Consider the following 57,526-nt stretch of genomic DNA (forward strand, 5'->3'; position numbering starts at 1 on the left):
GGTAACATTGTTTTCTAAATGTTTTCTAGCTTCAATATACTCCTCAGAATTATAGCAATTTTTTGCTGTTTCTATATCTTGAAATTCCGCGAGAGCTACTCTTACCATTTCCCTACCATCTAAAGTTATATTATTTGCACTTCTTGCTAATATTCTTCCATTATATTTTTCAACCGCTTCTTTAGCTTTAACAGCATATTTTTTAAGTCTTTCGTTATCTTTAATTTCAGTATAATTTGCAATCCAATAAGCTTTCATAATTCTCCTTTTTAAATTTTTTTAATTATGATACCAAATTTAAGTGAAAAAATTATTTTTAAATTTATGTAATAGCTTGTTTGTTTTGATATTTCTTTCAATTATACAAGCTAATGCTGATGAACTGTTTAACAAGGGAAAAGAAGTTTTTCTGGGGGCTGGGAATTGTGCAGCATGCCATATGCTCTCAGATGCTGGATCGAACGCAATGGTTGGTCCAAATTTAAATGAAATTAGACCTGATATTCAAAGAATTATAATGGCAGTTAGAAACGGTATAGGAGTAATGCCCGCAATGGAGGGTATACTATCTGATGATGAAATAGAAGCGGTTGCTCACTATACTTTTATAGCTGCGGAACAATAATAAAAATTTTAACTATAATTTTTTATCCAATGTTTAGCTATGTCTACTCTTTTGCAGATCCAAATATCCTTAAATTTTGTAATGTAATTTAAAAATTTTTTAAGAGACTGTATTCTACCAGGTCTTCCAATTAATCTACAATGCAAGCCAACCGACATCATCTTTGGTAAAGTTTTTCCTTCCTCATAAAGGGCATCGAAACTATCTTTTAAATAATTATAAAATTGTTCACCCGAATTAAATCCTTGATTGGTTGCAAATCTCATATCATTGTTATCAAGTGTATAAGGAATCATCAGTTGTTTTTTATTACCTTTTTTTATCCAATATGGAAGATCATCACTGTATGTATCGCTACAGTATAAAAAATCACCATTTTCGATTACTAAATCTAAAGTATTTGTGCTACACCTACCAGTGTACCAACCAGCAGGTTTATTACCAAAAATCTTTTTTATAGATTTGACTGCAAGTTTCATATCATTCTTTTCTTTTTTCTTTGATACATTTTGATAATCAATCCATCTCCACCCATGACTAGCAACTTCATAATTTGCTTTTTTTATAGCCGAACAAACTTCTTTATTTCTCTCCAATGCCATACCAACTCCAAAAATAGTAAGTGGAATTTTTTTTTTGTTAAAGAGGTCGTGAATTCTCCAAAATCCTCTTCTTGACCCATATTCATAAATTGACTCCATATTTAAATGTCGACCTTTAATTGGTTTTGCTCCTATAATTTCTGATAAAAATACTTCTGAAGTTTTATCACCATGAAGGGTACAATTCTCTGCTCCTTCTTCATAATTTAGTACAAATTGTAAAGCTAACTTAGCATTACCAGGCCACCTTACCTTAACTTTTTTGGAACCATATCCCACCAAATCTCTTGGATATTTTTTTTTCATTTCTTTAAAATAATTTTATCTTTTTTAAATTTATAAATAACAAGATTGTTTCCTTTTCCTTTTCTATCAACAATTAGAAAATTCATATCTTTAATAGAAATCAACGGAAAGTGCCAAATACCAGCATTGTAATTAACTCCAGTTTGTTTTGGTACTAAAAAGGATTGGATTTTATTTACGTCTGGCTTATCTCCTTTTGGTGCTACAAATACTAAAAATTTTGTATCTTCCATTGGTATAAAGGCTTGGCTTCCTAAAGGATGTTTTTCCATCATATCAATTTTCATAGGAAACCTTCTTTTTTTTGCTTTAAAAATACTAACAATTGCTTTCCCTTTGTTTTTAGATGCATCTAGGTTTATCAAATTATCAAATCTTTTTGCATACCCATCATTAATATTTATAGGATTTTTTTTTGACGTATCTATTAATTGACCAAATTTAGAAAAATTTTTTTTAGTAATTTTTTTTGCTTTTATTATTTTCATTTCACAAAATTTCCGAATGCCCTTATTCTTGAAATTCCACCATCTGGATAGATATTAATTCTTAGATAATTTTCTTTACTTCTCTTAATTAAAAATTTTATAAAAATATGTTTCTTGTGAGCTGACAGTTTTGACTTATTTAAAATAAACTTCCAATTTTTTGAATTGTTGACAATTGATTTATTGGAAAGATCTTTTGAAATGCTTGCAGTTTGAATTGAACAACTATCGGGATAGTTTCCTTTAAAATGATGGGTATCTATCTCTAGCTTTTTTATTAATCCTGGTTTTCCAAATTTTATTATAAGCCAATCAAAGTTTTTTCCTCTACTTCTTCTTGTTTCCCAACCATCTCCCATATTTTTTCCTTTACCAGGTGCTATGATATTTTCAGCTCTGCCGAAATGTTCATTATTACAACCAATAATTGAAGCACCATTTAAAACAGATGTAAGGTTAATAGTTTTGTTATTTAAAAAGTTTTTCTCCATTTCAATTTTTCCATAAAGCCTTAGTCTTGCAACTCCACCATCGGGAAAAATGTTTAGTCTTATATAATTAAAAACAGATTTGTTATTTGATTTGAAGCTATGGTTTCGGCTTGGGCCAAGTTTTTTTTTGCTCAGTAAAGGTATCCATTTTGTTTTCTTATTAGGCTTTGTTTTACTTAAGCAACCTTCTAATGAAGCATGTGTGGGCTGGTTTCCATTGAAGTGTGATGTGTCAATTTCTATATCAAATATCTTCCCAGGTTTACCAAGTTTTAAAATTAAATAATCAAAACCTTTTGATCTTCTTCTCCTTGTTTCCCATCCATCCATCCATTTACCATGTTTGTCAAATAGTCCATCTTTAAAAACTGGAGTTTCGATGTTTAATATTCTATGAGCAGCTGCAAAAAAATCGTCAGTCTTAAATATAACTTTAGATCCAATTCTTGGGTCTGCTAAGTTAATCATTTTTGCACTTATAAATTTTTTCATTTTTTATTTATTTCATCCAAACGAAAGGTTGCGATTTTTTTTACTTGTTTTTTTGCTTCAAGGAATTCACTTTCTACATCACTTTGTATTCTCTGTCTAAAAGAATTCAAAATTTCATTTTTATCTTTACCTTTTACGGCAATTATAAAAGGAAAATTAAACTTTTTTTTATATTCTGAATTTAATTTTTTAAATTCTTCATATTCATCATTAGAACATTGGTTTAATTTTGCAGAGGCTTGTTCTGATATAGATTCAGAGGTCATTTTTTTTGCTACAGCAAGCTCAGGATGAGCATTTAAAATCTCTAAAATTTTATTCTTTTCGTAATTTTCATAAATATCAAGCATTTTAAACATAATATCTCCAAAGTTTTTAAATGGTTTTGACTCAAATGCTTCCACTGCAACTGACTCAGTTTTTTCAAAAACATTACCAAATAAAGACAAAAAATCAGACTTGTTAAGATCGTTAATGTTATCTATTGTTCTCATATAACTTTAAAATATTTTAAGTTTAAAATTAAATGATACTATAATTTTATGACAAAGCTCACAACTCATGTTTTAGATGTGTATTTTGGTAAACCTGGCAAAGGTATCCTAGTTGAGTTGTTTTATATTAATAATTCAGAACGAAAAAAATTAACGTCAACAAAACTCAATGACGATGGTAGAGCTAATTCACCATTAGCTGAGGGAGATATTTTTGTTAAGGGTAAATATGAATTAGTTTTTCATATTGGTGATTATTTTAAAAATACATCTGCAGCTAGCGATGTTCCATTCCTGGATGATGTTATTATCAGATTTGGTATTTCAGATCCCTCACAGCATTATCATGTTCCTTTACTTGTTTCACCTTGGAGTTATTCTACTTATAGAGGTAGTTAAGTGATATCGAGTTCTGTTAAATTTTTATTAAATGATAATCTTATAGTAATCAATAATCCTGATCCAAATCAAACATTGCTTAATTATATTAGAACTGAATTAAAAATGACCGGAACTAAAGAAGGATGTTCAGAAGGTGGTTGTGGTTCTTGCACAGTTGTTTTAGGTGAATTAGTTGAAAATAAGATTGTATATAAAGCAATTAATTCCTGTATTTCATTTGTTCCATCATTAAATGGTAAACAACTTTTGATTGTAGAAGATTTGGTTTCCAAAGATGGCAAACTTCACCCTGTACAAGATGCGATGGTAAAATTCCATGGTTCACAGTGTGGTTTTTGTACACCAGGATTTGTTATGTCTTTATTTTCAATGTTTAAAAATAACAAAAATCTTAATAATGAATTAATAACAGATTCTTTATCAGGTAATTTATGTCGTTGCACTGGATATAGACCTATAATAGATGCTGCAAAAAGTTTAGACAAGAAAAACAGGAATGATCAATTTAGTAAAAATAACAATAAAGTTATTCAATTATTAAAAAAAATTAAACCAAAAAATATTTATATTAAAAAAGATGATAAAATTTATTTTTCACCAAAGAATATTAAGGATTTAAAAAATATAATTAAAAAATACTCTAATTTTAGTTTTCTAGCAGGTGGAACAGATTTATCTTTAAAAGTTACAAAAGAAAGAAAAGAAATTCCTTTTATAATTGATTTAAAAGAAATAAAAGAATTAGACTTTATAAAAGTAAATAAAAATTACCTTGAGGTTGGTGCCTCTACACCTTTAATAAAATTTGAAAAAGAAATTAAAAAACATTATCCAGATTTTTATTTAGTTCTTAAAAGATATGGTTCTGTTCAAATTCGAAATGTAGGAACTTTAGGTGGCAACATTGCAACAGCATCTCCAATAGGGGATACATTACCAATTTTGTTATCTTTAAATGCAGAAATTTTAATTGAAAGCTTCAATCAAAGAAAAGTTATTCCTATAAATAATTTTTTCCTTGATTATAGAAAAACTAAGTTAAAAAAGAATGAATTTATTCACTCAATAAAAATACCATTATTTAAGAAAAATATTTTTAAAGCATTTAAAATCTCAAAAAGATTTGATGATGATATTTCATCTGTTTGTGGATCTTTTAATTTTGAAATTGATAAAAATAAGATTAAAGAGGTTTTTATTGCCTTTGGAGGTATGGCAGCTGTACCAAAAAGAGCTAAAGCCTGTGAGAAAATTCTTAAAAATAAACCTCTAAATTTAAGTACTTTTAATCAAGCCAAAAATTCTCTTGATAGAGACCTAAGTCCTATAGGGGATATGAGAGCAAGTAAAGAATATCGGTTAGAGATAGCAAAAAATTTATTGATGAAATGTTTCGTAGAAATAGATTCTAATAAGCTAACAAGAGTTAATTAAATGAGCAAAGAGAACTATGTTAATTATGTAAGACCACATGATAGTGCTTATAAGCACGTAAGTGGATACGCTGAATTCACTGACGACATTAATGAACCAAAAAATACAATTTATGGTGCTATTGGTTTAAGTAAAAAAGCTCATGCAATAATCAAAAAAATAGACTTAAGCGATGTAAAAAAAAGTGCAGGGGTGATATCAGTAGTTACTCAAAGTGATATCCCAGGAAGGAACGATGTAGGCCCTGTTTTTGATGGTGATCCAATATTTCCAGCTAAAAAAGTTGAGTTTTTTGGTCAACCATTGTTTGCTGTAGCTGCTACAACTACTGAACTTGCAAGAAAAGCAGTATTAAAGGCCAAAATCACTTATAAAGATTTAAAACCAGTTATCACAATAAAAGAAGCTTTAAATAAAAAACAGTTTTTGTTTAAGCCTAGAAAAATTAAAAAAGGGAACCCTTCTAAGAAAATTAAAAATTCAAAATATAATTTGAAAGGAAATTTTACTACAGGAAGTCAAGAACACTTTTATTTAGAGGGTCAGGCAGCGTTTGTTATACCTAAAGAAGATGATAATTTTTTAGTTTACAGCTCAACACAACATCCTTCTGAGACACAACAATTAATTGCAAAAATGTTTAATCAAAAAAGTAATTCAATAAATGTTGAAGTAAGAAGAATTGGTGGTGGATTTGGAGGGAAAGAGACAAACTTTATGACTGCATGTATTTGTGCGTTGTTGGCAAAAAAAACAGGTCAGCCTGTAAAATTAAGACTAGATAGAGATGATGATATAATTTTGACTGGTAAAAGGCACGAATTTTTATCTGAATACGAAGTTGGTTTTAATGATGAAGGAATTATTGAAGGATTAAAAATTCACTTATCATCAAATTGTGGAATGTCGCCTGATTTATCAGCAGCAATAAATGAAAGAGCTCTTCTTCATATAGACAATGCGTATTACATCTCAGATATCGAGGTAACAAATAATTTATGTAAGACAAATATTCCAACTTCAACTGCATTTAGAGGCTTTGGTGGAAATCAGGGAATGATGGCTATAGAAAATGTTATTGATAATATTTCAAGGTATTTAAAAATAGATCCTATTCAAGTTCGAAAGAAAAATTTTTATCAAAAAGATAAAAGAAACATAACTCACTATGGAATGACTATTGAAGACAATGTGATTAATGAAATATTTAAGAATTTAGAAAATAAATCTAATTATAAGAAAAGATATTCAGAGATAAAAAAATTCAATGAAAAAAATAAATTTAAAAAGAAGGGCATAGCTATTACACCAGTAAAATTTGGGATTTCATTTACAACAATTCATTTAAATCAAGCTGGTGCTTTAGTGCATATTTATACAGATGGAAGTGTGTACTTGAACCATGGTGGTATAGAAATGGGTCAAGGGACTCATACAAAAATAGCTCAACTAGTGGCCAATTCCTTGGGATTACCATATAATTTAGTATATATTTCATCAACAAATACAGCTAAGGTTCCAAATACTTCAGCTAGCGCTGCATCTTCAACCACAGATCTTAATGGTGCTGCAGCATTAAATGCAGTAGCAAAAATTAAATTAAATTTAGAAAAATTTATTAAAAAAAAATATAAGATCTACAACCAAGAAGCAATTTATAAGGATCAATATATAATATTTGGAAACAGACAATTTGAATTTAAAAGCATTATTCAAGAAGCATATTTAAATAGAATTTCTCTTTCATCTTCAGGTTTTTATTCAACGCCAAAAATAAACTTTGATAAAAAAAAATTTAGAGGAAGACCATTTTATTATTTTTGTTATGGTGCAGCTGTTTCAGAAGTAACTATAGATACACTGACAGGTGAAAATATCCTAGAAAGAGTTGATATTTTGCATGATGCAGGGAAACCAATAAATCCAGCTCTTGAATTAGGTCAGATTGAAGGGGGTTTTGTTCAAGGACAAGGTTGGTTAACTATTGAAGAGCTAAATTGGAAATCAAATGGTCAGATTACAACTTTCTCTCCATCAACGTATAAAATTCCTGCTGTAAGTGATATTCCAAAAAAATTTAATGTAGAAATTTTTAAAGATGGAATAAATAAAGAAAAAGTTGTTAATAAAGCAAAGACAACAGGCGAACCTCCTCTAATGTTAGCTATGAGCGTTTTTTATGCAATTAAAGATGCAGTTGCTTCAGTTGGAAATTATCAGTTTGCACCAGAACTTAATGCGCCAGCAACACCTGAAAGAATTTTAATGAGTATTAACAAAATTAAAAATGGAAGATAAAAAAAAATATATGGCAAAAGCCATTGAACTTTCAATAAAAAGTGCGAACACTACAGGTGGTCCCTTCGGAAGTGTTATAGTTAAGGATCAAAAGATTATTGCAGAGGGCTCTAACAAAGTTACTTCCACAAATGATCCAACTGCTCACGGAGAAATAGTAGCAATTCGAGAAGCCTGTAAAAATTTAAATACTTTTGATCTTTCTGGATGTGAGATTTATACATCTTGTGAACCTTGCCCTATGTGTCTTTCAGCAATTTATTGGTCAAGATTAGATAAAATATATTATGCAAATACAAGAGATGATGCAAAAAATATAGATTTTGACGACTCTTTTATTTATACAGAAATCCCAAAAAAAATTGATGATAGAAAAATTAAAATGGTGCAAATGCTTAGAGAAGAAGCTTTAAAAGCGTTTGAAATCTGGGATAAAAAAGTAGATAAAATAAAATACTGATGGAATTCTTACCGTATACAATTAAATGGTTAGAGGTTATTTTAAGATGGGGCCATGTAGTGTTTGCAATATTATGGGTGGGTAACAGTTTTTTATTTAATTACTTAGACAATAATTTAAATAAAAATATAACTAGTGATGATGTAGATGGAGAAGGATATCTGATGCATTCTGGTTTTTTTTATAAACTTTCAAGGTTAAAAACCTCACCACCACAGGAATATTTAAATAGATTAGTAATTTTCAAATGGCAAAGTTACCTAACTTTTGTAACAGGAATGTTGCTATTAGTCGTAATTTATTATTATAACGCTGGTGTATTAATGGTTGATAAACGTGTCCTAATAATGCCATCTAGTTATGCTATTATAATTTCGCTTTTATCATTAATTATTTTTTGGTTTATATATGATCTATTGTGTAAATCGAAATTGATTGAAAATAATGTATTATTTATATCTACAGCCATTGTTTTATTAGCAGTCGTTTCCTTTGGTTTAACAAAATTATTTGGACCAAAATTTGCAATTTTAAGTGTTGGATTAATTATAGGAACCAACATGTTTGGTAATGTTTTTACAGTAATTATACCAAATCAAATGAACATTATCAGCAGTAGTGAAAGAGGTGAAAAATTTGATATGAGTTTATCTCTAGCAGCTAAACAGAGATCAATTCATAATAATTATTCCACTTTTTTAGTATTGTTTATAATGCTTTCTGGACACTCAAGTTTCTTAGTTTATCACCAATATAATTGGTTAATATTATGTGCATTAGCAGTCATTACCGGAGTAGCACGACATTATTTTAACTTAAGAGGAAGAAACATTCACAGGTTGTATATTTTAATATCTTCAATAATTGCACTTATCGTTCTTGCAGTTTTAGTTTTATTATTTAAATAAATAGATATTAAAATATTATGACTGAAAAAATGATAGTCAGCTGGGATGAGTACAACAAGACTGTTGAGAAGTTAGCAATCCAAATTGATGAAAGTGGATATAAACCAACAATACTTATTGGCATCATGCGTGGAGCAGCGCCTATGATAGATGTCTTAAGCAGAATATTTAAATTAAAATGTGCATATCTTGCAGTTGAGTCTTATAGTGGTAAAGGAGTGGAAGATGAGCAGGGTGATATTGTGTTTTCAAGGGAAATGAGTTCAATAGCACCTAGTATGGGTGGTAAAATACTTTTATGTGATGACTTATCTGATACAGGAATAACTTTTAATAAAAGTATAGACTGGCTAAAAAAATATGAACCGATAAAAGATAAAATAGAAGATATTAAAACTGCAACGTTGTTTAAAAAAAAGAAATCAACATTTGAGCCAGATTTTTGTGCAAAAAAACTTACTGGTAATCCTTGGATTGTGCAGCCTTTCGAAATTTATGAAGAATTAAGAATTGAACAAATAAAAAAAAAACATCAAGTATAAAAAAGGCCAGTTAAAAAAACTGGCCTTTTAAATTTTTATAAGTTTAAATGATTACTTAGGTATATCTCCTTCAACACCTTTAACATAAGTCATCATACCTGCTAGCATACCATCATCTGCAGTTTTCCCTTCGGCTACCATCAAATTCCCTTGTTGGTCATAAATTGGTCCAGTGAAAGAATGAACTTTACCAGATGCTAAATCTGCTTGAAGTTTTTTAACTTTTGCTTGTAGGTCACTAGGCATTTGAGAATCTAATCCTGAGATTACTACCATACCGTCACCTATACCATGCCATGTATCTTTTTGATTCCATGTTCCATTTGCAACAGCTTTAACTCTATCGACATAATATGGCCCCCAGTTATTTTCAACTGAAGTCAACACAGCCTTTGGTGCAAACTTATCCATATCACTTGCTTGTCCAAAAGCATATACTCCAGCTTTTTCAGCCATTTGAACAATAGCAGTACTATCTGTATGCTGAGCAATTACATCAGCACCTTGGTCAATTAAAGCCTTTGCTGCCTCTGCTTCTTTACCTGGATCGTACCAAGTGAAAGCCCAAACAATCTTAGTTTTAATATTTGGGTTAACTTTTTGTGCCGCTAAAGTAAATGAATTAATACCTCTGATAACCTCAGGTATCGGAAAAGATGCAACATAACCAATTACATTTGATTTTGTCATAGTTCCAGCGATTGTTCCCAAAATAGTTCTACCTTCGTAGAATCTAGCTGCGTAAGTTGCAACATTTGGATGTTCTCTTTTATATCCAGTTGCATGTTCAAATTTTACATTTGGAAACTCTTTTGCAACTTTGTTAGTAGGATTCATATATCCAAAGCTAGTCGTAAAGATGATGTCGTGACCAGAATTAGCTAATTGTCTAAGAACCCTTTCAGCATCAGCACTTTCTGGAACACCCTCTACATACGTTGTTTTAAATCCGGCAGCTTCAACAGCTTTTCTACCTACATCATGCTGATAAGTCCATCCATGATCACCAGTTGGACCAATATAAACAAACGCTGCTTTAACATCTTTTGCAACCGCAGCAACAGTTAATGTAAATAATAAAACTAAAGAAGAGACGAAAGAACGAATTAAAAATTTATGCATAAATTTATTTCCCCTTTTAATTTTTTAATTATTTAAACTTAAATTATATTATCTAAAAAAAAATGATTATTTTTAGATTAATTGTCTTTATGAAAAGATTTCCCCAAGGAACTAGGAGTACTTAGTCTTATTTTTCTACTATCACGAGAAATTACAACTAAAACTATTATTGTAACTAAGTAGGGTAAAGCTGTTAAAAATTGAACAGGAATTCTTACTCCGATTGCTTGCATATGAAATTGAATAATGGTTAATCCACCAAAAATCATCGCACCTATTAAAATTTTAATTGGATTCCACGTTGAGAAAACTACTAGCGCTAGTGCAATCCAACCTCTTCCACCGGTCATATTCTCAATCCACTGAGGAGTGTAAATCATTGACAAATACGCACCTGCAAGTCCACACATTGCGCCTCCATAAAGTATGCAAGCGTAACGAACTAATTTTACATTTATGCCTTGATTAGAAGCAGATTCTGGAGAGTCTCCCACAGCTCTAACTATTAATCCTACTTTAGTTTTTTTCAAAAAGTAGCTAGTTATGAAGGGTAAGGTAAAAGCAAAATAAAAAACAATTGAATGTCCAAATAATATTGGACTTAAAAGTGGTATTGTATCTTTTAAACCTTCAAACAGAACTGGAAATTCTTTCCCAGGAATACCCACAAAGTTTTTTCCAATCATTGCAGAGATTCCTATTCCAAAAATAGTGAGAGCTAAACCAGTTGCCACGTGATTTGTAATTAATGTTTGGGTAAGAAATGCAAAAATTGTTGAAATTAAAACTCCAGCTAACATTGCACCAAAAACTGCTATAATTAAACTTCCAGTAACTGTCATCAGTGCAAAGCCTGAAATAGCTCCAATAATCATCATTCCTTCGACACCAAGGTTTAGTACCCCAGATCTCTCTGTAATTAGTTCACCACAAGAAGCTAAAATTAAAGGAACTGCAGATGCCATTATTGATGCAATTATTAATCCAACAAAATTCACATCAATGATCATTTTTTTGAGTCTATAAATTTAAATTTGAAAAAGAGTAAGTAGTCAGAAGCAAGAAGAAAAAATAAAATCATCCCTTGAAAAACTTGACCTGTATATTTGGGTATTTGCATAAAGATTTGCGCTGTTTCAGCACCCAGATAAGTTATCGCAACAACCAGAGATGCAAAAATTATTCCGACAGGATGTAAGCGACCCAAAAACGCTACAATTATTGCAGTAAAACCATAATCTGGAGATACTTCTCTATGAAGTTGCCCAATAGGTCCAGTAATTTCTCCTACCCCTGCAAGACCTGCACAAGCTCCACTTATTAAAAAAACGAGGATAATCATTTTTTTCCCTTTGTAGCCAGCATATTTTGCAGTTTTTAAACTAAAACCTGAAACTTTCATTTGGAAACCCAAATAAGTTTTGTAAAAAACAAACCAACTGATAACTACTGCAGCTAATGCTAAAAATATTCCAGCATGAATTCTTAGTCCTTCAATTAATAATGGAAGTCTTGCAGAGTCACTGAACTGTCTAGTTTCAGGAAAATTAAATCCTTCTGGGTTACTCCAAGGCCCAACTACTAAATAGTCTAAAATTAATTTTGAAACGTATACCAACATTAGACTTACTAATATTTCATTTGTATTGAAGTAAGTTTTTAATATTGCAGGTATTGATGCATATATCATACCACCGATTGCGCCTGCTGATATTACTATTGGTAGAATATAGAAACCTTCTTGATCATAAAATAATAATGCAACTCCACCAGAAACTATAGCTCCAAAAGTTAATTGACCTTCAGCTCCAATATTCCAATTATTACTTTTAAAGCAAAAAGATAAACCAATTGCTATTAAACAAAGTGGTGTAGCTTTTAATAGTAATTCACTAAAACCGTATTTATCTGCAATTGGAACTATGAAAAAAAATTTTAGAGCTTCAAATGGTTTAAAACCTAAAATATAAAATATTATACCTCCTGCCACTAATGTGAGAAAAATAGCTAGTATAGGTGTAAAGAAAAAAATAGCTTTTGAAGGCTGATCTCTTTTTACAATTTTAATCAATTTCCTCCTCCCATAAGTATCCCAAGTTTCTCAGAGGTAACTTCTTCAGCCTTCATTATTTTTGATAATTTTCCTTTGTGAATTACTGAAATTTTATCACTTAATTTTAACAACTCATCAGTGTCCGTTGATATTAATATTATTGATTTATTTTGTTCATTGATTTTAATTAATGTTTCATGGATATAATTTATAGCTCCAACGTCTAAACCCCATGTAGGATTAAAACAAATTAATAAATCTGGAGATGTTATTAATTCTCTTCCAATAATTAATTTTTGTAAATTTCCTCCAGATAAAAATTGGCTTTTTAAATCTATATTGTCAGTGTTTACATTAAAGTCTGAGATTATTTTTTTTGAGTGTTCTTTAATTTTGCTTTCATTAATTAATCCATTATTAAAAAAATTTGAGGATTTAAAATTGTTTAGAGCTACATTTTCAAAAATTGCCATTTGTGGAATAGCAGCTTGTTCAAGTCTATCTTCTGGAGAAAAAGCCATCAAATATTCTCGTCTCTCTTGAGGATTTAAATCCCCAATATAATTTTTATTAAATTCTATAGAATTCTTGTTAGATATGATTTCACCACTTAATACTTGAAATAATTCACTTTGGCCATTTCCTGATATGCCAGCGATTCCCAAACACTCTCCTCGATTTAAAGAAAAATTAATATCAACTAAATTTGTTTCAAAAGGATCTTCACTTGTAAAATTAAGATTAGTTATGTTAATTAATTGTTCTGAGGAATTATTTTCCTTTTTTTTCTTAATTGTTTTTAAATCTTGACCTACCATTTTATTAGCAAGAGACTCTAAGTTTTCATTCTTGATTTGGCTTATAGAGACTAATTTTCCTTTTCTCATTACAGCAACTTCATCACAAAGCTGCATAACTTCCTTTAATTTATGGGTTATATAAATAATTAAAATTCCCTCTTCTGAAAATTTTTTCAGTGATAAGAATAATTCACTTGTTTCTTGCTCCGTTAATACAGATGTGGGTTCATCCATAATTAAAACTTTTGGGCTTCTTATAAGGCATCTTATAATTTCGACTTTCTGTTTTTGACCTGCTGATAAATTGAGAACAGGAATATCAAGATCAATTGAAAAATTGTATTTTTTCATAATTGTATCTATTTTTTCTCTTAAACTTTCTCTTTTTTCATCTGAGTCTATTATTAAGTTTTCAAATACAGACAAAGTTTCAAAAAGGTTAAAATGCTGGAATACCATTCCAATATCATTTTTTTTTGCATCTGATGGTGAATTAAGTTTTAGAATATTTTCATTTAAATAAATTTTTCCTTCATCTGGAATGACAACACCTGAGAGAATTTTAACAAGAGTAGATTTTCCAGCACCATTTTCACCAAGGAGAGCATAAATTTTACCACTATTAAATTCGAGTGAAACATTATCGTTAGCAATACACCCAGGATATATTTTAGTTACATTTGAAATTTTAAGGTTTGTATTCATCAATTAGTTTAATGGTATAGAATTTCCACCCTTATTTTTCTGATATTGATTTGATAAAGTTAAATATTTTGTTTTTATTTCGTCTAATTGATTTAAAACTTTTTCTTTTTCTAAAGGAGGTAAATTTTCAATAAGTAAATTTAAGTTTTGACTTTTCCAATATGAATTTTTTTTATTATATTTTCCATCACGAATATTAAAAACTTCTTTTAGTATATTTAGATCATGAGGAATATTAAATTCATTATTTGTATCTGCATATGGAAACAGATAATAAAAATTATCGAAACCAGAGAAAGTAATTGCACTCAAGCACATACTGCAGGGTTCATGAGAGCTTAAAAACATACAGTCTTTCTCATTTGGTCTTTTGTTTGTATCTAATTCATAAAACTTCTTAAGTGTGTGCATCTCTCCATGCCACAATGGATTTTCTATTTCATTGTTTGTTTCTGCAACTACAAGAGATAAATCGTTTTTTTTAATTATTGCTGCCCCAAATATTTTACTACCTTTAGCAACACCTTTTTCAGTAAGTGGCAGAACTTCCTTTAAAAATATATTTAGTATCTTTTCTAAAGCTTTTTCATTCATATGCCTGAACCATCAAATAAAGAACACAATTGTTACTATAATTAAATGTAAATGTAATAAGAAATAAATTATTTATACAACTTAAAAGTTAATAATTTATTTAACAAAAAAGTGGACTTTAAGTAATGACAAAATTTAAATCGGTAATAAGTCTTTTTATTATCATAATTTTTTTCTCAGGGTGTCAAACTGTTAAGGAAAAAACAGATGCAATTGTTGAAAAAGAAAATGAAAAATTAAGTAAATTTCTTGGAAAATCTGCCAGCGAGCTTCAAATGGAGCTTGGAAAACCAGATGAAGATTTCAAAAACGCAAAAGGTAATTTTGAGCTAGTCTATAATAGCAAAAAATACTTAGTTCCTTGTGAACGAAGGTTTGAGATTAATTCAGAAAACATAGTCGTTGGTTTTGTATCAAACGGGTGTTTTTAAAATTTGCTGTTTTAAACAAATTTGCTCATTATAGGTTTTTTAGCAATATAAGAGAACTTGTTTAAATCAATCAGTTTTTAAGATTTACTCATACCTGTGGGGACTTCTCCCCACAAGTAAGGTTTAAGACTTATTTAATTTCAATAAGCTTCTTTTTTTTATGTTCTGGAATTATTCTTTCACAAGATATTGTTAAAAGACCATCTTTAAGTTCAGCACCATGAACTTTTACATCATCAGCAATAGTGAATGATCTTGCAAATTGTCTTTGAGAAATACCTTTATGAATAATTTCTCCATTAACATCACTGTCCTCAGACTTATTAACTTGTTTTGTTCTGACTGTTAATAAATTGTCCTCAAACTCAACCTCAACGTCTTTTTTGCTAAAGCCAGCTAATGCTACTTCAATTGCATAGTTGTCTTTACCTGTCCTTCGGATGTTGTATGGTGGATAATTTGACTGCATCGTCAAATTCCCATTTCCCAACATATTTTCAAATTGGTCGAACATGTCATCAAAACCAATTGAAAAAGGTCTTAGTGAGTTAAATATAGATAGATCCTTACTTGTCATAATATCCTCCTTTGTTAAGCAAGTTTATTTATGTAAGCCCCATTAGGCGACTTACTTGACTTATATGGGAATTAATTTGTTTTTTTCAAGATTTAAATTTTACTAAATTTTTTTTGAAATTTTTAATGCAAATGCATAGTCAATAGCAATTTCTTCTATTGCACCATCTCTTCCTGATTTTCCACCATGACCAGCATTCATTTCAGTTTTTAAAAGAAGCAAATTATTATCTGTTTTATGGTCTCTGAGTTTTGCTGTGAATTTTGCAGGTTCATCAAATAAAACTCTATTATCGCTTAAACTTGTTGTGATAAAAATATGTGGATAATCCATTTTTTTAATATTGTTGTAGGGTGCATATGAAAAAATATAATCAAAGTGTTCTTTATTTTCTTTAGCATTTCCAAATTCGTCAAATTCTCCAACAGTCAAAGGTAAAGAATGATCAAGATTTGTTGTTAAAGAATCTACAAAAGGAACAGCCATTATAATTCCTAAAAATAATTCAGGAGATTGATTGACTACAGCTCCCATTAATAATCCTCCAGCTGATCCACCCATTCCAATAATATTTCCTTTTGACGTATAATTGTTTTCGATCAAATATTTTGCTGCATAAATATAATCTTCAAAAGTATTTTTTTTGTTAGTTAATTTTCCTTCTTTCCACCACTTCATGCCTTTTTCCATACCACCTCTGACATGGGCTGTGGCCCAAATTATATCTCTATTTATAAGACTTAATCTTGTAGAAGAAAAACTTGGGGACATAGAATTTCCATAAGATCCATATCCATATAATAAAAGGTTAGCAGAACCATCAATTTTTGTCTTTTTATGCCTGGTAATTGTTAATGGTACCATTCTTCCATCATGAGATTTAAACTCCACTCTTTCAACAATGTAGTCATCTTTATCATGACCAGATGGAATCTCTTGTTCTTTAACAAGTTCTTTAGATTTAGTTGCTAAATCATACTTATATACCCTTGAGGGAGTACTAGGGGATGAGTATCCTAAATAAACTTCATTTGTATTTCTATCTTTTTGAGCCAATGTAACCCCTGGAACGTAAACTCTCTCATCTGAAAAAATTAATTCTTCTTCTATATTTGTAGAAGTATTTTTAACAAATAATTTATCTAATGCGTCTGAAGTTTCGCTACGAATAATCCAATTTTTAAGAAAAGTTAGACCGCCAATTAAAATTTCATCTTTAGCAGGTATAAATGGTTTCCAGTCTTGATTTTCTAAATTATCACAAAAGTCAATCTTGAAGTCCTCAGCATTTTTGTTTGTATGATTGTAGAATTTTCCATTCCATGAGTTAACAGAATAAAGAACACCTCTTTCTCTTTTTATAATAAGTTTAGGAGATGGATTTGTTTCATCTGACTTAAAGTAGTATTGTTCGGAAGTATTATGATCAGAAGTATTTATAAAGTAGTATTTTTCATCTGAGCTTATCCCAATACTTGCTGTAAAAGCCTCACTTTTTTCCTCAAATATTAATTCATCATCATCAGTAAAATTTCCGATTTTATGCCTATAGATTTTTCTTGCTCTATGATTTTTATCAAGTTTTGAATAAAAAATATATTTATCGTCTAGACTAAATGTTATTCCTCCAGATGTTTCTGTAATTTCTTTTGAAATGATTTTGCTAGTTTTTATATCTCTCAAATAAATTGTATAATACTCAGAACCTTTAAGATCTAAAGAGTATCCTAGATATTTATCATTATTACTTACTTCTAAATCCCCAACACCAAAATATTCAGTTTTGAGTTTTTCCTTTTCTTTATCACCATTCCATATTTCTTCTATGTTTTGTGAACCAATTTTTTTTCTTAGTTTTATGGAGTAATTTCCTATTTTTGTAGTTTTTGTCCAATACTCGTACGTATGATCTTTATAGGGTAAAGATTCATCATCTAATTTAATTCTTCCCTTAATTTCATCAAATAGTTTTTTCTGGATATCTTTAGTGTCTTTAAGATGATGTTCTGTATAAGCATTTTCATCCTCTAAATATTCTTTGACTTCAGGATCTAACTTACTTTTATCTTTGAGGACTTCCAAAATATTATTTTGATGAATCCAGCTATAATTGTCTTCCCAGTCAATATTGTGACAAGTTTTTATCTCTAGTTTTTTTTTAAGTTGTGGTACTTTCATTTAAATAGGAAATATATGAATATTATTATTTATCTAGTTGTAATATTAGTCATTTTATATTTTTTATTAAGATGGTGGTCAAATATTTCTCCAAAAAAAATGTCAAAAGGAGTGAGGCTGGTAACAATTTTATTATTGGCTTTATTAGCTGTTTTATTTGCGATTGGGGGAAAATTTTTACTTACATTGCCGTTAACTCTTGCAAGTCTCGCTTTGGTTAAACTTAAAGGTTTGTCGCTGATCCAATTACTCTCTCTTTATAGACTTATTCAAACTTTAAGAAATTCTGGAAGATTTTCTTTTAACCAGCATCAAAATAATAACTCTTCTACATTATCAATATCTGAAGCATATAAGATTTTAAATTTAGATATTAATAAAAAACCAACTAAAGAGATAGTGAATAAAGCTTACCAAAAAATCCAAAAAAAAATTCATCCTGATATTTCCCCAGAGACCTCAAGATTATCAGCCATAGTTAATGAAGCTAAAGAAATAGTTCTTAAAGATATTTCTTAATTAATTATTGATATTAGTTTTTCATAAATTTTATCTGGATTAATTTTATCTTTACCAAGTGTATTGTGTGAAACTGTTTTTTCTCCATCAGGTATTACTGGATACATATTTGAACTGTAAGAACCATAAATTAATGGTGTATCAGCCATCAATGTAATTGTTTTGACTCCTAATGCTGATGATAAATGTGAGAAACTCGTATCATTACAGATTGCAACATTACAATTTTTAATAATAGGTAAAATTTCTTTTATATTAAGATTATCTAAGGTGACACATTTTTCTTTAAATTTTGTATTATATATTTCTGTTAAAATTTTTTGTTCATCGTAACTTCTGCCCGTTGCTAAAAAAAATCTACATTTTTTAAATGTTTCTAATTTTTCCATTACGTTTAGAAAAGTTTTTGATGGTATTCTTTTTGTTGGACCTGAACCACCTACACCTAACAAAACATTAAGTTCGTCATTATTTATATTAAAGTTTACTGCTGATTTTTGAACTAGATCATTATCAATTTGAATTTCTGGATTGTCACCTGTTTCGCAATCTAAATATTTTTTAATTAAAACTTTAGCTGGTTCTGTAATGTGTTGATTTTGTTTCTCAAATAACGGGTATTGAAATATTTCTTTGATACCTGCTAACCTAGAAATTAAATTATATCTCAAAGAAGAATTGAATATAAAAACTTTATTGAAATTATATTTTTTTATATCACTTGCTAATTTGAAAAATCCTTTAAAACCATCATGTTTTTGATTTATTTTATTATCTCTTTCTAAGTGAATTATTTCATCAATATAATTTGTTTGATTTAAAAACTCGTCAGCTTTTGAATTTTCTTTCACTAGCAAGCTAACAGGTGCTCCAAATTTATTTGAAATAGCTTTAATAAATGGTAGGAAAATAACCGTATCACCAATACCCATCTTATTTTGAATAGCTAATATTTTCATGGTTAACTTATAAACTTTACTAATTAATATTTTTATATAAATTTTTACTATGAGTAAAATTAAAGGCATTTATGCGGCTTCAATGTCGATCTTAAATGATGATTTGACGCTTGATATTAAAAAAACCATTTTGCACGCAGAAATGGTTATAGATAATGGTTGTCACGGTGCAGCTATATTTGGAAGCACAGGGCAGGCTCAACTCATACCTGTTTCTGAAAAAATTAATTTGTTAAATCATCTGACTTCAAGCAAACACAAAGAAAAATATATTATAGGCACTGGTTTAAATTCTTTAGGTGAAACAATTAATTTAATGAGAGTTTCTAAATCTTTAGGTTTTAATAGATTTTTAATTATGCCGCCAGCTTACTATAAATATGGAGATAAAGAAGTAATAGAATTTTATAGCAAAATAGTAGAAGTAATTTCTGATTGTGAAATAGTACTATATAATTTTGAAAAACTCTGTGGTTATAAGTTTAGTATTGAATGTATTGGAGAGTTAGTAAAAAAATATCCAAAAAATATTATTGGTGTAAAAGATAGTTCTTACAATCTTTTTGAAAATTTAAAAATTGATAATTTTTCAGTTTTACCTGGATCAGAATCTAAATTATTTAAAGGACTTCAATTAGGCTGTTCAGGAATAATCACAGCTACATGCAATGCCACTTCTTTACTGGCAAGAAAAGTATATGATGATTTTAATGATGGACAAGATCAGACAGTAAACCAAAATCTTTGTGATGTAAGAGCTGAATTTGAAAAATATAATTTGATTTCAGGTTTACATACATACTTTAGTAAAAAAGAAATATATTATAAAAATCTATTACCACCACTTAGCATTTTAAATGCTAAAGATGAATTGGATTTAATCAATAATTTAGAAAAATTAAATTTTTCTTTAAAAAATACTAAGGCGGCTTAATGCAATTAGCTAGATTTTTAAATAATGTTTTTAAAAAAGATGGATTTATATTAGTTGACGCTAATTCAAAAAGTTACATTATTGGAAATCCAAAAAGTGAAAACCCAATTAAAGTTAACCTTTTAAATAAAAATCTTCATTATAAGTTGCTATTTCATCCTGATTTATATTTTGGTGAAGCATATACAGATGGTGAAATCACTATTGAAAATGGAACGCTAACTGATTTTTTGGATCTCTCTTTAATGAATTTTGGAAGAGGAGACTTAAATTTTTTCAGTTCTTTAATTAATAAATTAAGAGGTTCTTATAGATATTTAACTAATTTTAATTTTATAAAAAAATCTAAAATGAACGTTTCGCATCATTATGATATTTCGGATGATCTTTATGACTTATTTTTGGATCCTAAAAGGCAATATTCATGTGCATATTTTAAAAATGAAACAGATACACTAGAAACAGCTCAAAATAATAAAATTAAACACATAATAAAAAAACTTAATATAAAACCAAATCAAAAAGTTTTAGATATTGGATGTGGATGGGGTTCTCTAGCAATAGATATTGCAAAAAGTGCAAACTGTGAAGTAACAGGCATTACACTTTCAGAAAATCAATTTAATTACTGCAAGAAAAGAGCAAAAGAAATTAATTTAGAAAATCAATTAAACTTCAAGTTAATGGATTATAGAGAGCTTAATGAAAAATTTGATAGAATAGTAAGTGTTGGGATGTTTGAACATGTAGGAAGAAAATTTTATAGAAAATTTTTTTCACAAGTCGAAAAACTCTTGAAAGATGATGGAGTTTCATTGATTCATACAATAGGGTCAGTAAATCCACCTCGAGATCCACATCCCTGGATCACAAAATATATTTTTCCTGGTGGATATACTCCAAGTTTGAGTGAGGTAAGTCCACATATAGAAAAGTCGGGATTAATCGTTGCAGATATTGAAGTTTTAAGACTGCATTACATGCACACTTTAAGACATTGGAAAGAAAATTGTCTTAAAAACAAAGAAAAAATAATTCAAATGTTTGATGAAAGGTTTTTTAGAATGTGGGAATTTTATCTTGCAGGTTGTGAGATGGCATTTAAATGGGGTGATCAAGTTGTATATCAATTTCAATTAACAAAAAATTATTCCTCAACACCAGTTACAAGAGACTATATTTATCAATAAATTATTGATAAATATTAATTTCCTCAAATGAAAAAAAAGAAAAAAAAGACAAAAAAAAACTTTTCCAAAAATAAAAAAAAAATTAAAAAACCTCTAAAAAAGATTAAGAAAAGTAACATTAAAAAAGTAAAAGTAAGACAAATAAAAAATTCTAAAAAAAGAAAAGTTAGAAAATTAAAAAAAGTAAAAAAAAAATACAAATCTACATCACCAAAGAAACCAGATTTTCTTTTAAAGTTAGTTAACTTTCAAAATTCTTTAAAGCCTGAGTTTAAATTTAGATTAAATTTTGGTTTTGAAAAATATATTCAAGCATTTTTTGACAAAATTGCAGATACAATTTTACAATATAAAATTCTAAAAAAAGATGAAGCAAGAAGATTAAAATTAGAAAAACAAGAAAAAGAAAGATTAAAAAAGATTGAAATTGCAAAAGAAAAACAAAAAGAAAATGAATTAAAAGTTAAATTAAAAGAACAATCTTTAAAAGACGAAATTAGATTAGAAAAACAAAGAACGAAAGAAATAAAACTATTTTTAAGAAAAGAACAAGCTCTTTTGAGAATTGAACAAGCAGAAAAACAAAAACAATTTTTACAACAATTAAAATTAGATAAGCAAATTGAAAAGTTTAGAGTTAGAGAGGTTAAAGAATTAGAGAAATTAGAAAAAATTTCTTTAAGGGAAAAGAGAGAGGATTATGCTGGCTTACAACAAAGAATAGAAAAATTAAAAGAAAAATATCGAATTATTAGAGATCAAAAAATTAAGGAAAGAGTAGAGGCTCTAGGAGTTAAAATTCAAGGAGATGAAGATAGAGAAACACTTTTACAAAAGGAAAAAGAATATACTTTAGCTAGGCAGAAAATTGAGTTTGCTCTCGAAAGTTTTTATAGAAGTGCTAGCAGTTTAGTGTTTCAACTAAACAAAAGACACATAACAAGGCATATGTCTATCTTTAGATGTATAGACAGAAGATTTGAAACAGGAGAAATATTTGTTAAATGGGATGAAGCTTCAGATGACGAGTGGCTTCTATTAATTTATATAAAAAACAATTCACCAGACGAAGGAATAGTTATTGAAGATAAAACCAATCCAGAAAAAAATATTTCCCACGAATTTAAAAATAATGAAATATTTAAGGCCTCAGATACTATGGTTGATGCTCTTACGCAGTTAATCGCAAGAAAAAGAGCCAAAAATATCAATTAAATTATCTTAAATAATTAAGTATCATTTAGGATGTTATTTTCATCTGCATTAATGATCATTTTGTATTTAATATTTAGATATGTTCTTGCATGGATAAGGTATTTTAACAGTCTCGACTCTAGATTAGGCCAATCTACATGGCGATGGAGTTATGATTATCCCGTAGTTGGTGAAAGGGATATTTCAGATCTAGATGATAAAACTTTTGTTAGACTTAGGAGAAAAAGAAATAGAGTTATAACTCTTATGTATTCAATTTTATTAATTATGTTTTTATTATCAATGTCTTTACTTAGTGAATTTTTAATATTTTTTTTAACTTAGTTTTTTAAGTTGTTTTTTATTTTTTAAATATAAAAAAAAGGCAACTATTTCATACCCATATTTGAAGAATGTAAAAATTATTGGTAGTTTGAAAAATTTATATAAAAATTTATATTTTGGAATTTTTTTCCAAACATAGAGAAATGCCTCTGCTCCTTGAATAATTTTACCATTCTGCTTAACATGTAATCTTCTTAATAATTCTTTATCATTTCTAGATGTTTCTTTTTCAGCATCTGAGTTATTTGTTATATCTACCCAGTCAATATCTTCGATATTTTCTTTTTTATATAAGTTAATTTCTGATCTACAGATTTTACAAGAGTTATTAAAAAATACTTTCATTTAGCAATAATTAACTTTTAGTAAGAAATTGTACATGCGTAAAATGATCAGTTGAAAAATATCAACAAACCACTATTTAAGGTAAATGAGTAATTTCTTTAATAAATCTGATTTAACAAGACAGGACGCAGACAAATTAGTATCTGAAACACTAAACAGTTGTGATGATGGTGAGCTTTATTTAGAGGAGTCTAAATCAGAGTCAATTTTGTTAGATGATAACAAAATAAAAAGCTCAAACTATAGTTCTGATTTAGGATTTGGTTTTAGGGCTATTTCAAACGAGGTTGTTGCGTATTCGTATTCAAATGAAATATCAAAAGATTCACTAAAAAATTCTTCAGAAAATCTTAAATCAACTCTGAAATCAATTAAAGGCACATATAATCATGAAATTTCAAAATCTAATAAAAAATTTTATAAAGATATAAACCCTATTGAACAAAAAACTTTAGATTCAAAATTAGAAGTATTAAATAAAGTAAATGAATTTTTAAGAAAAAAAGATGGATCAGTAAAACAAGTGACTGCTAGTTTTGCTGGTGAGCAAAAATCAATAGAAATTATTCGATCAGGTGGAGAGTCGCTTACTGATGTACGTCCATTAATTAGATTCAACGTCTCAGTTATGTTAGAAAAAAATGGAAGAAAAGAAATAGGTGTATATGGAATTGGTGGTAGGCAATCTTATGATGATTATTTAAAAAATGACAATTGGAAAAATGTTTGTGAAGAGGCTTTTAGAATAGCATCAGTAAATTTAGAGAGTAAACCAGCACCTGCTGGTGAGATGAAAGTAGTCCTAGGACCTGGTTGGCCTGCCATCTTAATTCATGAAGCTATTGGTCATGGTCTAGAAGGGGATTTTAATAGAAAAAAAACATCAGCATTTCATAATCTTATGGGCGAAAAAGTTGCAAGTGATGGAGTAACAATTGTTGATGATGGTACGATAGATAATAGAAGAGGCAGTTTAACAATTGATGATGAAGGCACACCAACCGAGAGAACAGTTTTGATTGAAAATGGTATTCTTAAAAATTTTATGCAAGACAGGCACAATGCAAGATTAATGAATACAAGATCTACTGGATCTGGAAGAAGAGAAAATTATAGACATATTGTTTTGCCAAGAATGAGAAATACTATGATGTTAAGTGGCAATCAAACTCAAGATGAAATGATCAAATCTGTTGATAAAGGAATTTTTGCAGTAAGTTTTGGAGGTGGCCAGGTAGATATTACATCTGGAAAATTTGTATTTAATTGTACTGAGGCTTACGAAATAAATAATGGTAAAATTGGATCTCCAATTAAAGGCGCAACACTAATTGGTGATGGACCATCAATACTTAAGGAAGTATCGATGGTAGGAAATGATATGATGTTAGATCCAGGAATAGGAACTTGTGGAAAAGCAGGACAAGGAGTTCCTGTGGGAGTCGCTCAACCTTCAATTTTAATCGATAAAATGACAGTTGGTGGAACAAAACTTTAAAGTATTATGGTTAAAGATCAGGAATTTTTAAAATCTAAAGCTTCATATTGTTTAGATTTGGCAAAAAAAATGGGAGCAACTGATGCAAGTGTTACAGTTGGTCACTCAATTTCAGAAACAGTTAATTTTAGAAATAAATCCCTAGAAGCGTCAGATAGATCAGATGGATTGGCATTAAGTATAGAAACTTATTTAGGTAAAAGAAGATCATCAATTTCATCATCAAATTTACTAGATGAAAATATTAAAACTTTAATTGAAAAGTGCTTTGAAACTACAAAAATTACACCAGAGGATGAATTTAATTCTTTGCCGGATAAAAATTTATTAGCCAAACAAATTAGTAGCCTTAATTTGTATGATGAAACAAGATTCGAAAACGATAAAAAAATAAAATATTTAAAAGATTTAGAGGAATCTGCATCGTCAGAAAATCAAATCATAAATACAGAATCTAGTTTCACTGAAAATAAATCAAATTTTATATTAGCTAATAGCGATGGTTTTTGTGACGGTTATAAAACTTCTTCTTTTACTGCTTCTTGTGTAACAGTTGCAAAAGATGAAAATAGCATGGAAAGAGACTACGAATTTTCTAGCAAACGTCATTTGTCTGATATTAAACAAGCAACAGATCTTGGAAATAAAGCTGCAAAGCAAACTATTAGAAAATTGAGCCCTAAAAAAATTGGAAGTGAGAAGACCAGCATAATTTTTGATAAAAGAATTTCAAAGGGAATGTTAAGTGCTTTTGCAAGTGCAATATCTGCATCTGCAATTGCAAGAGGTACCTCATTTTTAAAGGATAAAATTGATCAACAAGTATTTGCTAATTCAATAAATGTAATTGATAAACCCGATATAAATAAAGGAATGGGTTCACAAAATTTTGATTCAGAGGGTGTAAATTCCAATACATTACAACTTATAGAGAATGGAATACTTAAAAATTATCTTGTGGACACTTACAATGGAAAAAAATTAAATTTAAAATCAAATGGAAGAAGTGGTGGAACCACTAATTTGTATTTTGAAAAAGGAAATATAAGCTACAAAGATCTTATGAAAAAAAATTCAAGAAGTCTTTATATTAGTGAAACTATTGGTCACGGATCTAACCTTGTAACAGGGGATTATTCTGTTGGTGCCACTGGTTTTTTAGTTGAAGATGGAGAATTTAAATATCCTGTTAATGAAATAACAATTGCTGGTAATTTTAAGGATATGTTCAAAAATATAATTTTAGCTAATGATTTAGAATTTGAATATTCAGTCAATTCACCAACTATGATGATAGAAGGTATGACTGTTGCAGGAAAATGAGCAGTTATTGTGTAATTGGCTCTGGAATTTCAGGAGCAACAATAGCTAATTTGTTAAGTAAAAAAAATTCTGTACATATTTATGACAAAGCTCGAGGTCCAGGGGGTAGATCTTCTTTTAAAAGATTAAATAAGTCAAAAGGATTTGATCACGGGGCACAATACATTTCTCCAAAATCAATTCAATTTAAAAAATTTATTACAAATTTGTGTAAAAAAAAAATTCTAAAAAAATGGAGTGGCAAACATATTTTTTTAAACAAATTAAAAAAAGAAAATAAAAATCATATTAAAATAATTGGTTACAAAGGTAACAATGATATTAGTAAACACTTAATAAAGAATATAAAATGTAATTTTCAAAGTGAGTTGGAGAAGATTCAATATATAAACAATAAATGGAGACTAGTCTTTAAGAACAATAAAACAAAATATTATGATAGATTAGTGTTAACTTGCCCATTCCCACAATTAAAAAAATTATCAAAAAAATTTATTAAGGATCCATTCATCAAGCAAAAAATCAAAATGGATGCAAATATTACAGTTATGATCGAAATTAAAAAAACAAATAAAAATATTTCGAGTTATTTATTTGATGACAAAATTTTAGGGTGGGCTGCTAGAGAAAATAGTAAAAAAAGATTTAAAAGTAATAATGATTTATGGACTTTACAAAGCACAAATCTATGGGCAAATAAAAAAATAGACAAAAATAGAGAAAATAAAGAAAAAAACTCAAAGATTTTAATTAACCAATTTTTTAAACTTACTGGAATTAAAAAAACAAAAATTATAACCTCATTAAATCATGGTTGGAAATATTCTTCAAATTCTAGACCCTTAAAATTTAAAAGCTATTGGAATGATAAATTAAATTTAGGAGTGTGTGCAGATTGGTTTGTAGGTCCTAGAGTAGAGGCTGGATGGATAAGTGCAAACGATCTTTTTAAAAAAATAAATAAATAATTTTATTCAAGAATTTTTAGACGATATTCCCAATTTCCCATTCTCTCATATGTAATTTTAACAATTACTGAAGTTTTTTTATCAAGCCAAATGTCAAAATTTAATTTTTTATCTTCAGGTAGAGACATATCTTTTGACGTAAGTTTAAAATGATCTGTTTCGTATTGTTTACCATTAATTGAAATATTTTCTTTGCCAATAAAAGTAACTATTTGTTCTTTTATACTTCCAGAAATAGGACTTATTTGACTTTCTGCTTGTAAAATTTTATGACTCCACCAATTGCCAATAATATTTTTAACAGAAGCTTCACCTGAATATGAAGATCCTTTAATTTCAAACTTTTTATTATTTTTATCTAGTTTTAAGTTTACAAATTTTTCTTTTTTATTTTGAAGAGTTTTTGATTGAAAAGATATCAAATTATCTTTTAAATAAATTTCTTCCCCATATCCCTTTACTTTAAATATTGTTGCAGATAGTAATTTTACCTCAAATTTATATTGATTTTTTACTATTGTTTTTTCACCATCTCTTTTAAAATAATAATTGTTATATCCAATTACCTCATCATTTCTTAATATCTCCATTTCTATTTTATCAAATTTGTTATAATGACCTATATGAGCTAAAGAAATTGATGAGAAAAATACAACAAGTAAAATAATTATAAACTTTTTCATTTGCTAGTTACAATATTAGAATTTTTCATTAATAGATATAGCTTATTAGATTATGTTTTTAAAAATTAAAAAAATTCCAAAAGTAAAATGGAGCTCAGAAAAACCTTTTAATTTTAAACCAAAGTTTTCTACATTTTTTTTCTTATGTTTTGGATTATCAATATTTGGATTAGGTGAAGGATTATTAATTGTTTCATTTACAGGCGCTTCTCCTTGGAGTGTATTAGCTCAAGGTATTTCTCTAAATATTAATTTAAGTATTGGAACTATCACGTTATTAATAAGTATTGCTGTTTTAATTTTATGGATACCTCTTGGACAAAAACCAGGGATGGGAACAATATTTAATGCTTTAATAATTGCAATTATGATTGATCTTTGTATCAAATATGTTCCAACACCATCAAATTATATTCATCAATTATTATTAGCTGTAATTTCTGTGGTGATGGTTGGAATAGGTGGGGGTATTTACCTAGTATCAAATCTAGGAGCTGGTCCTAGAGATGGACTAATGATAGGATTACAAAAATTAACTAATTTTCCTATAGCTGTTGTAAGAGCAACATTAGAAATTTCAGTTGTTAGTATTGGATGGTATTTAGGGGGAACAGTAGGTATCGGAACATTATTATTCGCATTTGGTATAGGCCCATGTGTTGCTTTAGGACTTTATTTAGTTGATAAAACTTTTGATTAGGCTGCAGCTATAGCTTTTTCGCTTTTCTTTCTTTCGTGTGGATCAAGAATTGCTTTTCTCAATCTACAAGAGTCTGGAGTTATCTCTAAAGCTTCATCAGTATTAAGCATACTTAATTGTTCAGCGATAGACATTGTTCTGACGGGTGTAAGGACAACATTTTCGTCAGTACCTTGAGTTCTCATATTTGTTAATTTTTTACCTTTCATGACATTGATTATCATGTCGCCTGGTTTAGGTGAAAGTCCAACTATCATTCCAGGATAAACAGCATCATTGTGAGTTACAAACATTTCTCCTCTTGCTTGTAGGTTAAATATCGCGAATGCAACTGCTTTTCCTTGTTCCATAGAGATTAATGCTCCATTTCTTCTACTCTCCATTTCTCCTTCAAAAGGACCATAGCTATGGAATATTCTATTTATCACTCCATTGCCTTTTGTAAGAGTAAGAAATCTACTTGTGTAACCCATTAACCCTCTAGTAGGTGCATGAAAAATTAATCTTTTTTTATTTGTTCCAGTATCTTTTAGTTCTATTAGTTTACCTTTTCTTCTGTTCATTGAATCAATTACTTTTGAAGAATGTTCTTCATCAAGGTCCATAGTAATTTCTTCAATTGGCTCAAGTTTATTTCCACTCTCATCAGTTTTATATAAAACTTTTGGTGGACTTACTGTCATTTCAAAACCTTCTCTTCTCATTTGAGTTAAAAGAATTTCTAACATTAGCTCACCTCTACCACTAACAACAAAAGAGTCTTTTCCCTCGTTTTCTGAAAATGTAATTCCAACATTATTTTGTGCTTCTTGAACCAATCTATCTCTTATTTGAGTGCTAGTTAATTTTTTGCCTTCAGTTCCAGCCAAAGGCGAAGTATTTACAGTAATTGTAATTGACATTGTTGGAGGATCTATTGGTGTCGCAGGGATTGGCTCATTTACTTCTAGGTCACATATTGTTTCAGCAACATTTGCTTTTTCTAACCCAGCTACAATTACAATATCTCCTGCTTCACCAACATCTATTGGGACTTTTTTAGTTCCTTCGTATCTAAAAATTTTTGTTAATTTTCCTTCATCAACTTTTTCACCATTTAAATTGATTGCTTTTATAGACTGATTAGCTTTGGCAGTACCTTGTGTAATCCTTCCAACTAAACTTCTTCCTAAAAAACTATCTGCATAAAGTAGCGTTGACAACATTGCAAAAGGTTTAGTTTTATCAAGTTCAGCAGGTTTTACATGATCAACAATCAAGTCTAACAAAGGATTTAAATTTTCTCTAGGACCATCAACTTCATGATCTGCCCAACCTGATCTTCCACTTGCATATAGAACTGGAAAATCTAATTGTTCCTCATTTGCATCTAAGCTAACAAATAAATCAAATGTTTCATCTAAAACTTCATTAGCTCTTTGATCGGCTTTATCTAATTTATTAATAACAACAATTGGTTTTAATCCTTGTTTAAGAGCTTTTGATAATACAAATTTTGTTTGAGGCATAACACCTTCTGCAGAGTCAATTAATAACAAGGCTCCATCTGCCATACTTAAAACTCTTTCAACTTCAGCAGCAAAATCTCTGTGGCCTGGAGTATCGATTATATTTATTCTTGAATTGTTCCAATTAATTGAAGCAGGTTTGGCTAAAATTGTAATTCCTCTTTCTTTTTCAAGTTCACCTGAGTCCATTAATCTTTCATCAACAACTTCATTATCTCTAAATGAACCACTTTGTTTCATTAAATTATCAATTAGAGTAGTTTTGCCATGATCAACATGGGCTATGATAGTGATGTTTCTGATATTATTGTTCATAAATTCTGGCTCTTATACATATTTAAAAGGATATTAAAACTCAAAAAAACTCACATCTGGCTTGAATAATTTTCAAAATTTATGATTAATTCGTCTTTTTTTGCTTATCTTTTTTAAGTTTTCTTTTTTCTTTAAAGCTCAATTTCGGTTTTTTTTTAACACTAGAATCTTTAAATGATTTACCGCTATATCTTTTTGACATAATTCAACTTCACATAAAAAAAAAGGCCATCTTGAGATGGCCTTTTGAATTAATTTTAGAAAATGAGGGATTACATACCCATTCCACCCATTCCTCCCATGCCGCCCATACCACCAGGCATACCACCAGGCATTCCTCCGGCTGAGTCTTTTTCCTCTGGTTTGTCAGCAACCATCGCTTCTGTTGTTACTAATAATCCAGCAATTGAAGCAGCATCTTGCAATGCAGTTCTAACAACCTTAACTGGATCTATGATACCTTTTGCAAACATATCACAATACTCTTCATTTTGAGCATCATAACCATGAGTTTTCTTTTTTTGCTCTAGCAGCTTGCCAACTACAACTGAACCATCTACACCAGCATTCATTGTGATTTGTCTAATCGGAGATTCTAATGCCTTTCTTACTAAATCAACTCCAGCTTTATGATCATCTCCTTTAGATTTAACTTTATCTAATTCTTGAGCAGCGTATAGTAGTGCGCAACCACCACCAGTTACAATACCTTCCTCAACAGCAGCTCTAGTTGCGTTTAAAGCATCCTCGACTCTATCTTTTCTTTCTTTAACTTCAACTTCAGTTGCACCACCAACTTTGATTACCGCAACTCCACCAGCTAACTTAGCTAGTCTCTCTTGAAGTTTTTCTCTGTCATAATCAGAAGTAGTTTCTTCAACTTGTTGTTTGATTGATGCACATCTTGCTTCGATATCAGATTTTTTTCCACTACCATTTACAATAGTACTATTATCTTTATCTACTTTTATTTTTTTACAAGATCCAAGATCATCAAGTTTGACATTTTCAAGTTTAATTCCTAGATCTTCAGATATAACCTGACCTCCTGTTAAAATAGCGATATCTTCAAGCATTGCTTTTCTTCTATCACCAAATCCTGGAGCTTTAACAGCTACAACTTTTAAACCACCTCTTAATTTGTTTACAACTAAAGTAGCTAAAGCTTCACCCTCAACATCTTCAGAAATAATCATTAATGGTCTACCAGCTTGAACAACAGCCTCTAAAAGAGGAACCATTGGCTGTAAATTAGTTAATTTCTTTTCATGCAATAAAATAAAAGGATTATCTAACTCTGTAGTCATTTTATCACTGTTAGTAATAAAATATGGGGATAGGTATCCTCTATCAAATTGCATACCTTCAACCACGTCTAATTCAGTTTCAATACCTTTATTTTCTTCTACAGTAATAACACCCTCATTACCAACTTTTTGCATCGCTTTTGCAATCATAGTTCCAATTTCTTTATCACCATTTGCAGAAATTGTACCTACTTGAGCAATTTCATCACTGTCTTTTACTTTTTTAGCAGACGCGACAAGACTTTCTTTTACTGTATCAACAGCAGCATCAATTCCTCTTTTTACATCCATCGGATTCATACCTGCTGTAACATACTTCACACCCTCTTTAACAATTGCTTGCGCAAGAATTGTTGCAGTAGTTGTTCCATCACCAGCTTCGTCATTCGTTTTGCTAGCAACTTCTTTAACCATCTGTGCACCCATATTTTCAAATTTATCTTCAAGATCTATTTCCTTAGCAACAGACACACCATCTTTAGTAATTCTTGGTGCACCATAAGATTTATCCATAACTACATTTCTTCCTTTAGGTCCTAAAGTTACTTTAACAGTATCAGCTAAGATATTTACACCTCTTATCATCGCTGCTCTTGCTTCAGCATCAAATTTAACAACTTTTGCCATTATTTTTCTCCTTTAAATTAAATTACTTACCTGAAATACCCATAATGTCAGACTCTTTCATTATGCTGTATTCTTTACCATTAATTTTGACCTCAGTTCCTGACCATTTGCCAAATAAAACCTTATCGCCAACTTTAACATCCATAGGAATTTTTTTTCCATCCTCTGTTTTTGCTCCACCACCTACAGCAACAACTTTACCTTCTTGTGGTTTTTCTTGAGCTGTGTCAGGGATGATAATTCCTCCAGCAGTTTTTTCACTGCCGTCTAATACTTCGATTAGAACTCTGTCATGTAACGGTTTAAACTTCATAAATTCTCCTTTATAAATCTTTATAAATATGAGCTTCATATAGATATTTCGCCGTCTATTTCAAGATTAGAAACTCATTAGGGTATTAAAATTGCTAGTAAATTCGAGATTTTATGGTTTATACCTTAAAAATATGACTAAAAAATTAGATTTAACAGGGCTGCGGTCAATAGCTGATCATTATGATCTTTTCTATATAGACCTATGGGGGGTAATTCATAATGGGATTAAATTACATGAAAAAGCAATAAACGTTCTTAAAGAACTTTCTAAAAAAAATAAAAGTTATGTACTTTTAACAAATGCACCAAGACCGAATGAAACTGTTAAAAATTTCTTAGAAAAAATGGGCATGGATAAAGATTTAAGAGATCATGTATTTACTTCAGGCGAAGCAGCACTAAGTTATTTAAAAAAAAATTTTCTATCAAGAAAATTTTATCACATAGGTCCACCTAGAGATTTTGATTTATTTAATTTATTTGAAAAGAACAAATGTGAGAACATTAAAGAAAGTGAGTATTTATTGTGCACTGGTTTATTTGATGATTTTGACAAAGACTTGACCTACTATAAAGACTTGTTCTCTAAACATTTAAATAAAAAAATGATTTGTACAAATCCAGATTTAATTGTTGATCGTGGAAACACCAGAGAGTTGTGTGCAGGCTCAGTTGCAATGGTTTTTGAAAAAATGGGTGGGGAAGTAGTTTATTTTGGAAAACCTCATCCAGAAGTTTATAATCAATCAACTAATAATAATAAAAAAAAAATATTAGCAATTGGTGATAATTTGAACACAGACATAAGAGGCGCAAATCTATTAAATTATGACTGCTTGTTGATTTCTAATGGAATTCATAAAGATGAAATCAATAATAAAGGCATTGAAAAAGTTACAAAAGAATACGAGGTGATAGTTAATTTTATTCAGTCAGATTTAAAATGGTAAAACATTACTATAATTTTAATATTCAAAAAAAACATAAAGGATCCATTGTTTTAATAGGTAATTTTGATGGACTACATCAAGGTCACCAAAAGTTATTTAAATTAGCACAATCTTATAAAAAAAAATATAATTTAAATATTGGTGTAATTAATTTTGATCCAATGCCTAAAATGTTTTTTAATAAAAAATTAAAAAATTTCAGATTATCAAATGTTGAACAAAAAATTAAATTGCTTAGCAAATTTAAAGTTGATTTTGTTATAACAAAAAAATTTGATAAACAATTCTCGAAAACTAAAGCATTAAATTTTATAATTGAGATTCTGAATAAAAAATTAAATTCTAAATTTATTTTTGTAAGTAATAATTTTAGATTTGGAAATAATAGAGAAGGAAATGTTAATTTGCTAATTGAAAATGAAAAAATTTATAATTATAAAGTTGTTAAGCCAAAACCATTAACTAAAGATAAAAAAATTGTATCATCTTCTTTAATAAGAAATCTTTTAGAAAATGGATTTTTAGAAAAAGCAAATAAACTTCTTGCTAGAAATTGGACCATAGAGGGAACAGTTCAAAAGGGAAGACAAGTAGGAAAAAAAATTGGTTTTCCAACCTGCAATATAGATATTCACGATTATGTTCTAGCAAAACCAGGTGTTTATGCTGTTAGAGTTCTAAGGAAAAATAACCCTAAATATCTTAAAGGAATTGCTAATCTTGGATATAGACCAACATTTAATCAAAAAAAAATATTATTAGAAGTTCATTTATTCAATTTTTCTGGAAATCTTTATAGTAAACTTTTATCAGTAGAGTTTTTAAAGTTTATTAGGAAAGAAAAAAAATTTAAAAATGTTAATCAATTAAGAGCACAAATTAAAAAAGACTTAAATATTGCAAAAAAAACGAAATGACTAAATCACAAATAAATCTTCCAAAAACAGCTTTTTCTATGAAAGCTAACTTGCCTACTAAAGAACCAGAAATTCTTGAATATTGGAAAAAAATAAATCTTTACGATGAATTAAGAAAAGAAAGTAAAGGAAGAGAAAAATTTATCCTACATGATGGTCCTCCCTATGCAAATGGAAATATTCACATGGGTACAGCTCTGAATAAAATTCTTAAAGATATAATCGTAAAATTTCATCAAATGAATGGAAAAGACTCGATTTATGTTCCGGGCTGGGATTGTCATGGTTTACCAATTGAATGGAAAATTGAGGAACAATATAAAAAAAATAAAAAAAACAAAAACGAAGTTCCAATAGTTGAGTTTAGAAAAGAATGCAGAACATTTGCTGAGAAGTGGATTGAAGTCCACAAAACTCAATTTAAAAGATTAGGTGTTGTAGGGGATTGGGAAAATTATTATTCAACGATGAGCTTTAATGCAGAGGCTCAGATTGTAAGAGAACTTGGTAAATTTTTAAAAGAAGGAAGTTTATATAGAGGTTTTAAACCTGTGTTATGGTCAACAGTTGAAAAAACTGCACTTGCAGACGCTGAGGTAGAATATCAGGATCATAAATCAGATACAATTTATACTTCGTTTATAGTTAAATCATCTAATTTGAAAAATTTAGTTGGAAGTGAAATAGTTATTTGGACGACAACTCCATGGACAATTCCAGCCAATAAAGCTTTAGCCTATAACGAGTCTCTTGATTATGTAGTATTAGAAATAAACGACGAAGGTGATTTTAAAAATAGAAAAATTGTTATCGCAGTTTCTCTGCTAGGATCGGTTGTTAAAGAGTGTGGACTAAAAAATTTCAGAAAAATTCATACTTTTAAGGGAAAAGAATTTAATAATACTATTTGTAGTCACCCTTTTTTAAATCTTGGTTATGATAATGATATTCCAATGCTTGAGGCTAGATTTGTAACTACTGAGCAAGGAACTGGAATAGTTCACTGCGCACCAAGTCATGGACCTGATGACTTTAATCTTTGTTTGAATAACGGTATTAGAGCAATAGAAACAGTAGATGGAGATGGAAAATATACAAACAATGTTAAATTGTTTGAAGGAATTCATATTTTCAAAGCAAATCCTATTGTAATTGAAAAACTTAGAGAACAAAAAAATCTATTATTTAATAGTGAGCTCATCCATTCTTATCCACACTCATGGAGATCTAAAGCTCCACTTGTCCACAGAGCAACTCCACAATGGTTTATTTCAATGGAAAGTCATAAACTAAGAGATAAAGCATTGAAGGCTATTGATGAAACAACTTTTTACCCAAGCAAAGGTAAAGAAAGATTAAAATCAATGATAGAAACAAGACCTGATTGGTGTGTTTCAAGACAAAGAGTTTGGGGTGTTCCTCTACCAATTTTTGTGAATAAAAAAACAAAAGAAATTTTAGTTGACGATGAGGTTACTGAAAATATTGCTTCTATTTATGAAAAAGAAGGTTCGGATTGTTGGTTTTCAGATGACCCTCAAAGATTTTTAGGTAATAAATATAAAGCAGACGATTTTGAAAAACTAAGTGATATAGTTGAAGTTTGGTTTGATAGTGGGTCTACTCATTCATTTGTTTTAGAAAAAAGAGATGATTTAAAATGGCCAGCATCAATGTATTTAGAGGGATCAGATCAACACAGGGGTTGGTTTCATTCATCATTATTAGAGTCTTGCGGAACTAGAGGTAGAGCTCCATTTGAATCAATTTTATCTCATGGATTTGTCGTGGATGGTAAAGGTTTAAAAATGTCTAAATCTTTAGGAAATGTGATAGCCCCTGAGGATATTTTAAAAAAATATGGTGCTGATATTTTAAGAATATGGGTAGCATCATCTAATTATGCAGAAGATTTAAGAATAGATTATTCAATATTAGATCAACACGCTGAATCATATAGAAAAATAAGAAATACATTTAGGTACTTACTTGGAAATATTAATGATAATTACGAAACAATAGATTTTGATGAGTTAGATTTAAATGGTTTGCCTGAGTTAGAACAGTTAATGCTACACAAAATTTATGTTTTAAACAATAATTTTAAAAAATATTTTAACAATTACGATTTTCATAATTTATATAAAGAACTATTAAATTTTTGTACTGTTGATTTATCTGCTTTTTACTTTGATATTAGAAAAGATAACCTTTACTGTGATCCTATTGACTCAAAAAAAAGAAAGTCAACAATTATTCTTCTTAATATAATTTTAAATTCTTTGTTAAAATGGTTTGCGCCCATCTTGTCTTTTACAACTGAAGAAATTTTTCAATTATTATTTAAAGATCAAAAAAGTATTCATATTGAAAAATTTTTAGAATTTCCTGATAAATTTAAAAACGAAAAACTTAACAATAAATGGAGCGAATTGATAAAAATCAGAGACATTTGTAATATAAGCATTGAAGAAAAAAGAGCTAGTAAAGATATAGGATCGAGCCTAGAAGCTGATTTAAAAATAAAACTAAATCAAAAATTAAAAAGCCTTACAGAAAATACAGATTTTTCTGAACTTTGTATTACTTCAAGTGCTGAGGTTAGTTATAAAAATGATATTGAGACAACAGCAATCACTAGCAAGGCAAATGGATCAAAGTGTTCTATTTGTTGGAAAATTAAAGAAACAGCTTGTGATAGACCTAACTGTGCTGTGAATTTAGAATGATAAAAAAAAATTTTTTTATTAATTCATCTTTTATTTTACTAATTTTTTTACTTGATAGAATTTCTAAAATTTATGTAATTAATTTAGATAAGAAACTTCTAGAGTCTGAAATATTTTCATCAAAATTTTTGAATATCATTCTAGTGTGGAATGAAGGTATAGCTTTTGGCCTTTTATCTTTTGGAGAAGAAACATTTTACAATTCTATAACAATATTAATTATTATTATAATTTTTATAATTTATATTATGATGATAAGAAGTTCAGGATTAAAAAAATATGCACTAATAATGATTTTAGGTGGAGCTTTAGGAAATCTTTATGATAGAATTTTCTTTAAAGCGGTTCCAGATTTTATAGATTTTCATGTACAAGATTTTCATTGGTTTATATTTAATGTTGCTGATATTTTCATAAGTATGGGTGTATTTTTTATGATTTTATTTGAATTAATTGATAATAATAAAAGTAAATATGAAAAAATTTAATTATGTATTTATAATAAGCTTATTGTTATTATCATCATGTGGAACAATAAAAGATGGATTTTCTCTAAAAAAAAAGGATAGCGTGGATGAATTTTTAGTTGAAAAAAAATCACCACTTAAATTACCACCAGAATTTGATCAACTACCAGTGCCTAAATCAAAAAATAATAATGAAATAAACAATCAAGAAGACGATAGTCAATTGAAAGAAATATTAAGTCAGTCAAAAACTATAAATGAAACTAACAAAAGTTCTGAAAATCAAAAAAATATATCCTTAGAAGATAATTTACTTAAAAAGATTAGAAAATAATTTAATTAATGCTAACAAAAAATATTGATTTTATTAATTTTAAGGGAAAATATAAAACGTCAAAAATAAAATTAATTTTATTAACATTACTCAAAGGAAGTAATGAAGTAATCAAATCGTTATCTAAAAATTATAATTTAAATTATGACTTAAAAGAAATAAAGAAATATAAAAAATCTACAAATTACAGAATTATTGGTATGGGAGGATCTTGTTTAGGATCACAAACAATTTATGATTTTTTAAAATACAAAATAAAAAAAAATTTTGTTTTTATTAATAATCTAAATTCATGTGTTAAATCTAATAAAAAATCAAGATTTACAAATCTTGTTATCTCAAAATCAGGAAATACTATAGAGACTATAGTAAATGCAAATGTACTAATAAAAAAAAATGATAGCAATATTTTTATAACAGAAAATAAAAAAAGTTATTTGTATCTTTTAGCACAAAAGTTAAAGGCAGATGTTATTCATCATAGTAATTATATAGGAGGCAGATATTCAGTTTTATCAGAGGTTGGGATGTTGCCAGCTGAATTGATGGGATTAAATCCAAATAACTTTAAAAGATTAAATAATTTAGTAAGTAATAAATATTTTTTAAAATCTTTGATTGAAAATGTTGGAGCAATACTTCATTTTTCAAAAAAAAAAAAATTTAATTCAATAATAATAAATTATGATTCAAAATCAGAAAATTTATTTAATTGGTATCAGCAATTGGTAGCAGAAAGTCTTGGTAAGAACAAAAAAGGAATTTTGCCAATAATTTCTAATATGCCAAAAGATAATCACAGCGTAATGCAATTATATCTAGACGGATTTAAAAACAACTTTTTTACATTTTTCTCTGTGAGAGAAAATAAATCAAAAAAAATTATTAATCAAAAAATATTATCATCTCATAATTATTTAAAAAACAAAAATATTTCAAATATTATTTATGCACAACTCAAAGCTAGTGAAAATGTTTTTAAAAAGAAAAATATTCCATATAGAAGTTTTGAAATTAAAAATAGAAGTGAACAGACTTTGGGAGAATTATTCTGTTTTTTTATTTTAGAAACAATTTTGTTAGGTAAATGTATGAATATAAATCCTTATAATCAACCTGCTGTAGAATTAATTAAAAAAGAAACAAAAAGAATTTTAATTTAAATGGCTACAAAAATTATTTTTGATATTCCATAAGTTTTTTCTTCAACAATTTTAAAATCTGAAGTAATGGAATTAACTTCTTTCTTATTTCTATGTAAAATTATTATTCCGTTTTGATTTAATATTTTTGTTTTCTTTATTTTCAATAATAATTTATTGATATGTTTATCCCTATAGGGTGGATCTAAAAAAATAATATCAAACTTATTATCCAATTTGATAAAAGTTTCATCTTCATAAATATTAATATTTAAAATTTCATAATTATTGTTTTCCTTTAAATAGGATAAATTTTTTTTCAAAATTGGTAAAACGCCGTTATAATTTTCAATGAAAACAACTTTTTTTGCACCCCTAGATAGACATTCAATACCAAAAGAGCCTACGCCGGAAAATAAATCTAGTACATTTGCATTAGTTAAATTTACTTTAAACTTGTTAGTATGTGCAATTATATTAAAAATAGACTCTTTAGTTAAATCTTTTAAAGGTCTTGTTTTAATGTCTTTAGGTTCGTTAATTTTTTTTCCCTTCAAAATTCCAGATATTATACGCATTAGTCTATGGCTTTATAACCTATATCTTTTCTATAGAAACCGTTTGACCAATTTAATCTCTCAAGATTGTCCATAACATTTTTCTTTGCATCTTTAAAACTTTCCGAAAGACATACAAAATTTAAAACTCTTCCTCCTATAGAATAAATTTTATTATCTATTTTAGATGTGCCTGCATGAAACATAAACTCATTCTCACTAAGTTTGATCTTATCAATATTTTCAATTTGTATATTTTTTTTATATTTTTCTGGATAACCTTTTGAACATAATACGACACACAAACTTTTCTTATTCAACCATTCAATTTTTAATTTGTCTAACTCATTTGTGCAGCAAGCGTTAATTATATCTAAAAGGTTAGTTTTTAATTTAGGAAGAATAGTCTGACACTCTGGATCTCCCATTCTCACGTTATATTCAATAAGAAAAGGTTCATTTTTAATTATCATTAAGCCTGTGTACAAAAACCCTTTGTAACCACTACCTATCTCTGATAGGCCATTAAGTGTTGGTTTTATAATTTTTTCAATTATTTTTTTTTCTAAATCCTTATTAATTAATCTTGAAGGAGAATAGGCGCCCATGCCTCCAGTGTTCTTACCTTTATCGCCTTCTAGAACTCTTTTGTGATCTTGAGCTGTTCCAAAATTTTTAAATGTTTTTTCATCGTGAATAGTAAAAAAACTCATTTCTTCACCATCTAAATATTCCTCAATAAGTAAACTTTCAGCTTTACCAAATTTACCATCAAAGATTTCATTTATTGCTTTTTCAGCTTCAATCTTGTTATTACAAATATAAACACCTTTGCCTGATGCAAGATTATCTGCCTTTATCACTGTGGGAAAATTAATATTGATAAGAAATTTTTTTGCATCTTCTCTATTAGTAAAAACTCCAAAATCAGCAGTTGGAATATTAAATTTTCTACAAAGGTTTTTGGTAAATATTTTAGACCCCTCAAGTTGGGAAGCTATTTTATTTGGACCAAATACTTTTATATTAAATTTTTCTAGATAATCTACTAAACCATCAACCAATGGTTTTTCTGGACCAACAATTATTAAGTCAATCTTATTATCAATTATATATTTTTTTAAGTTAATGAAATTTTCTAGATCAATATCGATATTCTGAGCTATCTTTGAGGTCCCTGCATTTCCTGGAAAACAAAAAATTTTATCAATTTTGTTAGAATTATTTAAAATTTGGCATATAGCATGTTCTCTTCCACCACTTCCTATTATTCCTATTTTCATATAAAACTATATAAACTAAAAACAATGAAAAAATTAGCAAAAATAAAATATTTGCCAAATAATTTTCAAGTTATTGAGCCAGGAGATTATGTGGAGTGTGCTGTGTCAGGTAAAAGAATTAATATTGAAAATTTAACATATTGGAATGTTGAGTTACAAGAAGCTTATTTTTCTTATAAAGAAGCTTTTATTAAAAGAGAGGAAATCATTAAAAAATAAAGTTTATTTCCATCTATTGTGAGACCAGATCCATTGCTCAGGATTATTTTTAATCATTTTTTCAAGTACAATATTTAGATCTTCTGTAATATTTTCAGTTGTTGCATTATCTTTAAAATTTATTGGTTCATGTATTACGATTTTAAACTTAATATTTTTTAATCTTTCTATGTAAACAGGAACTATAGGTATATTAAATTTTTTAATTAATTGAGCAGGTATGGTTGTTGTCAAAGCTTTTTGATTAAAAAAATTTGACAAGATGCCTTCGGAAACTCTTTGATCAATCATCAGAGCTGTAGAAAAATTGTTTTTTTTTAAGCTAATTAATTTTTTCATACCACCGATACCTTTCTTTATTTGATTTTTACAAATATATTTTTTTCTTATCCTTTCTATAATTATATTTAAAAATATATTATTTAATGGACGGTATATCGCTGATAATTTAATGCCATTTTTTTCCAAGCACATTGCCATTAATTCAAAATTACTAAGATGTCCTGAAATAAAAATTACTTGGCGATTATTTTTTTTTATTTCCTCAAGCACGTCTTGTCCTATTATTTCAATATTTGACACAAGTTTTCCATTTCTGAAATCTTTTATGAACATATACTCTGCAAAAATTCTTCCATAATTGTTCCACATTAGTTTTATCATTTTTCTTAAATCTACACTGGCAATATCAGGAAAAGCCTTTTGTATATTTGCAATAATAATTTTTTTAGATCTAAACAATGGACCAATATATTCAAAAAATTTTCCACTTAGACTTGAAGATAATTTGGGACCCAAAATTTTAAATATTAAAAAAAATATAATTACTATGAGAAATTGAAAAAAATATTTTATATATTTCATTTGTTAAATTATTGATTTTAAAAGTTTTTCTTCATCAACTATATTTAATTTTGATTTTATAAATCTTATTTTGTGAATATTCTCATCAGATAATCTTATAAAATCTTTCTCAGTAGTAATTATTTTGCAATTGGATTTACTTGCTTCAGCTACAATTTGATCAATATCATTAGTAGTGTATTGATAATGATCTGGAAATTCATAATCTTTGTAAATTTTTATATTATGTTTTTTTAACATAGAAAGAAATGTTTGATGATTACCAATGCCTGAAAATATAATATAATTTTCGTCTTTGTTAAATTCATTGATATTTGTTGGTTCATACACACCAACATGAATATTGACATTTGAGTTTATCTTTAAAATTTTTTTTTTTAATTCTTCTAAATTCTCTAAATTTCCATTTAAAAAAATATGTTCATATTTTTTAATTGAATTTACATCCTCTCTTAAAGGTCCTGAAGGAATGGTCATTCCATTACCAATCCAATTAATATTATTGAAGCATAAAATTTTTATATTATAGTTAATTGAATTATCCTGAAGTCCATCGTCAATTATTGCAATTTTATAATTTTTTTCCTCTGCTTGTTTTAGTGCCTCAAATCTATCTTTAGATAAAAAGAGTTCACCATTTTTTTTTAAAATACTTTGTTCATCATACTGGTTTTTATAAAACTTTTTTATAAAACAGGACTTAATTTTTTTTTTAGATAAAATTTCATTTATTTTAATACATAGTGAAGTTTTACCTGTCCCCCCAATATAAATATTTCCTACACAGATGGTTTTTATTTTTGTATTTCTCAAATTTGGTGTTATTCTTAAATAGCTTATTGATTTTATTAAAAATGTTATAGGAAATAATAATATTGATATTATACTTGGTTTTTTATAGTCCCAAAATTTAGGTTTTTTTAAATTCATTGTAAATTAATGTATCTAATTCTTTTATAGTTTTTTTTAATATTATTTCCCCAATATTTTCGATCTTTTTCCCAATATGCATGTTTTTTTCAAAGCTTATTGATGAAGAAAGTTCTTTTACTGTTTTTATTTTTTTTGAAACTTTTATTTTTCTTAAAAGTTTATAAATATCCTCAAAATTATCTATATTAGGTCCATGTAAAATTTTTGCTCCAAACCTTGCTGCTTCCAATGGGTTCTGTCCACCTCTTTTAATAACTGAACCACCTAAAAAAACTGATGAAGCTAATTTATAAAATTTTTCTGTTTCTCCAAATGTGTCCACAATATAAATATCTACATTTTTCAAATTTTTTGGTTTAGAGCTATGAGTAGCTACTTTTAAATGAAAATTTTTTATTTCTGGAACTAAATTTTTTACTCTATGAACATGTCTTGGAATAATTATTGTGATTAAATTTTTGAACCTTTTCTTTAGTCTCACGTGAGCTTCTGAACAAAATATTTCTTCATCTTGGTGTGTACTAGAAGCTACCCAAAGCATTTTTTTACTTAATTCTTTTTTTAAATTATCATTAATTTTATTATATTTATTATTGTTATTTTTAATAAATTTGAGATTGCCTAAAATTTTAATTTTATTTGTTTTAATTTTTTTTAAATAAAATTTTGTTTCAAGGTTTTGAGGATAAGATATTTTAATTTTTTCGAAAATTGATTTAGAAAATTTTTTGATTAACATCCATCTTTTAAATGTTTTTTTAGTCAGTCTTGCATTTAATAAAATTAATGGAACTTTTCTTTGTTCTAAATCATTAAACATACATGGCCAAATTTCCGATTCTATAAAAATAGCAAAATTTGGTTTCCAATAATTAAGAAATTTTTTAGTAAAATAAAAATGATCTATAGGATAAAATTGATGTATTGTTTTTTTTAATTTATATTTTTTTAATACTTTAGAAGAACTCAGTGTACTTGAAGTAACTAGGATTTGATCTATTGATTTATATTTTTCGTAATGCTGGATTATGGGAATTACACTTAATATTTCTCCAACACTAGCACCATGGAACCAGAGCAATTTACCTCTTTTTCTTTTGTAAGTTGGAGTACTAAATTTTTCAACAAATCTAAAACTATCTTCTTTTTTTCGCAAAATTCTGAAAAATATTATAATCGGTGAAATTAATAGCGCTATTGTTAAAAAAAATTGATAAAAAAAAAACATATTTATTTCCGAATTTGTTTTTCATAAAAATTTTTGTATAATTTTGACTCAATTAAAAGATCTTCATGTTTACCATTGTTAATTACTTTTCCAGAGTCAATTAAATATATATTATTTGAATTTAAAATAGTTGAAAGTCTATGTGCAATCACAATTGTTGTTTTATTTTTCGTAAGAGTAAATAATGCCTCTTGAATTTTAGCCTCTGTTTCAGAGTCCAATGATGAAGTTGCTTCATCTAATAAAATGATCGAACTTTTTTTTATCATAGCCCTAGCTATTGAGATCCTTTGTTTTTCTCCACCTGATAATCTGAGACCATTTTCTCCTATTAAAGTGTCATATTTATTTGGAAGTTTCTCAATAAATTCATGTGAGTTAGATAATTTAGCTACTTTAATTATTTCTTCCTCAGTTGAATATTCATTAGCATATTTGATATTATTTTTAATTGTATCATCAAACAAAGTCGTTTCCTGGCTCACTAAAGAAATATTATTTCTTAAAGTTTCTAACTTTACGTCGTTAATTGACTGATTATCAATTTCTATAATCCCAGATTGAGCTTGATAAAACCTTGGTATGAGATTTAAAATAGTTGATTTTCCTGAACCGCTGTGCCCTACTAGTGCAGTCATTTTTCCACCTTCAAAATTTAAAGAAATATTATCTAGAACGTTTTTGTTTGAGGACTCATATTTAAAACAAACATTTTTAAATTTTATTTCGCTATTTTTAATATTTAAATTTTTAGAGTTTGGTGTATTTTTAATTTCATTAACTGTATCAACAATTGGAAGAATTCTTGCTGCTGCAGAAAAACCTTGGTTGATTACAATATTAAGAGTAGATAAGGATCGTACAGGTTGATATGCCAACATCATCGCTGCGAGAAATGAGAAGAAATTATTAACTTCAATCTCGCCATTCATTATTAACTTTCCAGAATAGTAAATAAGTATTGCTATCATTATACCAGTTAAAACTTCCATTATTGGAGAAACTCTCACAAGAACTGTTGCAATTTTTTTACTTTTTTCCATTAATTGATGTATGTGACCTTCTGCCCTAATTGCTTCATAATTTTCTTTTTGAAATATTTTAATTAATTTATGATTTTTGAATAATTCTACTAAGTATGTTGTGAGATAACCGGACTTTTCTTGAGCCTCAGTAACAACTTTTCCCATTCTTTTTCCCATTGTTCTAGCAGCTGTACTTGCTAGAGGTATCATTATTATTGAAATTAGAGAAAGTTTCCAGTTTTGTGTAAACATTACAAATAACAAACCTATCAAAGTGAGACTATCCTTAAATAGGTTTAAAATAGCAACACTAAGTAAATTAGTAATATGCCCAACATCATAAGTTAAATTAGAAATAAATTTACCAGAATGTTTTTTATCAATGTATTGAGTATCTGCTTTTATCAATGATCCTAGCATATCAATTTGAAGTTTTTTTTTTACCTCTTCACCAACATTTATCATTAAAATTTTTGCAACATACAAAGAAATTCCCTTTATTGAAAATGCTAAAATAATTAAAATTGGAATTATCAGAATAAGTGATTGATCTTTTTCTAAAAAAATTTTTTTAATTGCTGGATCTAATAGCCAAGCTATAGAAGATGTGCTCCCAGCAACTAAGACTGAAAAAAAAACTGATAAAAGAATTTTTCTAATATGTTTTTTTGTGTAGTCTTTGTATAACCTTTTAAATAGTTCAACTTTGATCATAATTAAATTTTTGAAATAAGAATATTTAAATAAATTATTAATCCAAAAAGATTATTGCTTTTAAATATTTTTAAACATGTGAAAGAATCTTTAGGATTGAAAGTTTTTACTTGATAAAAAAACAAATGTAAGAAAGGAATAACACATGTAACAAAATAAATTTTACCAAAATTCATATAATACCCACCAAATAGTAACGAGATAAATAATACTGACCAACAGACATAAATAAATAATTTCTCTCTATTTTTAAATTTTATTGAAGTAGATTTTAGTCCTATAATTTCATCATCTTTTATATCTTGAAATCCATAAATTGTGTCATAACCTAATGTCCAAAATATGGCTCCAAAATAAAATATTATAGGCGCTAAATTTATTTGATTTGTAACAGCTGTCCAACCTAATATTAATCCATAATTAAAAGTGATACCAAGAAATAACTGTGGCCAGTATGTAAATCTTTTCATCAAAGGATAGGTAAAGGCAAGTGGCATAGAGCACAAAGCAAGAATTATTGTGAAAGAATTAAAATTTAGCAAAACTAATAGTGCAACAAAACATAAGATTAAAGAGTAAAAAATACCTAGTTGTATTGAAATTTTGCCTGATGCTATTGGACGATTTTTTGTTCTAAATACTTTTGCATCAAACTCTTTATCAAAAATATCATTTACTATGCACCCTGCAGATCTCATTAGAACTGAGCCAAAAAAAAATAAAGTTAAATAAAAAAAATAATTAAATAATTGCATATTAAAATCATATGCAAGGGTCAATCCCCAGGCACATGGCCAAAAAAGAAGCATAAAACCAATTGGCTTTTTTAATCTTGTTAAATCAATGAAAAGTTTTAATTGGTTAATCATATTTTACTTGTAAATAACAAAGCCTAGTTTCATAATCAAATTGATTCGTATGAATATAGATTACACAGTAACAGCACTAATGTTCCCAGCAATTCCTTTGATGATGGCTGTTTATAGCAATAGATTCCATTCTTTAAGTATATTAATTCGACAACTCCATGATGAGCATGTTTATGAAAAACATATACCCCCAGAGTGGAAAAAACAGTTCATAAATCTTAGTGGTAGAATAACTCTTTTAAGATGGACAATACTTTTTGCTTCATTCGGATTTCTTTTTAATATGTTGACTGTATTTGCTTTATACCTAGATGAGCTTTTTTTAGCTCGAGTAATTTTTGGATCTTGCTGTCTATCAATGATTATATCTATAATTTTTTTTATTAGAGAAATTCAAATCTCAACAAATGCACTTAAATTGCATATGTCAGATATGGATGTTGATGTTAATTAGGAATTATTACAGCTGGACCTAAAATTTTTCTTCCTTCTAGATCTATATGTGCCTGTACAACCTCCTCTAAATTATATTTTTTAAAAATTTTAATTTTTACTTTGCCAGAACTAATTTTTTCAAACATTGTTTTTGATGCTTCGTCTAACTCTTCTCTTGTTGAAAGGTATTGTTGCATAGAGGGCCTTACAAGATACAATCCTTTTGGTTGAATAACTTTTGGTACATTAATATCTGACAACGGTCCAGAAGCATTTCCAAATGAAACCATCATCCCTCTTACTGCTAAGCATTCAATTGAACCATCCAATGTGTCTTTTCCAACCCCATCGTAGACAACAGGAACACCTTTACCATTTGTAATTTCCAAAACTTTTTTTGCAAAATCTTCTTTATTGTAATTTATTACATGATCATAACCATTTTCATTTGCTATATTTACTTTTTCATCCGATCCAACTGTGCCTATAACAGTACAACCTAAACTTTTTGCCCACTGACCAAAAATTTGACCAACACCACCAGCAGCTGCGTGAAATAAAATCGTATCACCTGATTTAACTGGATAAGTTTTATGCAAAAGATAAAAAGTTGTTAAACCTTTTGTCATTAATGTTGCGGCTATTTCTAGATCAATATCATTAGGTACTTTTACTAAATTTTTAGTTGGATAGTTTCTGTGTGAACAATATGAACCTAAAGGAATACCTGCATAAGAAATTTTATCACCAACTTTAAAATCTTTAATGTTTTCTCCAACATTAGTAATAATTCCAGCGCCTTCTAAACCTAAACCAATTGGTAGTTTTAACGGGTACAAGCCTGATCTATGGTAAGTATCAATGTAGTTAAGACCTATTGCTTTTTGTTCAATTGTTACTTGATCTGGACCAGGTTTATCTAAAGAGATATCTTTAACTTCTAAAACCTCAGGTCCGCCAGTTTTATTAATTTCTACAGCTTTCATAATTTATTTCACAAATGTACCATTATGATAATCTTGAACTGCTTGCAAGATTTCTGCTTTAGTATTCATCACAAATGGTCCACCTCTAGCTATTTCTTCATTTATTGGCTTACCCGAAATTACTAAAAACTTTGCATTTAACTTAGCTTTAACACTTAAATCTTCACCTTTAGTTAATAATATTAAAGTACTATCTACAACTTGATCGTGTTTATCTTTTCCAATTTCAATTTCACCAATAATTAAATAAATAAAAGTATTGTGAGTAGATGGTAATTTAAAATTAAATTCTTTACCTTTGTTGAGTTCAACATCAAAATAAACCGGTTCAACGTTGTGACCTATTACTGGTCCTTCAGCTTTTTCAAATTTTCCAGCTATCACTTTTACTTGTTTCTCATCATCTTTATGAACACTCATTTTATCAGCATCAATATAAAGATATTCAGGCTTACTCATTTTTAATTTAGCTGGCATGTTAATCCATAATTGAAACCCATGAAGTTTTCCTTCTTTCATAGCAGGCATTTCTGAATGAATGATCCCACTTCCTGTTTTCATCCATTGAACATCTCCCGCAGTCATTCTACCTTCACCACCTGTACTATCTTTATGCTCAAAATCTCCAGCCAACATATAAGTCACTGTTTCAATTCCTCGATGAGGGTGGGGTGGAAAACCAGCTATATAATCCTCACTATTTTCTGAACCAAATTCATCAAGCATCAAGAAAGGATCAAAATAATTTGGCTCAACACCAATACTTCTTTTTAGTTTAACTCCAGCACCGTCAGAAGCTGGAATAGGATTTATAATTTTACTAACTTCAATGTTTTTCATATTTTATAATTAAGAATTATTTATATTATATCAAGTAACTTATTAAGATCTTTAATTTGATGTTTTGGTACATAATCTAGAATATCAAAAGTATTATTGTTTCTATTAACCCAAATAGAATTATAACCATAATTTCCACCACCAGATATATCCCAAGTGTTAGCACTTAAAAAAGCAACTTCATTTTTTTTAATATTATATTTTTTAATTGGTATATCGTAAACTTTAGAGTGTGGTTTATAAATTCCAACCTCTTCAATTGAAAAAACATCATCAAATATATTTTCTAAATTATTACTCTTAACTAATTCATTGAGAAGATCAGGAGTACCATTAGAAAGAATAGCAAGTTTTAAATCTTTTTCTTTTAATGATTTTAAAACTTCAGGCACCTCTTTGAAAGTTGATAGAATTTTATAAAGGTTTAATAATTCATTTCTCATAGAAGAGTCTATTACATAAGTTTTCATTGATTTATCCAAACTGTCCTGTGTCACTTGCCAAAAATCCTTATGACGTTTCATTAAGCTTCTCAGCCAAGTATATTCTAATTGTGTTGTTCTCCAATAATTGGCGAAACCTTCCCACTTATCACCTATTTTATCTTTACATTTTTCAGCAGCTGAGTTTACGTCAAATAAAGTGCCGTAAGCATCAAAAATTATTGCTTTAATATTTTTCATAAACTAACTTATCAATATGAGTAACATTAGATTATTTTATTCAAAAAGTTTATCTCTTAATTTGACTGACAAACTTGATAATTCTCAATCTCACTATGTTTCAAAAGTTATGAGACTTAAAGAGAAAGACGTTTTTTCTCTTTTTAATAGCAGTGGTGAATGGGAAGCGAAAATCTCAAATATCACAAAAAGCAAAGTTGAATTTAATGTTACGAAACAATTAAGACACAAAGAAAATACCAAAGATCTCTGGCTAGCCTTCTCTCCAATTAAATCAAATTACTTTAATTTTATGATCCAAAAAGCTACAGAGCTTGGTGTAACTAAGTTTTTACCAATTATCTTTGAAAGAACGATTGTTAGAAAAATAAATAAAGAGAGATTGGAAAAAGTGATCATAGAAGCAGCCGAACAGTCAAATAGAATAACAGTTCCATTAATTGAGGTTCCTCAAAAATTAAAAAGATTTCTAAATAATGATATGGATTTAATATTTACTGACCTCAATACTACTAATACAAAAATTGATCTTACAAAGTTAACAAATAAACCTACTTGCGTAATCATAGGGCCAGAGGGAGATTTTTCTGAAGAGGAAAGGGAGGAGATTCTCAAATTTAATGGTGTTCAGTCTGTTAAAATCAATCAAAACATCTTGAGATCTGAAACCGCTGTAATTTCAGCTCTATCAATCATAAATTACGCCGTTAATTGATATTTTGTCGCTAAAAGTAAAAGTGTATTTTTTTAAAAGACACTTTATATAGGGTAAAAAAAATGAAAAAATTTTTATATATATTTCTAACATTTTTAATAACTTCAAGCGCATTTGCTAATCAACCAGTTGATTGGCAACTAGGCTTTCAAAAGGCTGCTTCCGAGACTATGAGAGATATAGTTAATTTCCACGATAAATTGTTGTTACCAATTATAATAGCAATCAGCGTTTTTGTACTATTTTTGATGGTTTATGCTTGTATAAGATTTAGAGCTTCAGCAAATCCAGTTCCATCAAAAAGAACTCATAATGTTGCTGTTGAAGTTTTATGGACTTTAATTCCATGTTTAATTCTAATCGTGATGGCAGTTCCATCATTTAAAATTTTATATAAACAAGATGCAATTCCAAAGTCGGATATAACTGTTAAAGCTATTGGATATCAGTGGTACTGGGGATACGAGTATCCAGATGAAAATATTTTCTTCGACTCTTACATGATTGAAACTAAAGATTTAAAAGAAAACGAGCCAAGATTGTTAGCTGTAGATAATGAGCTGGTAGTACCAGTAAATAAAGTTGTTAAAGTAATGATTACTGCTAATGATGTTCTACATGCTTGGGCACTTCCTTCATTTGGAGTAAAACGAGACGCAGTGCCTGGGAGAATAAATGAAACCTGGTTTAAAGCAGAAAAAGTTGGAACTTATTATGGTCAATGTTCTGAACTCTGTGGAATTAAACACGCGTTTATGCCAATTGAAGTTAGAGTTGTTACTGAAGAAGAATATCAAGAGTGGTTGTCAGAAGCTAAAGTCAAATTTGCAAAAGAAATTAATGAAGAAAGTCAATTCAAAAAACTAGTGAGTAAATAATATGTATACACAAACAGCATCACACGACGATCATCATACACCAACTGGTTGGAAACGTTGGGCTTATTCAACCAACCACAAAGATATTGGAACTATGTATCTAATATTTGCAATTATCGCAGGTGTGATTGGTACAGCATTCTCAGTTTTAATGAGAATGGAATTGATGCATCCTGGTGATGGAATTTTGGGTGGAAACTATCATTTATATAATGTCTTAGTGACTGGTCATGGCTTGATCATGATCTTCTTTATGGTGATGCCAGCAATGATTGGTGGATTTGGAAATTGGTTTGTTCCAATTATGATTGGTGCACCTGATATGGCTTTTCCTAGAATGAATAATATTTCATTCTGGTTACTACCTACATCTTTCATATTGTTAATAATGTCAATTTTCATGGATGGCCCTCCAGGTCAAACAGGTGTTGGTGGTGGATGGACAATATATCCTCCATTATCATCCACAGCTGGTCAACCAGGTCCAGCAATGGATTTTGCAATTTTAAGTTTACACTTGGCTGGAGCTTCTTCAATTTTAGGTGCAGTAAACTTTATTACTACAATTTTAAACATGAGAACACCTGGCATGACATTGCACAAAATGCCATTATTTGCTTGGTCAATATTAGTAACTGCTTTCTTATTACTTTTATCATTACCAGTTTTAGCAGGAGCAATTACGATGCTTCTTACAGATAGGAACTTTGGAACAGCTTTCTTTGATGCACAAACTGGTGGGGACCCAGTATTATTCCAACATTTATTTTGGTTCTTTGGTCACCCAGAAGTTTATATTTTAATCTTACCAGGCTTTGGAATGATCAGTCATATTGTTTCAACATTTTCTAGAAAACCAGTTTTTGGATACTTAGGAATGGCTTATGCTATGGTTGCAATTGGAATAGTTGGTTTTGTTGTTTGGGCTCACCACATGTATACAGTTGGTTTAAGCACAGATACTAAAGCATACTTTTTAGCTGCAACGATGATCATTGCAGTACCAACCGGTATAAAAATATTTTCATGGATAGCAACTATGTGGGGTGGTTCGATTTCATTTAAGACCCCAATGGTTTGGGCTTTAGGATTCATATTTTTATTTACTGTTGGTGGAGTTACCGGTGTAGTGCTTGCGAATGCTGGAGTGGATACCGCAATGCATGATACTTACTACGTTGTTGCTCACTTTCATTACGTGCTATCTTTAGGAGCTGTATTTGCCATCTTCGCTGGTTTTTATTACTGGTTTGGAAAAATGACTGGTTACGAATACTCAGAGTGGATGGGTCAATTGCACTTTTGGTTAACGTTTATTGGCGTAAACTTGGTTTTCTTCCCACAACACTTTTTAGGTCTTGCAGGAATGCCAAGAAGATATGCTGACTACCCAGATGCTTTTGCAGGATGGAATTATATTTCTTCAATTGGTTCTTATATTTCTGTAATTGGATTGGTGGTATTTTTTATTAACCTTGCTTATGCGTTTTATAAGAAAAAGGCTGCAGCACAAAACCCATGGGGAGAAGGCGCTACAACTTTAGAATGGTCTGTGCCATCTCCACCTAATTTTCATACTTTTGATGAATTACCAAAGTTTGAAGATGAAGATGGTGTTGAAAAATCTACAAGCTAAATATAGTAAAAAAGATTTTTTAACTTTATGTTAATGATTAAGTCTAAATTAAAAAATAGAAACTTATCTCAAGAAGACGCCTTTAATTTTTCTGAATTATTTAAATTAATGAAACCAAGAGTAATGTCTTTGGTTATCTTTACATGTGCAGTTGGATTGTTAATGGCTCCAAATATAATTCCAACAAAAGATGCAATCATTGGAATAATTTTAGTTTCAATCGGAGCAGGAGCAGCTGGGGCTTTAAATATGTGGTACGAGTCAGATTTAGATGCCCTTATGACAAGAACTTGTTTGAGACCAATTCCGACAGGAAAGGTAAATAGAAATCAAGCACTAGTATTTGGAATTTTTCTTTCAATTTTTTCTGTAATTGCTCTTGATTATTATTCAAATAGAATATCAGCTAGTTTATTACTTTTTACAATTTTGTTTTATGTATTTGTTTATACAATTTGGTTAAAAAGAAAAACTCCGCAGAATATAGTAATCGGAGGAGCTGCAGGAGCACTGCCTCCAGTTATTGGCTGGACTATAGCTACTAATTCTTTGACTTTTGAACCAATTACCTTTTTCTTAATAATATTTTTTTGGACTCCTTCACACTTTTGGGCCTTAAGTTTGTATAAATCTGATGATTATAAAAAAGCTAAAATTCCAATGCTTCCTTTAACTAATGGAGTTGAGAGTACAAAATTAAACATATTTGTTTATTCTTTAACGATGTTACCTGCAATTATCTTGCCTTATGCAATTGGCTTTGTAGGTATAACTTTTTTAATCCCATCTTTAATTTTGACAATTTATTATAATTATTTATGTTTCGACCTTTATAAATTTAAAAAAAATAAATTTGATGCAAAAAAAGCAAAATCTATTTTTGGATATTCAATTTTGTATTTATTTTTAATTTATGTTCTTTTTTTAATTGATAAAATTTTATGATAACACCTGACAAAAAAACAAAGAAAAAAAATATTATAACAGCTATAGCAATTTTAGCATTTATGGTATTTTTATTTATTTTTACTTTATACAATGTTGGAGTATTTGATAGACAGATATGATTAAAGGCAAAACATTAACTCCTTTACTTTTAGCTGGGATTTTTATCCTTATGTTAGGATTGTCTTTTGCAGCAGTGCCTTTGTATGATTTGTTTTGTAGAGTTACTGGTTTTGGAGGAACAACCCAGGTTTCAAAAGAAGCTCCAAAAATAGTGTTAGATAAGGTTGTAAGTGTAAGGTTTGATACAAATGTAAATAATCTTGATTGGAATTTCAAAGCAAAATCAAACGTTATTAATGTGAAAGTTGGCCAGGTAAACAGAATTGAATTTGAAGTTGAGAATTTAGGAAACGAAACGACTCATGGTGTAGCTAGTTTTAATGTTTCACCAGCAAGTTTTGGTAAATATTACAGTAAATTAGGATGTTTTTGTTTTGAAAAACAAGAGTTAAAGGCAGGAGAGAAGGCAACTTACGTAATGACTTTCTATTTAGACCCTGACCTTGTGAACGATCCAACTACAAAAAATCTACAAGATGTAACTATGTCGTACACTTTTTTCTCGACAGATTACTATAAACAATCATAATCACGAAAATGTCAGCAGAGAAAAAACACGATTACCACTTAGTTGATCCAAGCCCTTGGCCAATCTATACATCTTTTGCATGCTTAGTATTAGCTATAGGTGCAATTTTTTATATGCATAACGGTATTTCATGGGGAATGTATCTTGGTTTAGCTTTGTTAATTTATGGTGCATATATGTGGTTTAGAGATGTAGTAATCGAAGCTGAACATCAAGGTCATCACACTCCTGTTGTTCAAATTCATCATAGATATGGAATGACTTTATTTATTGCTTCAGAGGTAATGTTCTTTGTTGCATGGTTCTGGGCTTACTTTGACATAAGCTTGTTTCCAAATGAATTTGTTGGAAATGTATGGCCACCAAAAGATATTGAAACATTTGATCCTTGGGATATTCCTTTGATAAATACTTTAGTTTTATTATTATCAGGAACAACTGTTACTTGGGCACATCACTCTTTATTGGAGGATGATAGAAAAGGATTTATACAAGGGTTAACTTTAACAGTAATACTAGGTTTCTTTTTTACGTTATTACAAGCATATGAATACCATCATGCTACTTTTACCTACTCGGGTCATATTTATGGAGCAGTATTTTATATGGCAACAGGTTTTCACGGTTTTCATGTGATTATTGGAACAATTTTTTTGGCGGTATGTTTGTGGAGAGGAAGGCTTGGTCATTTCACAAAAGATCATCATTTTGGATTTGAAGCAGCTGCTTGGTACTGGCATTTTGTTGACGTTGTGTGGCTCTTCTTATTTGCTGCAATATATATTTGGGGAAGTTAATATTTATCCTTGAAGAATAAATTTCTATTTTCAGTATTTGTTTATTTTATTATTTTAACTCTTCTCTCCCTAGGGTTTTGGCAAATTTATAGATTAAATTGGAAATTAGAATTAATTGAGCAAATAGAAAATTCTTTAAAAAACGATCCAGTGGAATTATCCAACATTAAAAAAAAAAACTATCTAAGAATAAAGACAAGTGGAGATATTGATTTTGACAAACAAATTTACTTGTATAATTTAAATGATGCAGGGAAACCTGGATTTGAGGTAATTAATCCAATAAAAATTGGAGATGAAAATTACTTAGTGAATAGGGGATGGATACCTTTTGAAAAAAAAGACCTACCTGAAATAAATTTAGTCGATCAAAATCAAATAGTCGGCACTCTTATGCTACAAACTAAACCAAGTACATTCAAGCCTGAAAATGATATTGAAAAAAATTATTGGTTTACTTTGGATAGAGAAGATATTTTAAAATTTACTGGTAGAAATTTTTCAGAATATGTCATTTATTTAAACGGTGATTATAAAATTCCAAAACCAAGAGTGATTACTGCTAAAATTTCAAATAATCATAAGAAGTATGCAATTACTTGGTTTTCTATGGCGATTTCAATTCTTTTAATATATTTATATTTTAGGAAAAAAAATTATTAAATGAGATACGTAAGTACAAGAGACACATCAAAAACCTTTGAATTTAAAGACGTTTTTATCAAAGGTCTTGCCGATGATGGAGGTTTATTTATTCCAGAAGCATTAGTGAAATATGGGGAAAATGAAATTAAAGATTTAAAAAAACTTAGTTATTCGGAATTAGCAAAAAAAATTGTTTATCCATTTATTGGTAATTTTATGCCTGAATCTGAAATGAGTAAAATTATTGATAAATCTTACTCCACTTTTAGAAAAGATAACGTTGTAGATTTCATAAAGATTGGAGACAAAACAATATTAGAATTATTTCATGGTCCTACTCTAGCTTTTAAAGATGTTGCAATGCAACTTTTAGGTAACTTTTACGAATATTACCTAAACACTGAAAATCAAAAAATAAATATTGTCGTTGCCACATCTGGAGACACTGGTGCTGCAGCAATTGATGCAATTAAAGGAAAAAAAAATGTTAATATTTTTGTGCTTCATCCAGACAATCGTATTTCACCAGTTCAAAGAAAATTAATGACAACAGGTAAATATGAAAATGTATTTAATATAGCTATAAAGGGAAACTTTGATGATTGCCAAAACTTGGTTAAATCTATGTTTGCAGATAAGCAGTTTTCAAATGATATCAAAATGTCAGGGGTAAACTCTATTAATTGGGCGAGGATTATTGCTCAAAGTGTTTATTATTTTTATAGTTATTCATTGGTTGAAAATATAGGTGAACCAACAAATTTTTCAGTACCAACAGGAAATTTTGGAGATGTTTATGCTGGATATTTAGCTAAAAAAATGGGCTTGCCTATTAATAAATTAATTGTTGCAACTAATCGAAACGACATTTTACATAGAGCAATATCAAAAGGTAGTTATGAAGCAGAAAAGGTTTCAGAAACTATTTCTCCTAGTATGGATATTCAAATAGCTAGTAATTTTGAGAGACTTATATTCGACCTTAATAATGAGGATGATAAACAGACTTCATTAGATATGAAAAATATTAAAGAGAATGGAAAATATTTAATTGATGATGATAAATTAAATAAAATTAGAGAAAATTTTTTATCCGCTAGTCTGAATGAGAGTGAGACTTTGGATGTTATTAAAAAGGTGTATGAAAAATTTTCTGTAGTTTTAGATCCACATACAGCAATTGGATATGGTGCTTTCGACAAGCATAACTTAAAAGGAAATAATATTGTACTAGCAACTGCTCATCCATGTAAATTTCCTGATGCTGTTACTAAAGCCATTAATTTAAAATCTGATTTACCAAAAGAACTTGAGTTTATTTTGAATGAAAAAGAAGAATATGATATAGTTG

General features: G+C 28.6%; 62 protein-coding genes (2 of these 62 only partly in view). 34 read left to right on the forward strand and 28 right to left on the reverse strand.

Annotation, left to right across the window (positions count from 1 at the left end; genetic code table 11):
- On the reverse strand, positions 1-258 hold the 5' portion of the coding sequence (locus tag ACTT9L_RS06610) for a DUF1330 domain-containing protein (protein ID WP_440928513.1). 30 nt of this gene lie to the left of the window's left edge; only the first 258 of its 288 coding nucleotides appear in the window; the start codon lies at positions 256-258; its stop codon lies off the left edge, out of view.
- Positions 259-301: 43 nt separating this feature from the next.
- On the opposite strand from ACTT9L_RS06610, the gene ACTT9L_RS06615 reads away from it, so the two are divergent.
- Entirely contained in the window at positions 302-625 is a 324-nt protein-coding gene (locus ACTT9L_RS06615; protein WP_440928514.1) for a c-type cytochrome, read from the forward strand.
- 8 nt (positions 626-633) lie between these two features.
- Here ACTT9L_RS06615 and puuE read toward each other — a convergent pair whose 3' ends face one another.
- From puuE to uraD, 4 genes are read right to left on the reverse strand one after another with little or no spacing between them, the layout of a single operon-like run.
- Positions 634-1,533 carry an allantoinase PuuE gene (gene puuE, locus ACTT9L_RS06620; protein ID WP_440928515.1) on the reverse strand — a complete coding sequence of 300 codons (900 nt, stop codon included), beginning with the start codon at positions 1,531-1,533 and terminating at the stop codon, positions 634-636.
- Complete coding sequence (locus ACTT9L_RS06625; protein WP_440928516.1) at positions 1,530-2,021, reverse strand: ureidoglycolate lyase; 492 nt, start codon at positions 2,019-2,021, stop codon at positions 1,530-1,532. Before ACTT9L_RS06625 ends, puuE begins: the two co-directional genes overlap by 4 nt.
- Positions 2,018-3,004, reverse strand: a complete 987-nt coding sequence (gene alc / locus ACTT9L_RS06630) for an allantoicase (protein WP_440928517.1) — start codon at positions 3,002-3,004, stop codon at positions 2,018-2,020. Before alc ends, ACTT9L_RS06625 begins: the two co-directional genes overlap by 4 nt.
- Positions 3,001-3,498, reverse strand: a complete 498-nt coding sequence (gene uraD / locus ACTT9L_RS06635; RefSeq protein ID WP_440928518.1) for a 2-oxo-4-hydroxy-4-carboxy-5-ureidoimidazoline decarboxylase — start codon at positions 3,496-3,498, stop codon at positions 3,001-3,003. The genes alc and uraD overlap by 4 nt, the downstream gene beginning before the upstream one ends.
- Before the next feature lie 48 nt (positions 3,499-3,546).
- Here uraD and uraH point away from each other — a divergent pair, with 48 nt between their 5' ends.
- From uraH to ACTT9L_RS06665, 6 genes are read left to right on the forward strand one after another with little or no spacing between them, the layout of a single operon-like run.
- The gene (gene uraH / locus ACTT9L_RS06640; RefSeq protein WP_440928519.1) at positions 3,547-3,897 is read left to right on the forward strand and encodes a hydroxyisourate hydrolase; all 351 of its coding nucleotides are present in this window, start codon (positions 3,547-3,549) and stop codon (positions 3,895-3,897) included.
- Positions 3,898-5,334 (forward strand): xanthine dehydrogenase small subunit, encoded by a 1,437-nt coding sequence (gene xdhA, locus ACTT9L_RS06645; RefSeq protein ID WP_440928520.1) that lies wholly within the window; start codon positions 3,898-3,900, stop codon positions 5,332-5,334.
- Positions 5,335-7,632, forward strand: coding sequence for a xanthine dehydrogenase molybdopterin binding subunit (gene xdhB, locus ACTT9L_RS06650; RefSeq protein WP_440928521.1), 2,298 nt, complete (start codon positions 5,335-5,337; stop codon positions 7,630-7,632).
- Positions 7,622-8,092, forward strand: a complete 471-nt coding sequence (locus ACTT9L_RS06655; RefSeq protein ID WP_440928522.1) for a nucleoside deaminase — start codon at positions 7,622-7,624, stop codon at positions 8,090-8,092. The genes xdhB and ACTT9L_RS06655 overlap by 11 nt, the downstream gene beginning before the upstream one ends.
- Positions 8,092-9,000, forward strand: a complete 909-nt coding sequence (locus ACTT9L_RS06660; RefSeq protein ID WP_440928523.1) for a urate hydroxylase PuuD — start codon at positions 8,092-8,094, stop codon at positions 8,998-9,000. Before ACTT9L_RS06655 ends, ACTT9L_RS06660 begins: the two co-directional genes overlap by 1 nt.
- Before the next feature lie 17 nt (positions 9,001-9,017).
- The gene (locus tag ACTT9L_RS06665) at positions 9,018-9,542 is read left to right on the forward strand and encodes a phosphoribosyltransferase (protein WP_440928524.1); all 525 of its coding nucleotides are present in this window, start codon (positions 9,018-9,020) and stop codon (positions 9,540-9,542) included.
- Positions 9,543-9,593: 51 nt separating this feature from the next.
- Here the strand turns inward: ACTT9L_RS06665 and ACTT9L_RS06670 are convergent, their stop codons facing one another.
- The 5 genes from ACTT9L_RS06670 to ACTT9L_RS06690 all read right to left on the reverse strand — a co-directional run bounded on the left by ACTT9L_RS06670 (position 9,594) and on the right by ACTT9L_RS06690 (position 14,816).
- A complete protein-coding gene (locus ACTT9L_RS06670) occupies positions 9,594-10,664 on the reverse strand; it encodes a BMP family ABC transporter substrate-binding protein (protein ID WP_440928525.1) in 1,071 nt (356 codons plus the stop codon).
- 77 nt (positions 10,665-10,741) lie between these two features.
- Positions 10,742-11,662 (reverse strand): ABC transporter permease, encoded by a 921-nt coding sequence (locus tag ACTT9L_RS06675; RefSeq protein WP_440928664.1) that lies wholly within the window; start codon positions 11,660-11,662, stop codon positions 10,742-10,744.
- Positions 11,663-11,670: 8 nt separating this feature from the next.
- Entirely contained in the window at positions 11,671-12,735 is a 1,065-nt protein-coding gene (locus tag ACTT9L_RS06680) for an ABC transporter permease (protein WP_440928526.1), read from the reverse strand.
- Positions 12,732-14,222 carry an ABC transporter ATP-binding protein gene (locus ACTT9L_RS06685; RefSeq protein ID WP_440928527.1) on the reverse strand — a complete coding sequence of 497 codons (1,491 nt, stop codon included), beginning with the start codon at positions 14,220-14,222 and terminating at the stop codon, positions 12,732-12,734. The genes ACTT9L_RS06680 and ACTT9L_RS06685 overlap by 4 nt, the downstream gene beginning before the upstream one ends.
- Before the next feature lie 3 nt (positions 14,223-14,225).
- Positions 14,226-14,816 (reverse strand): nucleoside deaminase, encoded by a 591-nt coding sequence (locus tag ACTT9L_RS06690; RefSeq protein ID WP_440928528.1) that lies wholly within the window; start codon positions 14,814-14,816, stop codon positions 14,226-14,228.
- Positions 14,817-14,941: 125 nt separating this feature from the next.
- On the opposite strand from ACTT9L_RS06690, the gene ACTT9L_RS06695 reads away from it, so the two are divergent.
- Positions 14,942-15,247, forward strand: a complete 306-nt coding sequence (locus ACTT9L_RS06695) for a hypothetical protein (RefSeq protein ID WP_440928529.1) — start codon at positions 14,942-14,944, stop codon at positions 15,245-15,247.
- A gap of 130 nt (positions 15,248-15,377) precedes the next feature.
- Here ACTT9L_RS06695 and ACTT9L_RS06700 read toward each other — a convergent pair whose 3' ends face one another.
- Together ACTT9L_RS06700 and ACTT9L_RS06705 are read right to left on the reverse strand one after the other, a co-directional pair.
- Positions 15,378-15,824, reverse strand: a complete 447-nt coding sequence (locus tag ACTT9L_RS06700; RefSeq protein WP_440928530.1) for an Hsp20 family protein — start codon at positions 15,822-15,824, stop codon at positions 15,378-15,380.
- A 102-nt stretch (positions 15,825-15,926) separates the two neighbouring features.
- Positions 15,927-18,002 (reverse strand): S9 family peptidase, encoded by a 2,076-nt coding sequence (locus ACTT9L_RS06705; protein ID WP_440928531.1) that lies wholly within the window; start codon positions 18,000-18,002, stop codon positions 15,927-15,929.
- A 15-nt stretch (positions 18,003-18,017) separates the two neighbouring features.
- Here ACTT9L_RS06705 and ACTT9L_RS06710 point away from each other — a divergent pair, with 15 nt between their 5' ends.
- Positions 18,018-18,521 carry a J domain-containing protein gene (locus ACTT9L_RS06710; protein WP_440928532.1) on the forward strand — a complete coding sequence of 168 codons (504 nt, stop codon included), beginning with the start codon at positions 18,018-18,020 and terminating at the stop codon, positions 18,519-18,521.
- Here ACTT9L_RS06710 and ACTT9L_RS06715 read toward each other — a convergent pair.
- A complete protein-coding gene (locus ACTT9L_RS06715; RefSeq protein WP_440928533.1) occupies positions 18,518-19,480 on the reverse strand; it encodes a glycosyltransferase family 9 protein in 963 nt (320 codons plus the stop codon). The two genes, ACTT9L_RS06710 and ACTT9L_RS06715, sit on opposite strands and share 4 nt — an antisense overlap.
- Positions 19,481-19,529: 49 nt before the next feature.
- Between ACTT9L_RS06715 and ACTT9L_RS06720 the strand changes: the two genes are divergently transcribed.
- Genes ACTT9L_RS06720 through ACTT9L_RS06735 form a run of 4 tightly spaced genes read left to right on the forward strand, consistent with a single transcriptional unit; the run spans position 19,530 to position 23,143 of the window.
- Positions 19,530-20,414 carry a dihydrodipicolinate synthase family protein gene (locus tag ACTT9L_RS06720; RefSeq protein WP_440928534.1) on the forward strand — a complete coding sequence of 295 codons (885 nt, stop codon included), beginning with the start codon at positions 19,530-19,532 and terminating at the stop codon, positions 20,412-20,414.
- Complete coding sequence (locus ACTT9L_RS06725; RefSeq protein ID WP_440928535.1) at positions 20,414-21,604, forward strand: class I SAM-dependent methyltransferase; 1,191 nt, start codon at positions 20,414-20,416, stop codon at positions 21,602-21,604. The genes ACTT9L_RS06720 and ACTT9L_RS06725 overlap by 1 nt, the downstream gene beginning before the upstream one ends.
- 27 nt (positions 21,605-21,631) lie before the next feature.
- On the forward strand, positions 21,632-22,819 hold the full coding sequence (locus ACTT9L_RS06730) for a hypothetical protein (RefSeq protein WP_440928536.1): 1,188 nt from the start codon (positions 21,632-21,634) through the stop codon (positions 22,817-22,819).
- A 51-nt stretch (positions 22,820-22,870) separates the two neighbouring features.
- Positions 22,871-23,143, forward strand: coding sequence for a hypothetical protein (locus tag ACTT9L_RS06735; protein WP_440928537.1), 273 nt, complete (start codon positions 22,871-22,873; stop codon positions 23,141-23,143).
- Here ACTT9L_RS06735 and ACTT9L_RS06740 read toward each other — a convergent pair.
- Entirely contained in the window at positions 23,135-23,488 is a 354-nt protein-coding gene (locus tag ACTT9L_RS06740; RefSeq protein WP_440928538.1) for a thiol-disulfide oxidoreductase DCC family protein, read from the reverse strand. The genes ACTT9L_RS06735 and ACTT9L_RS06740 overlap by 9 nt on opposite strands.
- Before the next feature lie 85 nt (positions 23,489-23,573).
- Here ACTT9L_RS06740 and ACTT9L_RS06745 point away from each other — a divergent pair, with 85 nt between their 5' ends.
- From ACTT9L_RS06745 to ACTT9L_RS06755, 3 genes are read left to right on the forward strand one after another with little or no spacing between them, the layout of a single operon-like run.
- Positions 23,574-24,986 (forward strand): TldD/PmbA family protein, encoded by a 1,413-nt coding sequence (locus ACTT9L_RS06745; protein WP_440928539.1) that lies wholly within the window; start codon positions 23,574-23,576, stop codon positions 24,984-24,986.
- Positions 24,987-24,992: 6 nt separating this feature from the next.
- Complete coding sequence (locus ACTT9L_RS06750; protein WP_440928540.1) at positions 24,993-26,309, forward strand: TldD/PmbA family protein; 1,317 nt, start codon at positions 24,993-24,995, stop codon at positions 26,307-26,309.
- On the forward strand, positions 26,306-27,277 hold the full coding sequence (locus ACTT9L_RS06755) for an NAD(P)/FAD-dependent oxidoreductase (protein ID WP_440928541.1): 972 nt from the start codon (positions 26,306-26,308) through the stop codon (positions 27,275-27,277). Before ACTT9L_RS06750 ends, ACTT9L_RS06755 begins: the two co-directional genes overlap by 4 nt.
- Positions 27,278-27,279: 2 nt before the next feature.
- On the opposite strand, the gene ACTT9L_RS06760 is transcribed toward ACTT9L_RS06755, so the two are convergent.
- Positions 27,280-27,960 carry a DUF6134 family protein gene (locus ACTT9L_RS06760; protein ID WP_440928542.1) on the reverse strand — a complete coding sequence of 227 codons (681 nt, stop codon included), beginning with the start codon at positions 27,958-27,960 and terminating at the stop codon, positions 27,280-27,282.
- A gap of 52 nt (positions 27,961-28,012) precedes the next feature.
- Here ACTT9L_RS06760 and yczE point away from each other — a divergent pair, with 52 nt between their 5' ends.
- Positions 28,013-28,660: a membrane protein YczE gene (yczE, locus tag ACTT9L_RS06765; protein ID WP_440928543.1), complete on the forward strand. Its 648-nt coding sequence runs from the start codon at positions 28,013-28,015 to the stop codon at positions 28,658-28,660.
- Here yczE and typA read toward each other — a convergent pair.
- The 3 genes from typA to groES form a co-directional block, all read right to left on the reverse strand.
- Positions 28,657-30,483: a translational GTPase TypA gene (typA, locus tag ACTT9L_RS06770; RefSeq protein ID WP_440928544.1), complete on the reverse strand. Its 1,827-nt coding sequence runs from the start codon at positions 30,481-30,483 to the stop codon at positions 28,657-28,659. The genes yczE and typA overlap by 4 nt on opposite strands.
- A gap of 272 nt (positions 30,484-30,755) precedes the next feature.
- Entirely contained in the window at positions 30,756-32,417 is a 1,662-nt protein-coding gene (groL, locus tag ACTT9L_RS06775) for a chaperonin GroEL (RefSeq protein WP_440928545.1), read from the reverse strand.
- 22 nt (positions 32,418-32,439) lie between these two features.
- Positions 32,440-32,730 (reverse strand): co-chaperone GroES, encoded by a 291-nt coding sequence (groES, locus tag ACTT9L_RS06780; RefSeq protein WP_440928546.1) that lies wholly within the window; start codon positions 32,728-32,730, stop codon positions 32,440-32,442.
- 133 nt (positions 32,731-32,863) lie between these two features.
- Between groES and ACTT9L_RS06785 the strand changes: the two genes are divergently transcribed.
- The 6 genes from ACTT9L_RS06785 to ACTT9L_RS06810 are packed head-to-tail and all read left to right on the forward strand — an operon-like array spanning position 32,864 to position 39,292.
- Complete coding sequence (locus ACTT9L_RS06785) at positions 32,864-33,682, forward strand: TIGR01459 family HAD-type hydrolase (protein WP_440928547.1); 819 nt, start codon at positions 32,864-32,866, stop codon at positions 33,680-33,682.
- Positions 33,676-34,599 carry a bifunctional riboflavin kinase/FAD synthetase gene (locus ACTT9L_RS06790; RefSeq protein ID WP_440928548.1) on the forward strand — a complete coding sequence of 308 codons (924 nt, stop codon included), beginning with the start codon at positions 33,676-33,678 and terminating at the stop codon, positions 34,597-34,599. The genes ACTT9L_RS06785 and ACTT9L_RS06790 overlap by 7 nt, the downstream gene beginning before the upstream one ends.
- Complete coding sequence (gene ileS, locus ACTT9L_RS06795; protein ID WP_440928549.1) at positions 34,596-37,328, forward strand: isoleucine--tRNA ligase; 2,733 nt, start codon at positions 34,596-34,598, stop codon at positions 37,326-37,328. Before ACTT9L_RS06790 ends, ileS begins: the two co-directional genes overlap by 4 nt.
- Positions 37,325-37,816: a signal peptidase II gene (gene lspA / locus ACTT9L_RS06800; RefSeq protein ID WP_440928550.1), complete on the forward strand. Its 492-nt coding sequence runs from the start codon at positions 37,325-37,327 to the stop codon at positions 37,814-37,816. The genes ileS and lspA overlap by 4 nt, the downstream gene beginning before the upstream one ends.
- Entirely contained in the window at positions 37,803-38,129 is a 327-nt protein-coding gene (locus tag ACTT9L_RS06805; protein WP_440928551.1) for a DUF3035 domain-containing protein, read from the forward strand. Before lspA ends, ACTT9L_RS06805 begins: the two co-directional genes overlap by 14 nt.
- Before the next feature lie 8 nt (positions 38,130-38,137).
- Complete coding sequence (locus ACTT9L_RS06810; protein WP_440928552.1) at positions 38,138-39,292, forward strand: glucose-6-phosphate isomerase; 1,155 nt, start codon at positions 38,138-38,140, stop codon at positions 39,290-39,292.
- On the opposite strand, the gene rsmD is transcribed toward ACTT9L_RS06810, so the two are convergent.
- Both rsmD and purD read right to left on the reverse strand, forming a co-directional pair.
- Entirely contained in the window at positions 39,289-39,849 is a 561-nt protein-coding gene (gene rsmD, locus ACTT9L_RS06815) for a 16S rRNA (guanine(966)-N(2))-methyltransferase RsmD (RefSeq protein ID WP_440928553.1), read from the reverse strand. The two genes, ACTT9L_RS06810 and rsmD, sit on opposite strands and share 4 nt — an antisense overlap.
- Complete coding sequence (gene purD / locus ACTT9L_RS06820; RefSeq protein ID WP_440928554.1) at positions 39,849-41,111, reverse strand: phosphoribosylamine--glycine ligase; 1,263 nt, start codon at positions 41,109-41,111, stop codon at positions 39,849-39,851. Before purD ends, rsmD begins: the two co-directional genes overlap by 1 nt.
- 24 nt (positions 41,112-41,135) lie before the next feature.
- Here purD and ACTT9L_RS06825 point away from each other — a divergent pair, with 24 nt between their 5' ends.
- Positions 41,136-41,330: a DUF2093 domain-containing protein gene (locus ACTT9L_RS06825; protein WP_440928555.1), complete on the forward strand. Its 195-nt coding sequence runs from the start codon at positions 41,136-41,138 to the stop codon at positions 41,328-41,330.
- A gap of 3 nt (positions 41,331-41,333) precedes the next feature.
- On the opposite strand, the gene ACTT9L_RS06830 is transcribed toward ACTT9L_RS06825, so the two are convergent.
- The 5 genes from ACTT9L_RS06830 to ubiA all read right to left on the reverse strand — a co-directional run bounded on the left by ACTT9L_RS06830 (position 41,334) and on the right by ubiA (position 46,963).
- Positions 41,334-42,194, reverse strand: a complete 861-nt coding sequence (locus tag ACTT9L_RS06830) for a lysophospholipid acyltransferase family protein (RefSeq protein ID WP_440928556.1) — start codon at positions 42,192-42,194, stop codon at positions 41,334-41,336.
- 3 nt (positions 42,195-42,197) lie between these two features.
- On the reverse strand, positions 42,198-43,124 hold the full coding sequence (gene lpxK, locus ACTT9L_RS06835) for a tetraacyldisaccharide 4'-kinase (protein WP_440928557.1): 927 nt from the start codon (positions 43,122-43,124) through the stop codon (positions 42,198-42,200).
- A complete protein-coding gene (locus ACTT9L_RS06840) occupies positions 43,105-44,283 on the reverse strand; it encodes a 3-deoxy-D-manno-octulosonic acid transferase (RefSeq protein WP_440928558.1) in 1,179 nt (392 codons plus the stop codon). Before ACTT9L_RS06840 ends, lpxK begins: the two co-directional genes overlap by 20 nt.
- Positions 44,284-44,357: 74 nt before the next feature.
- Complete coding sequence (locus ACTT9L_RS06845) at positions 44,358-46,094, reverse strand: ABC transporter ATP-binding protein (RefSeq protein ID WP_440928559.1); 1,737 nt, start codon at positions 46,092-46,094, stop codon at positions 44,358-44,360.
- 2 nt (positions 46,095-46,096) lie between these two features.
- Positions 46,097-46,963 carry a 4-hydroxybenzoate octaprenyltransferase gene (gene ubiA, locus ACTT9L_RS06850; protein ID WP_440928560.1) on the reverse strand — a complete coding sequence of 289 codons (867 nt, stop codon included), beginning with the start codon at positions 46,961-46,963 and terminating at the stop codon, positions 46,097-46,099.
- 49 nt (positions 46,964-47,012) lie between these two features.
- Here ubiA and ACTT9L_RS06855 point away from each other — a divergent pair, with 49 nt between their 5' ends.
- Positions 47,013-47,417, forward strand: coding sequence for a DUF2721 domain-containing protein (locus ACTT9L_RS06855; protein ID WP_440928561.1), 405 nt, complete (start codon positions 47,013-47,015; stop codon positions 47,415-47,417).
- Here ACTT9L_RS06855 and ACTT9L_RS06860 read toward each other — a convergent pair.
- Genes ACTT9L_RS06860 through ACTT9L_RS06870 form a run of 3 tightly spaced genes read right to left on the reverse strand, consistent with a single transcriptional unit; the run spans position 47,410 to position 49,907 of the window.
- Positions 47,410-48,384, reverse strand: a complete 975-nt coding sequence (locus ACTT9L_RS06860) for a quinone oxidoreductase family protein (protein WP_440928562.1) — start codon at positions 48,382-48,384, stop codon at positions 47,410-47,412. The two genes, ACTT9L_RS06855 and ACTT9L_RS06860, sit on opposite strands and share 8 nt — an antisense overlap.
- A 3-nt stretch (positions 48,385-48,387) precedes the next feature.
- Entirely contained in the window at positions 48,388-49,224 is an 837-nt protein-coding gene (locus ACTT9L_RS06865; RefSeq protein WP_440928563.1) for a pirin family protein, read from the reverse strand.
- 20 nt (positions 49,225-49,244) lie between these two features.
- Positions 49,245-49,907: a haloacid dehalogenase type II gene (locus ACTT9L_RS06870; RefSeq protein ID WP_440928564.1), complete on the reverse strand. Its 663-nt coding sequence runs from the start codon at positions 49,905-49,907 to the stop codon at positions 49,245-49,247.
- A gap of 16 nt (positions 49,908-49,923) precedes the next feature.
- Between ACTT9L_RS06870 and ACTT9L_RS06875 the strand changes: the two genes are divergently transcribed.
- From ACTT9L_RS06875 to thrC, 9 genes are all read left to right on the forward strand, one after another.
- Positions 49,924-50,622, forward strand: a complete 699-nt coding sequence (locus ACTT9L_RS06875) for an RsmE family RNA methyltransferase (RefSeq protein ID WP_440928565.1) — start codon at positions 49,924-49,926, stop codon at positions 50,620-50,622.
- 62 nt (positions 50,623-50,684) lie between these two features.
- The gene (gene coxB / locus ACTT9L_RS06880) at positions 50,685-51,500 is read left to right on the forward strand and encodes a cytochrome c oxidase subunit II (protein WP_440928566.1); all 816 of its coding nucleotides are present in this window, start codon (positions 50,685-50,687) and stop codon (positions 51,498-51,500) included.
- Between the two features lies 1 nt (position 51,501).
- Positions 51,502-53,136: a cytochrome c oxidase subunit I gene (ctaD, locus tag ACTT9L_RS06885; RefSeq protein ID WP_440928567.1), complete on the forward strand. Its 1,635-nt coding sequence runs from the start codon at positions 51,502-51,504 to the stop codon at positions 53,134-53,136.
- 33 nt (positions 53,137-53,169) lie between these two features.
- Positions 53,170-54,081 (forward strand): heme o synthase, encoded by a 912-nt coding sequence (cyoE, locus tag ACTT9L_RS06890; protein WP_440928568.1) that lies wholly within the window; start codon positions 53,170-53,172, stop codon positions 54,079-54,081.
- Positions 54,078-54,203, forward strand: a complete 126-nt coding sequence (locus ACTT9L_RS06895; protein WP_440925682.1) for a serine protease — start codon at positions 54,078-54,080, stop codon at positions 54,201-54,203. Before cyoE ends, ACTT9L_RS06895 begins: the two co-directional genes overlap by 4 nt.
- The gene (locus tag ACTT9L_RS06900) at positions 54,200-54,733 is read left to right on the forward strand and encodes a cytochrome c oxidase assembly protein (RefSeq protein ID WP_440928569.1); all 534 of its coding nucleotides are present in this window, start codon (positions 54,200-54,202) and stop codon (positions 54,731-54,733) included. The genes ACTT9L_RS06895 and ACTT9L_RS06900 overlap by 4 nt, the downstream gene beginning before the upstream one ends.
- Before the next feature lie 8 nt (positions 54,734-54,741).
- A complete protein-coding gene (locus tag ACTT9L_RS06905) occupies positions 54,742-55,530 on the forward strand; it encodes a cytochrome c oxidase subunit 3 (RefSeq protein ID WP_440928570.1) in 789 nt (262 codons plus the stop codon).
- Between the two features lie 9 nt (positions 55,531-55,539).
- Positions 55,540-56,193: an SURF1 family protein gene (locus ACTT9L_RS06910; protein ID WP_440928571.1), complete on the forward strand. Its 654-nt coding sequence runs from the start codon at positions 55,540-55,542 to the stop codon at positions 56,191-56,193.
- Positions 56,194-57,526, forward strand: partial view of a threonine synthase gene (thrC, locus tag ACTT9L_RS06915; protein ID WP_440928572.1) — the 5' portion only. Its footprint extends 50 nt past the window's final position; the window shows 1,333 of its 1,383 coding nt (coding positions 1-1,333); its start codon is at positions 56,194-56,196; the stop codon falls past the right edge of the window.

Origin of the sequence: Candidatus Pelagibacter sp., assembly GCF_052049675.1 — a bacterium.
Lineage (GTDB): Bacteria > Pseudomonadota > Alphaproteobacteria > Pelagibacterales > Pelagibacteraceae > Pelagibacter.

Bases quoted from the DNA above. Each gene is read 5' to 3' on its own strand.
- coxB (WP_440928566.1), top strand. From the start codon at position 50,685: ATGAAAAAATTTTTATATATATTTCTAACATTTTTAATAACTTCAAGC.
- xdhB (WP_440928521.1), top strand. From the start codon at position 5,335: ATGAGCAAAGAGAACTATGTTAATTATGTAAGACCACATGATAGTGCT.
- cyoE (WP_440928568.1), top strand. From the start codon at position 53,170: ATGATTAAGTCTAAATTAAAAAATAGAAACTTATCTCAAGAAGACGCC.
- alc (WP_440928517.1), bottom strand. From the start codon at position 3,004: ATGAAAAAATTTATAAGTGCAAAAATGATTAACTTAGCAGACCCAAGA.
- ACTT9L_RS06760 (WP_440928542.1), bottom strand. From the start codon at position 27,960: ATGAAAAAGTTTATAATTATTTTACTTGTTGTATTTTTCTCATCAATT.
- ACTT9L_RS06660 (WP_440928523.1), top strand. From the start codon at position 8,092: ATGGAATTCTTACCGTATACAATTAAATGGTTAGAGGTTATTTTAAGA.
- ACTT9L_RS06720 (WP_440928534.1), top strand. From the start codon at position 19,530: ATGAGTAAAATTAAAGGCATTTATGCGGCTTCAATGTCGATCTTAAAT.
- ACTT9L_RS06685 (WP_440928527.1), bottom strand. From the start codon at position 14,222: ATGAATACAAACCTTAAAATTTCAAATGTAACTAAAATATATCCTGGG.
- ACTT9L_RS06860 (WP_440928562.1), bottom strand. From the start codon at position 48,384: ATGAAAGCTGTAGAAATTAATAAAACTGGCGGACCTGAGGTTTTAGAA.
- ACTT9L_RS06625 (WP_440928516.1), bottom strand. From the start codon at position 2,021: ATGAAAATAATAAAAGCAAAAAAAATTACTAAAAAAAATTTTTCTAAA.
- ACTT9L_RS06750 (WP_440928540.1), top strand. From the start codon at position 24,993: ATGGTTAAAGATCAGGAATTTTTAAAATCTAAAGCTTCATATTGTTTA.
- ACTT9L_RS06790 (WP_440928548.1), top strand. From the start codon at position 33,676: ATGGTAAAACATTACTATAATTTTAATATTCAAAAAAAACATAAAGGA.
- ACTT9L_RS06705 (WP_440928531.1), bottom strand. From the start codon at position 18,002: ATGAAAGTACCACAACTTAAAAAAAAACTAGAGATAAAAACTTGTCAC.
- ACTT9L_RS06875 (WP_440928565.1), top strand. From the start codon at position 49,924: ATGAGTAACATTAGATTATTTTATTCAAAAAGTTTATCTCTTAATTTG.
- ACTT9L_RS06830 (WP_440928556.1), bottom strand. From the start codon at position 42,194: ATGAAATATATAAAATATTTTTTTCAATTTCTCATAGTAATTATATTT.
- ACTT9L_RS06895 (WP_440925682.1), top strand. From the start codon at position 54,078: ATGATAACACCTGACAAAAAAACAAAGAAAAAAAATATTATAACAGCT.
- ACTT9L_RS06755 (WP_440928541.1), top strand. From the start codon at position 26,306: ATGAGCAGTTATTGTGTAATTGGCTCTGGAATTTCAGGAGCAACAATA.
- ACTT9L_RS06695 (WP_440928529.1), top strand. From the start codon at position 14,942: ATGACAAAATTTAAATCGGTAATAAGTCTTTTTATTATCATAATTTTT.
- rsmD (WP_440928553.1), bottom strand. From the start codon at position 39,849: ATGCGTATAATATCTGGAATTTTGAAGGGAAAAAAAATTAACGAACCT.
- yczE (WP_440928543.1), top strand. From the start codon at position 28,013: ATGTTTTTAAAAATTAAAAAAATTCCAAAAGTAAAATGGAGCTCAGAA.
- ACTT9L_RS06855 (WP_440928561.1), top strand. From the start codon at position 47,013: ATGAATATAGATTACACAGTAACAGCACTAATGTTCCCAGCAATTCCT.
- typA (WP_440928544.1), bottom strand. From the start codon at position 30,483: ATGAACAATAATATCAGAAACATCACTATCATAGCCCATGTTGATCAT.
- purD (WP_440928554.1), bottom strand. From the start codon at position 41,111: ATGAAAATAGGAATAATAGGAAGTGGTGGAAGAGAACATGCTATATGC.
- ACTT9L_RS06670 (WP_440928525.1), bottom strand. From the start codon at position 10,664: ATGCATAAATTTTTAATTCGTTCTTTCGTCTCTTCTTTAGTTTTATTA.
- uraD (WP_440928518.1), bottom strand. From the start codon at position 3,498: ATGAGAACAATAGATAACATTAACGATCTTAACAAGTCTGATTTTTTG.
- groES (WP_440928546.1), bottom strand. From the start codon at position 32,730: ATGAAGTTTAAACCGTTACATGACAGAGTTCTAATCGAAGTATTAGAC.
- ACTT9L_RS06905 (WP_440928570.1), top strand. From the start codon at position 54,742: ATGTCAGCAGAGAAAAAACACGATTACCACTTAGTTGATCCAAGCCCT.
- ACTT9L_RS06845 (WP_440928559.1), bottom strand. From the start codon at position 46,094: ATGATCAAAGTTGAACTATTTAAAAGGTTATACAAAGACTACACAAAA.
- ACTT9L_RS06700 (WP_440928530.1), bottom strand. From the start codon at position 15,824: ATGACAAGTAAGGATCTATCTATATTTAACTCACTAAGACCTTTTTCA.
- ctaD (WP_440928567.1), top strand. From the start codon at position 51,502: ATGTATACACAAACAGCATCACACGACGATCATCATACACCAACTGGT.
- ACTT9L_RS06870 (WP_440928564.1), bottom strand. From the start codon at position 49,907: ATGAAAAATATTAAAGCAATAATTTTTGATGCTTACGGCACTTTATTT.
- ACTT9L_RS06715 (WP_440928533.1), bottom strand. From the start codon at position 19,480: ATGAAAATATTAGCTATTCAAAATAAGATGGGTATTGGTGATACGGTT.
- ileS (WP_440928549.1), top strand. From the start codon at position 34,596: ATGACTAAATCACAAATAAATCTTCCAAAAACAGCTTTTTCTATGAAA.
- ACTT9L_RS06810 (WP_440928552.1), top strand. From the start codon at position 38,138: ATGCTAACAAAAAATATTGATTTTATTAATTTTAAGGGAAAATATAAA.
- ACTT9L_RS06730 (WP_440928536.1), top strand. From the start codon at position 21,632: ATGAAAAAAAAGAAAAAAAAGACAAAAAAAAACTTTTCCAAAAATAAA.
- ACTT9L_RS06740 (WP_440928538.1), bottom strand. From the start codon at position 23,488: ATGAAAGTATTTTTTAATAACTCTTGTAAAATCTGTAGATCAGAAATT.
- ACTT9L_RS06825 (WP_440928555.1), top strand. From the start codon at position 41,136: ATGAAAAAATTAGCAAAAATAAAATATTTGCCAAATAATTTTCAAGTT.
- puuE (WP_440928515.1), bottom strand. From the start codon at position 1,533: ATGAAAAAAAAATATCCAAGAGATTTGGTGGGATATGGTTCCAAAAAA.
- ACTT9L_RS06805 (WP_440928551.1), top strand. From the start codon at position 37,803: ATGAAAAAATTTAATTATGTATTTATAATAAGCTTATTGTTATTATCA.
- ACTT9L_RS06725 (WP_440928535.1), top strand. From the start codon at position 20,414: ATGCAATTAGCTAGATTTTTAAATAATGTTTTTAAAAAAGATGGATTT.
- ubiA (WP_440928560.1), bottom strand. From the start codon at position 46,963: ATGATTAACCAATTAAAACTTTTCATTGATTTAACAAGATTAAAAAAG.
- uraH (WP_440928519.1), top strand. From the start codon at position 3,547: ATGACAAAGCTCACAACTCATGTTTTAGATGTGTATTTTGGTAAACCT.
- ACTT9L_RS06785 (WP_440928547.1), top strand. From the start codon at position 32,864: ATGACTAAAAAATTAGATTTAACAGGGCTGCGGTCAATAGCTGATCAT.
- ACTT9L_RS06655 (WP_440928522.1), top strand. From the start codon at position 7,622: ATGGAAGATAAAAAAAAATATATGGCAAAAGCCATTGAACTTTCAATA.
- ACTT9L_RS06735 (WP_440928537.1), top strand. From the start codon at position 22,871: ATGATCATTTTGTATTTAATATTTAGATATGTTCTTGCATGGATAAGG.
- lpxK (WP_440928557.1), bottom strand. From the start codon at position 43,124: ATGAATTTAAAAAAACCTAAATTTTGGGACTATAAAAAACCAAGTATA.
- ACTT9L_RS06865 (WP_440928563.1), bottom strand. From the start codon at position 49,224: ATGAAAAACATTGAAGTTAGTAAAATTATAAATCCTATTCCAGCTTCT.
- ACTT9L_RS06690 (WP_440928528.1), bottom strand. From the start codon at position 14,816: ATGAATGAAAAAGCTTTAGAAAAGATACTAAATATATTTTTAAAGGAA.
- ACTT9L_RS06900 (WP_440928569.1), top strand. From the start codon at position 54,200: ATGATTAAAGGCAAAACATTAACTCCTTTACTTTTAGCTGGGATTTTT.
- groL (WP_440928545.1), bottom strand. From the start codon at position 32,417: ATGGCAAAAGTTGTTAAATTTGATGCTGAAGCAAGAGCAGCGATGATA.
- lspA (WP_440928550.1), top strand. From the start codon at position 37,325: ATGATAAAAAAAAATTTTTTTATTAATTCATCTTTTATTTTACTAATT.
- ACTT9L_RS06745 (WP_440928539.1), top strand. From the start codon at position 23,574: ATGAGTAATTTCTTTAATAAATCTGATTTAACAAGACAGGACGCAGAC.
- ACTT9L_RS06665 (WP_440928524.1), top strand. From the start codon at position 9,018: ATGACTGAAAAAATGATAGTCAGCTGGGATGAGTACAACAAGACTGTT.
- ACTT9L_RS06710 (WP_440928532.1), top strand. From the start codon at position 18,018: ATGAATATTATTATTTATCTAGTTGTAATATTAGTCATTTTATATTTT.